Source organism: Litoreibacter albidus (assembly GCF_900107015.1).
Classification (GTDB): Bacteria; Pseudomonadota; Alphaproteobacteria; order Rhodobacterales; family Rhodobacteraceae; genus Litoreibacter; species Litoreibacter albidus.
This window is the reverse complement of the sequence record NZ_FNOI01000001.1, coordinates 58,096-114,434: the sequence shown is the minus strand read 5'-3', so window position 1 is coordinate 114,434 and position 56,339 is coordinate 58,096. Positions and strand designations below refer to the sequence as shown.

Here is a 56,339-nt window from a genome sequence, read left to right as displayed (position 1 = left end):
ACAAATGCAACATTTCACCACTTTGGCCAAACGCGGCGAGGCGGGTGTCATGGCGCGGCGCCAAATCTTGCTGGACCACGCCGAGCTGTTGAAAGAAAAGAAGCTAATCCTTGAGAAATGCGAGGATGTTCTCGCCCTCAAAATCGCCAGCTACGCGCCAAGCGGCCGGACGGCGCCCGAATGAAATTCGCATATCTGACAGAGCCGCCGTTTAACTATCTGGACAACAATGGCCGCCCGACCGGTTGCGACGTAGAATTGGCGCGTCATGTCTGCACGACGCTGGACCTTATGCCGTTCAAGCCGGTGATGACTGAATTTCCATCCCTGCTTGCAGGGCTTGCCGCTGGCGATTGGCGCATGACGACGGGCATGTTCGCCACTGACGCGCGGCGACGGGTCGCGCGGTTCAGCCGCCCCATTTGGGCACTTCCGGACGGGCTTTTGATCCGTGCGGTCGATGACCGACAGATTGACGGCTACCGTGCGATTGCGGCCTCAGGCGACGCTCGATTGGCGGTGGTGCGCGATCAGGTGCAGCACCAAACGGCGCTTGAGTTGGGCGTGCCAAGCGCGCGGATCGACGTATTCGAAAGCTATAGAGATGCAGCGGGGGCCGTGCGACGCGGCCACGCCGCGGGTTTTGCCAGCGTGGCCCGCGCGCATGCAGGCTACATCGCGCAAAACTCCACTTCCGATTTGGGCGTGGTGCCCATCGCCGCCACAGAAAAACCCGCCGCGTTCGGTTGCTTCGCATTTGCGCGCGATGATGCGGCACTGGTGCGCGATGTAGATGCGGTGTTGACGGAATTCTTGGGCGGTTCAGCCCACCGCCGGATGCTCGCGCGGTTCGGGTTTAGTGACGCAGAGGTGGACTTGATCGCCCCCTGAATGCTGCCCCTAGCCGACGTCGGTTTTGCCGCGACGGTCCCCGCGCAGGTTGGCGAACAGCACGTGGTTGCGCCAGCGCCCGTTGATCTGCAAATAGCTTTGCGCGACGCCCTCGTATTTGAAGCCGGACTTTTCCAGCACCCCGCGCGACGCCGCGTTTTCCGGCAGGCACGCGGCCTCTACGCGGCTGAGGTCCAGCACAGTGAACGCGTAATGCACCAGCGCCGATATGGCCTCGCGCATGTAGCCGTGGCGGGCGTAGCGCTGCCCCATCCAGTAGCCCAAAGTGCCCGCCTGCGCGGGGCCACGGCGGATATTGTCCAGCGTGATCGCCCCGAGTATCGCCTTATCCTCGCGCCGCTCCAGAAACACCGGCACCGCGTTGCCGTTGTTCACCGAGCGTTGCGCCCAGTAGACGCGGTTGGTGAAACTTTTGCGCGTCAGGTGGTCGGTCGCCCAAGAGGGCTCCCATGGGGTCAGGAATTCCAGCGACGAGGAGCGCAGCGACGCCCATTCACGGTAGTCGCCATGCCCCGGAAGACGCAGCGTCATGCGTTCCGTCTCGATACGGACCTTACGCTTGCGCCCCAGCATCAGGCGGCGAGCCTGCGGGTGATGTGCTCCAGATTGTGCGCCTTCTCGACCGGACCATAAAGCGCCATTGCCGCCTGCGCCGTGGCCAGATTTTGCGCGAACTGGCGCACTTGCGCCACGTCGACCGCGTCAATCTTGGTGATGGTTTCAGACAGAGGCGGCACACGGCCCCAGATGCCAACGATCCGCGCCAAACGCTCCGCGCGCGACGACGGGCTTTCCAGCCCCATCAGGATGCCAGCCTTCATCTGTGTGCGCGCACGGGCCACTTCGGCCTCGGACATATCGCCCGCCGCGCGCTTCAACTCGTCCACGGTGATATCCGCCAGCCCCGCGATGTCATCGCCAGAGGTGCCCGCGTAGACCGTCATCATGCCCGTGTCGTTATAGCTGCCGATGGAGCTGTAGATCGAATAGCACAAGCCCCGCTTCTCGCGGGCCTCTTGGAACAGCCGAGACGACATGCCGCCGCCAAAGGCGGAGGCAAACACCTGCGCCGTGTAGAAATCATCGTCGCGGTAGCCCGGGGCTTCCAGCGCGAAGGTGAAATGCGCCTGCTCCAACGCCTTGACTTCACGCCGCTCGCCGGACGCGAATTTGGCGACATCCGCCACATTGGACACGGAGGACGGCATATCGCCAAACATGTCTTCCGCCATGCGCACGATGGCGTCATGGTCCACCGCCCCCGCCGCCGACAGGATCAGGTTTTGCGGGCCATAGTGTTCCGCCACAAACCCCGACAGATCCGCACGGGAGAAGTTTTGCACCCGCTCCGTTGGCCCAAGGATGGTGCGCCCGATAGGCTGCCCGGGATAGGCCGCCTCTTGCAGCCAGTCGAAAATCACGTCGTCGGGCGTGTCCAGCGACATGCCGATCTCTTGCAAGATCACGCCGCGCTCCACCTCGATCTCGCGCGGGTCGAACACAGGATGGCGCACGATATCGCCAATCACATCCATCGCCAGCGGCACGTCGTCTTTCAGCACGCGCGCGTAATAGGCCGTCACTTCGCGCGAGGTATAGGCGTTGATATAGCCGCCCACGTCCTCAATCGCCTCGGCGATCTGCAAGGCGCTGCGGCGCGTGGTGCCTTTGAACGCCATGTGCTCCAGAAAATGTGCGATGCCGTTTTGCTCGATCCGCTCGTGGCGCCCGCCCGCATTGACCCAAATTCCCACGCTAGCACTTTCCAGCGACGGCATATGTTCGGTGACGATGCGGAACCCGTTGGACAGGGTGGTCAGTTGTTGCGTCATGCGGTGATACGCTCGCGGATCAGGGATTTGATCGTCTCGATGTCATTCGGCAATTCGGTCATGCGCTCCTCGCGCTCGAATAGGTCCGACATGCGGTCGGGCAATTCTGGGTGGTGGCCGGAGGCGGCTTTCACGGCGGCTGGAAATTTCGCGGGGTGGGCTGTGGCCAGCGTGACCATCGGCGTGGCCCCTTGGTGATCCATCGCCACTTTCACGCCCACGGCGGTGTGCGGGCACAGCAACTCGCCCATATGGGCATTGGCGCGGGTGATCATGGCGGAGGTTTCTTCCTCGCTGACGCGACCAGAGGCATAGGTTTCCTTCAGCGCCTCATAGGCGCCTTGGCTGACCTTGAATTCGCCGGACGCCTTCAGCGCGTCCATCTGCTCAGAGACCGCCGCGCCGTCTTGACCGTAGGCGTAGAACAAGGCGCGCTCGAAGTTGGAGGACACTTGGATGTCCATTGATGGGCTGATCGACGGCTTCACGCCGTCCGTAGTATAGGCCCCTGTTTCCAGCGTGCGGTGCAAGATGTCATTCTGGTTGGTGGCAATGATCAGCTGGCCAATCGGCAGGCCCATCTGCTTGGCGATGTAGCCCGCGAAGATGTCGCCAAAGTTGCCGGTTGGCACGGTGAAGTTGATCTCGCGGTCCGGTGCACCAAGGCTCACGGCAGAGGTGAAGTAATACACCACCTGTGCCAGAACCCGCGCCCAGTTGATCGAGTTGACCCCAGCGAGGCGCACGCCGTCGCGGAAATCGAAGTCGTTGAACATGTCTTTGACGGCGGCTTGGCAGGTGTCGAAGTCCCCCTCAATCGCCAACGCATGCACGTTGTCCTCGGAGGGCGTGGTCATCTGGCGGCGCTGCACATCAGACACGCGCCCTTGCGGGAACAGGATAAACACGTCCACGGCGTCGAGGCCACGGAACGCCTCGATGGCAGCGGAGCCAGTGTCGCCGGAGGTGGCGCCCACGATGGTCACACGCTCGCCGGAGCGCGTCAGCGCGGCTTGGAACAGCTGGCCGATCAGCTGCATGGCGAAGTCTTTGAACGCCAAGGTCGGGCCGTGGAATAGCTCCAACAGGTAGTGGTTTGCCCCAAGCTGCACCAAAGGCGCGCGCGCGTCGTGGCCGAAGCCCGCGTAGGCCTTGGCGATGATCTCGCGGAATTCGGCGTCGGTGAAGGTGTCGCCGATGAAGGGGCGCATCACGGTGAAGGCCACATCCTCATAAGACATGCCGCGCATGGCGCGGATGGTGTCTTGATCCAGCGTGGGAATAGTCTCGGGCAGGTAGAGGCCACCGTCGCGGGCAAGGCCGGTCAGCATGGCCTGCTCGAATGTCAAAACGGGGGCTTTGCCGCGGGTAGAGATATAACGCATGGGGTTTTCCTTCAAACGGTCCGCTGCCTGATACGCCAAAGCAAAAAGCCTGTCATCACAAACCATATCAACGCCAGCGAAAACCAGGTGATCGCATAGGACAGATGGTCATTGGGGATGCCAGCGCGGCTGACGGGGAGCGGGATAATTTCGGGGGTTGCGGGGGTGGCAGTGCGCAGGACCAGTAACACCGGCTCGGTGCCAAGCGTGGCCGCCATGCGCTCCACGTCGCGCGCAAACCAGATGTCGCGCTTGGTGTCGGGCTCCGGCGTGTAGCTGTCAACCTCGTTAGGCCAATGGATGTTGCCGGTGACGGTGACCTCGCCCAGAGGGCCATTCGGCAGATCCTCGGCAATTGGGATCACCCCACGATCGACCATAATCATACGCTCGCCGGTTTGGAACGGGCTGATGATCCGGTAGCCTGCGCCAACTTTTTTCTGACTGACAAGGATACGCAAGCGCGCCGCGCCGAAGGTGCCGGTGGCTTGTACGGGGAGGTAGAGATCATCTGGCTGGCTCAGCTCGTCGGGCAAGGCCACAGGATCGGCCGCGATGCGCGCATCGATCTCCGACAACGTCGCCTCTTTCCATGCGAGCCGCTTCACTTGCCATGTCCCGAGGCTCACCAGAATAGCGCAGCCAATCAGGCCGAACAGCAAAGGCAGGATCATTCGTTTGGTCATGTCACCTCAATGAAGAAGCGCGAGGGTTTCCCCCCGCGCCAAAAGTTTGCCATCAAACTTTTTAAATTTCCTGGGACAGGAAATTAGCCACCCCAGATATAGACAGCTGCGAACAAGAACAGCCAAACCACGTCCACGAAGTGCCAGTACCAAGCGGCAGCCTCAAAGCCGACGTGGTGGTCTTGCGTGAAGTGACCTTTGTACACACGGATCAAACAGACCAGCAGGAAGATCGTGCCGACCAGAACGTGGAAGCCGTGAAAGCCTGTCGCCATGAAGAAGTTCGCGCCGTAGATGTTGCCGGAGAAGCCAAAGGCCGCGTGGCTATATTCATAGGCTTGGAAAATCGTGAACACCGCGCCCAGCAGGATCGCAAGGATCAGGCCGCTTTTCAGGTCTTTGCGGTTGTTTTCATGTGCCAGCGCGTGGTGCGCCCAAGTTGCCGCCGCGCCGGAGCACAACAGGATCAGCGTGTTGATCAATGGCAGGTGCCACGGGTCAAATGTCTCGATCCCTGCCGGTGGCCATTGACCGTCGACTGCGGGGCTCAACGGGCCCATCGGGTACATCGCGTGTTTGAAGAATGACCAGAACCACGCCACGAAGAACATTACTTCCGACATGATGAAGAAAATGAAGCCGTAGCGTAGGCCGATACGTACCACTGGGGTGTGATCGCCTTGCTCGCCTTCTTCGACCATCTCGGCCCACCAGCTGAACATGGTATAGAGGACCGCGGCGAAGCCGATGAGGAACATCCATGGGCCACTGAGTTCCAGTGTCCCGAACAGAACGGGCACGGGGCCAGCCATCCAAGCGACAGCGCCGACGAGCATGACGAAAGCCGCAAAAGACCCCATAAACGGGTTAATGGACGGCGGCAGAATGTGGTAATCGTGGTTCTTGGCGTGGGCCATTTTGTTGGGCTCCCTCGATGGCGACTTAATTGTATTCAGTTGTTGTGGCGGGTTGTCCGGTCGTCAGGGCGGCTTGCGCCTCTTCCGCGTCGGGCAGGTCGATTTCGTAGAACGTATAGCTGAGGGTGATTTCCTCGACAAACTTTCCGTCAGGGTCGTCGACAATTTCAGGATCGACGTAGAAGGTCACGGGCATCTGCACCCGCTCGCCTGGCTGCAACACCTGTTCGGTAAAGCAGAAGCAGGCGATTTTATTGAAATAGCCGCCCGCCGTGAACGGGAACACATTGTAGCTGGCTTGACCCGCGATCGGCTTGTCGGTCGGGTTATAGGCCTCGTAGAAGGCCAGCCCCGTTTCCCCGATGCGCACGGTCATCTCCGCCTGCGACGGTTTGAATTCCCACGGCATGCCCGACGACAGCGAGCCGTCGAAGCGGATGTTGATTGTCTTGTCCAAAATCACGTCGGAATCGGCACGGGCTTCTTGCGTTGTACCGCCGTACCCGGTCACGCGGCAGAACAGATCATAAAGCGGCACCGACGCGAAGCCCAAAGCCCCCATCGTCACCACCACACCGACCAGTCCGGCCACCGTGCGTTGCGTCTTGTCAAGTTTAGCCATCAGTTGCCACCCTCGTTTTCCGGAATAAGCGCGGGGCGCGCCACATGGTCGTAGCCCTCCACAAATCCCGTATTCTGCACCTTCACCACAGTCAGCCCGAAGACAATTGCGACGAAGCCGACCAGCAACAATCCAACCCCGAGGTTGCGACCGAAGCGGCGTTTGTGCAGCTCATGCTCAACTTTTAGCGCCATGGTTCTACCAAGCCCCCATGCCGGCTTTGACCCAGACCGCTTGCAGCAGCAGGGCGCAGAAGCTGGAGAAAAGATAAACCAGAGAATAGCGGAAGTACGCTTTCTCGTCTTTGTAGATATCGGCCTCTGCAGCGGCCTCGTCGCGGTGCCACAGCTTCCATGCGCCCCACACGAATTTCGCGTTCAGCACAAGCGCCGCCGTCAGGTAGATCCAGCCACCGATGGAGGTGAAGGCCGCGCCAATCGCCAGCGGGGCCAGAAGCACCGCGTAGATGAAGATCTGCTTGCGGGTTTCGCGCTTGCCGTGGGTCACGGTCAGCATGGGCACGCCCGCGTTTGTGTAGTCGTTGTTCATGAACAGCGCCAAGGCCCAGAAGTGGGGCGGCGTCCACATGAACACGAGGCAGAACAGCAAGACGCTTTCCACGGACACGCCGCCGGTTGCCACGGCCCAGCCGATCATCGGCGGGAACGCCCCTGCCGCACCACCGATCACGATGTTTTGCGGCGTCCAGCGCTTGAGCCACATGGTGTAAACCACGGCGTAAAAGAAGATAGTGAAGGCCAAGATGCCAGCGGCGACCCAGTTGGACGCCAGCCCCAGCATGGTCACAGATATAAACGACAGCCACAGCCCCAGCGTCAGCGCCTCACCCGGGGCGACCTTGCCAGCCGGAACGGGGCGGTTGGCCGTGCGCTTCATGATGGTGTCGATGTCGTGGTCATACCACATGTTCAGCGCACCGGATGCGCCGCCGCCCAAGGCGATAAACAGGATGGAGACCATTGCAACGAAGGGGTGCACGCTTACCGGCGCCACGAACACACCGACGGCGGCGGTGAAAACCACCAACGACATCACGCGCGGCTTGAGCAACGCCCAATAGTCGCCGAACTGGCCTTCGCCAGATGTCGTGCCGATGTTTTGTGTCGCATCAGTCATCGCGTTACACCCAAATCTACGAAAGTCGGCGCGGCAGGGGTTGCCCCGCCGCACCCGTTAGCTCTTCAGAAATCAGTCAGCCGAAGCAACCTGCACGGACAGCGGTGTCCCTGCGTATTCTTCAATCGCGCCTTCCAACCAAGCGTCATACACCTCTTGGCTGACCACTTTCACAGTGATCGGCATGTAGGAGTGCGCTTGACCGCACAGCTCCGAACACTGGCCAAAGTAGATGCCTTCTTTCTCGGCGGTGAACCAGAGCGCCGCCAGACGGCCAGGCACGGCGTCTTGCTTCACGCCGAACGCGGGGATTGTCCAAGAGTGGATCACGTCCGCGCCCGTCACCTGCATCACGATGGTTTTGCCAACAGGCACAACCACGGCAGTGTCAGTTGCGAGCAGGAATTCGTCCTTGCTGTAACCGGCTTCGACCAATTCGGCCTCTACCTCTGGTGTCAGGCGGTTTTCGCCAGCGCCGATCATGATGCTGTCAAAGCCGAAGTCGTGGTCGACATACTCGTAGCCCCAGTACCACTGGTAGCCCGTCGCCTTAATCACAATGTCGCCTTCAGGAATGCGCTGCTGCTTGAACAACACAGGCACCGAGAACGCGCCGATGATGACCAGAATGATCACCGGAATCATGGTCCAAGCCACCTCCAGAAGGGAGTGGTGGGTGAAGGTCGCCGCATTCGGGTTGCGCTTGGCGCTAAAGCGGAACGCACACCACAGCAGCAAGGCCGTCACGAACACCGTAATCACCGCGATGATCACGAAGACAAAATGGTCCAGCCATTGCAGGTCACGGGCCAGTTCGGTGGCCGCGGGCTGGAAACTCAAGGAGGTCTCGGCGTTTGGCGTGCCGACGATCTCCAAATTATCGAGTGCTGCTTGCGCGGATGCGCCTGTGGCGGCAAAAAGGCCCGCGAAGCCAGCAAAATGTTTTGCAATTCTCATCTAGTGTTCCCGTCGTTGTCAGGGCCGTGCTCAATAGGCACGGCTCCCCCGCTTGCGTCTGGCCCGTGAGAAACCATATTACACTGCAAGGGGCAAGCGCTGACACGTTGAAAGCGCCACCATGCCGCACACAATTTTGCGCTAAATCAAGGGAATCACCAATGACCTCCGCTAACGCCGCCCCGTTTCGCCCGTTTGAGACCATGTTGGACCAAACCCGCGCCCTAGAGATTCTATGCGCGGCCACCAAAGGCGCCGACGACGGGGAGCTGTATCTGGAGCGCAAACGCGGCGAAATGTTCGCCTTTGACGACGGCCACCTGAAAACGGCAAGCTATGACGCCTCCGAAGGGTTCGGGCTGCGCGCGGTGCGCGGTGAGACCGCCGGATACGCCCACGCCACCGAGATATCGGAGCACGCCTTGATCCGCGCCGCCGACACCGCCCGCCTTGCGGTGGGTGCGGGCGGCGGCACGCTGGCCCCTGCCCCCGCACGGACCAATGCCAAGCTCTATTCCGACATGGACCCGATGCAGGGCATCCCCTTCACCGCCAAAGTCGACACATTGCGCGAAATCGACGCCTTCGCACGGGCGCTGGACCCGCGTGTGGTGCAGGTGTCGGCCTCCGTCGCGGCGTCCCACCAAGAAGTGGCGATTCTGCGCCCCGACGGCTCCTTAGTCACCGACGATCGCCCGATGACCCGCATCCACGTGTCCGTTATCGCCGAAAAGGACGGGCGCCGCGAAAGTGGCACGGCTGGCGGCGGCGGGCGCGCCATGCTCGACGGCTTGCTGGAGCCGACGCACTGGCAAGGCCTGATCCGCGAGGCGCTGCGCATCGCGTTGGTTAATCTGGACGCCGTCCCCGCCCCCGCTGGTGTGATGGACGTGGTGCTTGGGCCGGGCTGGCCGGGCATCTTGCTGCACGAAGCCATTGGCCACGGGCTGGAAGGCGACTTTAACCGCAAGAAAACCTCCGCCTTTGCGGGGCTGATGGGGCAACAAATTGCCGCCAAGGGCGTGACCGTGCTGGACGACGGCACGATCCCAGATCGTCGCGGCTCCATCACCGTGGACGACGAGGGCACACCCTCGGGCAAGAACACATTGATCGAGGACGGCGTGCTGGTCGGCTATATGCAAGACCGCCAGAATGCCCGCCTGATGGGGGTGGAGCCCACGGGCAACGGTCGTCGCGAAAGCTATGCCCACGCCCCCATGCCGCGCATGACCAACACCTATATGCTGGGCGGCGATGCGGACCCAGAAGCGATTGTGCGTGATCTGAAAGACGGCATCTATGCCGTGGGCTTTGGCGGCGGTCAGGTCGACATCACGAACGGCAAGTTCGTGTTCTCCTGCACCGAAGCCTACCGCGTGAAGAATGGCGTCGTCGGGGAGCCTGTGAAGGGCGCCACGCTGATCGGCGACGGGGCCACCGCACTGAAGCACATCCAAGCCATCGGCAACGACATGGCGCTTGATCCCGGCATAGGAAATTGCGGAAAGGCTGGCCAATGGGTACCGGTTGGCGTGGGCCAACCCACCCTAAAGATTGGCGGTCTGACGGTTGGCGGGTCAGCCACCTAAGCGATTCCCTTTGGAGCGACACCTTGCGCCCATTGAGGCAGGGTGTCGCCTTGTTCAGGGATAAAAATTAGCGACAACTTTTCAAAAGCTTACGCGAAATAGTGGGCAACATCTGGCATCTTCACCTTCCTTTAACTCCGACGCGCCAAAGTGAGATCACTGATTGAACGGAGCGAAGAATGGCCAGCGACCTGCTGTCTACCCCACCCCCCCTCGCACCCCCTGGACCACAGGGCGACTGCGCCTCTTGGCTCCGTTTAATCAGGTCTAGACGTGTTGGCGTCAGCACCTTCTTTCGGTTGCTGGCCGAACACGGCAGCGCGGAGGCCGCGTTGGACGCCTTGCCTAGCATCGCATCCGCTGCAGGCGTTGCCCGCTACACCCCCTGCACCCATGACGCCGCCGCGCGCGAGTTGGAGCACGGCGCACGTATCGGTGCAACTTTGTTGCTGCACGGCGCGCCAGATTACCCGCAAGCCTTGATGGATCTAGACGACGCGCCGCCCGTGCTTTGGGCGTTGGGCGATCTGTCTTTGACGCGCCGCGCCAGCATCGCGATGGTCGGCGCGCGCAACGCGTCCTCGCTGGGCACGCGCATGGCGCAGGGGCTGGCGACTGATCTGGGGAATGCAGGGTTTACCGTCGCCTCCGGCCTTGCGCGGGGCATAGATACCGCCGCCCATATCGCCGCCCTGCCCCGTGGCACCATTGCGGTCGTCGCAGGCGGGATTGATGTGGTCTACCCGCGCGAAAACGCCAAACTTCATGATGACATCGCCAAGGATGGTTTGATCCTGTCGGAGCGAATGTTGGGCCTGCAACCGCAAGCGCGGGATTTCCCGCGCCGCAACCGGATCATATCGGGCCTGTCGCGGGCCGTTGTGGTGGTGGAGGCCGCCGCGAAATCCGGCAGCCTGATCACCGCGCGCAACGCGCTGGACCAAGGCCGCGACGTGATGGCCGTGCCGGGCCACCCGTTGGACGCCCGCGCGACAGGCTGCAACATGTTGATCCGCGACGGGGCCATATTGGTGCGCCACGCGCAGGACGTGCTGACGAACACCGGCGCATCCGCGCAGTTGGAACCGCCCCCGAAACCGCGCGCCGTACTGACAGCGCCAGTTCATCCGCATGGGGCTGCGCACGCGGAAATTCTAGGATTGCTAGGCCCGACACCTGTCGCCGAAGACCAGTTGATGCGCGATCTGAACATTGACGCGGGCGCGTTGTCGCCGCAGCTGACGCTGTTGGAAATGGAAGGTAAGATAGAGCGACAGCCCGGCGGGTTGCTGACGCGGCTGAATTAGCGGGCCTTGCGCAACGCCAAGCCCACGCCGCCAAGTACTAGAAGGCTCGACAGGGCAAAGCGCAAGGTCAACTCCTCTCCCAAGAATAACGCGCCGCCGCCCAAGGCGATGACGGGCACCGTCAACTGGGCGGTCGCGGCGATGGTTGTGCGCAACTGCGGCAGCACGCGGTACCACAGCGCATAGCCCAACGCCGAGGTCAGCGCGCCGGACGCCACGGCGCACATAAGGCCAAGCGGTGCCCCGACGGGCAGGCCAATCCCGATGGCCACCACCCCCATGAACAATGCGGCATATCTGAAATTGCGCTCCGTGCGCAAAAGCGGTGACGCCGCCCCGCGCCCAACCAGCGTGTAAACACCCCAACCGACACCCGCCGCCGCCATCAGGATGGCGCCCCACAGATCAGGGGCCTCTGCCCCGACGGGCCAAAGCAAGGCCACAAGCCCCGCGAAGGCCACGCCGCAACCGACATATTGCAAGGCGGGGATGTGTTCACGGGTCAGGGCTGCGGCCATAAACATGGTCAACTGGACCACGCCGAACAGGATCAACGCCCCCACGCCCGCCTCTAGGGTGGCGTAGGCCAGCGAGAAACCCAGCACGTAGACCAGCAAGGATGCGGTGCCGATCAGGCTGCCCGTCTCGGGTGTTTGGCTGGTCGTGGGCTTGCGGCGCAGCCAGATCAGCAGCAGCAACATGAGCGCGCCGCTCCACAGGCGTAGCATCGCGAAGTCCAAAGGCTCCATACCGCCGTCAGTCACCCCGAATTTGTTCAGGACAGAGTTGGCCGCAAAGGCCAACATGGTGAGGGCGGTGAGGAGAAAGATACGCATGACCGCTGCCTTAGTGGCAATTTGCGCCTAAGAACATGGCAAATTGGCGTTTTAACAGCTGCGGCCTTCATAAAGCGGTTAACGAAAAAGGCCACCCTTCCGAAGAAGGGTGGCCCAATTTGCAGCGTAATATGGCGTGAGCCGTATTACATCATGCCGCCCATGCCGCCCATGTCTGGCATGCCGCCCCCAGGCGCGCCGCCGTCTTTGGATGGCTTGTCAGCGACCATAGCTTCCGTGGTGATCAGCAACGCTGCAACCGAGGACGCGTCTTGCAGTGCAGTGCGCACCACTTTCGCAGGGTCGATCACGCCGAATTTGAACATGTCGCCATATTCTTCGGTTTGTGCGTTGAAGCCGAAAGTCGGATCGCTGGACTCGCGGATTTTACCAGCCACAACAGCGCCGTCGACGCCGGCGTTCTCAGCGATCTGACGCAGAGGTGCTTCGATGGCTTTGCGGATGATGTTGATGCCGACGTCTTGGTCGTTGTTCGTGCCTTTCAGGCCTTCGAGGACCTTCGCAGCTTGAACCAGAGCAACACCACCACCGACAACGATACCTTCTTGCACGGCCGCACGGGTCGCGTTCAATGCATCGTCAACGCGGTCTTTGCGCTCTTTAACTTCGATTTCGGACATGCCGCCAACGCGGATAACAGCAACACCGCCTGCCAGTTTGGCAACGCGCTCTTGCAGCTTCTCACGGTCGTAGTCGGACGTCGTTTCTTCGATTTGCTGACGGATCTGGGACACGCGTGCCTCGATCTCAGCTTTCTCGCCTGCGCCGTCAACGATGGTGGTCTCGTCTTTGGTGATCTGAACTTTCTTGGCAGTGCCGAGCATGTCCATAGTCACCGACTCGAGCTTCATGCCCAGGTCTTCGGAGATCACTTGACCGCCAGTCAGGATCGCGATGTCTTGCAGCATGGCTTTGCGGCGATCGCCGAAACCAGGTGCTTTGACAGCTGCGATTTTCAGGCCGCCGCGCAGCTTGTTCACAACCAGAGTTGCAAGGGCTTCGCCCTCAACATCTTCAGCGATGATCAGCAGTGGCTTGCCGGACTGGATGACAGTTTCCAACAGTGGAACCATTGGCTGCAGGGAAGACAGCTTCTTCTCGTGCAACAGGATCAGGCAGTCTTCCAGCTCTGTTGTCATCTTCTCTGGGTTGGTCACGAAGTAAGGCGACAGGTAGCCGCGGTCGAACTGCATGCCTTCAACAACATCGGTCTCTGTTTCCAGGCCTTTGTTTTCCTCGACGGTGATAACACCCTCGTTGCCAACTTTTTGCATCGCGTCAGCGATTTGGCGGCCGATTTCAACTTCGCCGTTGGCGGAGATGGTGCCGACTTGTGCAACTTCGTCGCTGTCATTGACAGGGCGTGCAGCCGCTTTGATCGCTTCAACAACTTTGGCAGTTGCCATGTCGATGCCGCGCTTCAGGTCCATCGGGTTCATGCCAGCGGCAACCGATTTCAGGCCTTCTTGCACGATAGCTTGGGCCAGAACCGTCGCGGTTGTGGTGCCGTCGCCAGCTTCGTCATTGGTACGCGAGGCCACTTCTTTGACCATTTGTGCGCCCATGTTCTCGAACTTGTCTTCCAGTTCGATTTCCTTCGCCACGGATACACCGTCTTTGGTGATGCGCGGTGCGCCGAAGGATTTGTCCAGAACCACGTTGCGGCCTTTTGGACCCAGCGTGACTTTGACAGCATTGGCCAGAACGTTGACGCCCTTAAGCATCTTGTTCCGGGCTTCTGTGTCGAATTTGACGTCTTTAGCAGCCATTTTCATGCGCTCCTTAAAAGTTTAGTGTGTGTGCGGAAAGCTTTGGGGCGGGGTTAACCCCGCCGGCCGGTTCAGGAGATAATGCCCAGAACGTCGCTTTCTTTCATCATCAGCAGTTCTTTGCCGTCAACGGTGACCTCTGTGCCGGACCATTTGCCGAACAGAACTTTGTCGCCTTCTTTGACAGCCATAGGGATCAGCTCACCTGAGTCTTTGCGCGCGCCCTCGCCTACGGCAACAATGATGCCTTCAGCTGGTTTTTCTTTTGCGCTCTCAGGGATGATCAAACCACCTGCGGTTTTTTCGTCGCCTTCAACACGTTCTACAAGAACGCGGTCGTGAAGCGGTTTCAATGCCATCGTTTGGTGCTCCTTAGCTCCAATGTTAATCCCATGGCCTCGGGGTGACCGAAGCCGTTAGCACTCACCCGATGCGAGTGCTAACGACGGATAGCTAAGTAGGCACGCGACGTGAGTCAACAGCCCAGTGAAAAAATTCGGGGAACTTTTTGAGCGACATTTGCGTTGCGGCTCAAACCGCCAGATCGCCATAGTCTGTTAAGCCTTTGTGACCCTGCGCGGTCAGGGCGTAGACGCCCTTTTCAACCTTCTCGAACCAGCCGTAATGATTGTCGCGCATCAGCCGTGTGGCGGTGGGCACTTCGGCCCATGCCGCCACCTTCGCGCCCTTCGAGGCCCCATGCACGGCCAAGAACCGCGCACAGCGAATGGCGTCTTGGCGGTAGGCGGTGATCAACCCGTGGCGCGTGGCACCGCCGTCGTTCGGATCCCCCACCCGCCGCGCGAATTCCTTCAAGAGCCGCCCCTTGCGTTTCTTTGACTTGCGCGGCGCGTAGGGCACGGGATCGGTGTGGACCTCCACCAGATTGTCGGACAGGCGCACGGTGATCAGACCCAAGCCAACGCGGCGGCACAGCACGGTGTTTTCCTTCAGTGCCTTCTGGAATGGCTTGCCGGTTTTGCGCGGCACCGCGATGTAGACGTCATCCGTCATCGCCATGCGGGCAATGCCTTGGTGAAACAGGCTTAGGGAGAACGCGGTTTTCAGCTCCACGATGACCGGATCATCGTCGCCGCGCACGCCAACCACGTCGCAAGCGCCGATCTCCCCCTTCACCTCGTAGCCCTGCCCCATGAGGAAGGATTTCACCGGCGCGTATAGCTCTGTCTCTCTGGTCATGACGCGGACGCTACACGGCGCGTGGCCCGTGCAACAAGGTTTTGCCAAAGCCACATGCCTTGGTGTATCATCCGCGTAACAAGAGCAGCCAACCAGAGCCCCTAAAGGAGCCATCCGCCATGTTAAGCGCCCCCCTTGCGGCCCATCAGGCCTGCGACGCGGCCAGTCTCAGATTTGCACGCATCTTCAGAGGGCAGTTCACGCTAAGCCAATCGGAAGAGCTGCACATCGACGGCTACCGTGTCACCGATTTGGGCGACGACTGGCGGCTGCACCACTGCCGCTCCACCCCGTTTGCGCGCCTGCACGGCGAAGACGGTGCCTTGGCCGGCGTTGTGCTGGGGCTGGCCGTGGACGGCACAGGCAAACTTGTGACCGACGGCTATGTGCTGGCGACCAGCTTCGAGGCCTTCGTGACCGCTGCGGCGGGGCGCTATGTGGCGATTGACGGCGCGGGCGCGGTCTACGCCGACCCGACGGGGTCAATGGGCGTCGTCTACGACGCGAACACCCGCACCGTGGCCTCCACCCCGTTGATGTGCCTTGACCGCCCGATCATCGAGAACCCGCGCTTTGATGTGGACGCGGTGCAAGGCGGGCGCGGCAGCTACGCGCTTGGCTTTACCCGCGACGCCTACGTGCGCGGCGTCATGCCCAACCACAGGCTTGATCTGGCTAATTTCACGCTGACACGGTTCTGGCCAAAGGCGGACGCCACATTCCCCACAGATGGGCCGGATCAGACGATCGCCGCCATGGGCCAACGTCTGAGTGACGTAATCGGTGCGATTGCCGCAGGGTATACCACGCTGCTTCCGCTCTCTGGCGGGCGCGACAGCCGCAACCTTGCCGCTGCGGCCAAGCCGCATCTGGCACAGATCGCCCAAAGCTACACCTTTGTGTCCAACTGGCAGGGCAAGATTGACGCCGAACTGTCCGAGCAGATCGCCGCCAGCTTGGGGCTGGAGCATGTGACCTACGCCTCCTTCATCGCGACGGACCAAGAGCGCGACACCCCGAACCGCGTCGCCCGCAGGCGTCAGAAAACCGCGTTCCGCTTGGCAGCGGGCTACGTGGGGGACGCCAACAACGACGTGCTGGATGGCTTGTCGCGCAAGGTGCCCAAAGGCGTGGTGCTGCGCGGCAATGTAATGGAGCTGTTGAAAGCCAACCACTGGAAACGCGGGCTGGCACGCGACGCCGCCCACCCCGACGGGCATGACGCCGATTACGCGACGGAGCGGCTGGCCATCCTGCCCGCAGGCGGCGCGCAAACCGTGGCGGCGTTCAAGCCCGACTATCTGGCGTGGAAGGCCACCCTGCCGCAAGGCGCGCAGGCGCTGGCCTATGACTTTGCATTCATCGAGAGCCTGCTTCCGGGGTGGCAGCCGAAGTTTTACGGTTACACGCGCAACTTTCTGGTGAACCCGTTCAGCGACCGCGCCCTAATCGCGGGATGCCTGCGCCTGCCCGTGGCGGAGCGGCAAGCCAACGTCTATAACGACGCGCTTTTGACGCATCTGGCACCGGAGCTGGCGTCGATCCCCTTCACCCCCGACCTCAAGCGTGCGCGACTGAACGCCGCCTAACGGGCGGCACCTTTGCTGGCGTGACAAGCCGCACTGCGGCTCCTATAAGGCGCGCAAAGACTGCACCTATCACGAGGACACCTCCTGCAATGACCACTTTTGTTTTTGGCCACAAATCCCCCGACACCGATAGCACCGGATCACCGCTGATCTGGGAATGGTTCATCAACCACACCGGCGGCGACGCCGCTGCCAAGCTTTTGGGCGAGCCGAACACCGAAGCCGCCTTCATGCTGGAGCGCTGGAACCTTGCGAAGCCGGAAATCATCGACAATGTGGCCGACGGCCAGCCTTGCGTGATCGTCGACACCAACAACCCTGCCGAGCTACCCGCCAACATCAACGGCGCGGACGTTCAAGCGGTCATCGACCACCACAAGCTGGTGGGCGGTCTTGAGACGGCTGGTCCGATCGACATCACCATCCGCCCGCTGGCCTGCACCGCCACCATCATGCACGACCTGATGGGCGAGCACGCGGCGCATATGCCGGACAACATCAAGGGCGCGATGCTGTCGTGCATCCTGTCCGACACGCTGGAGTTCCGGTCCCCGACGACGACCGCCACCGACCGTGCTTTGGCTGAAAAGCTCGCGGCTGAATTGGGTGTGGATATTGCGGGCTACGCGGCAGAGCTGTTCGCGGCAAAATCCGACGTCTCCGCGTTCTCCGCGGCGGAGTTGCTGCGCATGGACAGCAAGGAATACGAAGTCGAGAGCGTGAAGTTCCGCGTCTCCGTGCTGGAAACCACCAGCCCGAAAATGGTGTTGGACCGCAAGGCCGAGATCATGGAAGCGATGCCTGCCGTCGCTGGCGAAGACAAGGTGAACGAGGTTCTGCTGTTCGTCGTGGATATCCTGAACGAGGAAGCCACCATGCTGATCCCGAACGACCTGTCCAAGCGCGTGGCAGAAAAATCCTTCGGCGCAACCGTCACAGGCGACACCGTCGTCCTGCCCGGCGTGATGAGCCGCAAAAAGCAGATCATTCCTTCCCTGAAGGTCTAATCCATAGCGGCGGGTGCCTCTGATTTGGGGCGCCTGCCCAAGCTTCCTCCAACCGCAAGGCTGCACATGTCCCAGATCATCACCCACCTTTCCGAAGTTTCTGACCGCTACGACGCTCTGTTCGTGGACCTTTGGGGCTGCATCCACAACGGTCTGGAGCCGTTCGCCGAGGCGGTTGCCGCGATGCAAAGCTACCGCGCCAAAGGCGGCAAAGTGATCTTTGTGACCAACGCCCCGCGCCACCGCGGCGCTGTGGAGCAACAGTTGGACAAGATCGGCGTCGCAACAGACAGCTGGGATGTGATCGCGACCTCCGGCGACAGCGCGCGCTATGCAATGTTCAACGGGGCGGTCGGTGAAAAGGTCTACTTTATCGGCCAGCCGTACGACCAGTCGTTCTTTGACCCGCTGGAAATCGTCGAAAATCCCGTGGACATCCAGCAGGTGCCACTGGACCAAGCCGAGGGCATCGTCTGCTGCGGCCCGTTTGACCCGTTTGCCGACCCCGACGTGATGCGGCCCGACTTCCTATACGCCAAGCAAAAGGGCCTGAAACTGCTTTGCGCGAACCCCGACATCGTGGTCGACCGTGGGGAAACCCGCGAATGGTGCGCGGGCGCCTTGGCGAAGCTTTACACAGAGATGGGCGGCGAAAGCCTCTACTTTGGCAAGCCGCACCCACCGATTTACGACCTTGCACGCCGCCGGTTGTCTGCCTTGGGCCAGACCGTGCCGGACGACCGCATTTTGTGCATCGGGGACGGCGTTTTGACCGATATTCGGGGTGCTATGGGGGAGGATCTTGATTCCCTGTTCATCTCGGGCGGGTTGGCTGCGGCGGAGACCAAAACCACCCACCAGCCGGATGCAGACCTGCTAAAGGCCTATCTGGAAAAGGAAATGGTGTCGCCAACCTATACTATTGGCTTCCTGCGGTAGGTCACGAAAAAGCTGGACTTTGCTGCAAGTGCGAAGTAATTATATTTCAAGCAACCGACACTCATTGTTTGAAAGTTACGCACCATGCTCGACGTTCATCGAACTGACAACCTGCCCCGCGGCACCATCTGCATCGAAGATATTGAGATCGGCATGAAGCGCCATCTGCGCAAGCAGGTGACGGACCGCGACATTGAAATGTTCGCCAAAATATCGACCGACCATAATCCGGTGCATCTGGATGACGACTATGCGCAAGACACCATCTTTGAGGGCCGCATTGCCCACGGGATGCTGACCGCCGGCCTGATTTCCGCGGTCATTGGTGAGCAACTGCCCGGACATGGCACGGTTTATCTGGGCCAATCGCTGAAGTTTCTGGCGCCGGTGCGTCCCGGCGACATGGTGCTGGCAGAGGTCGAAGTGACCGACATCGACCACGCCAAACGCCGCGTCACCATGCACACCCGCTGCGAAGTTGACGGCAAAAACGTGCTAAAAGGCGAAGCCATCGTTCTGGCCCCCTCGCGCAAGTTCGACTAACGCTTGCACCGGTGCCGCACGGCGTTTACCCAAACGCCATGAGGATCATCCGAGACTACCAGTTTGTGCGACCAGAGGACCGCGGGGCGACCGCGGCCATTGGCAATTTTGACGGCGTTCATGTGGGCCACCAAGCGGTGATCGACATCGCGCGCAACGCCGCGCCGGACGCGCCGCTGGGCATCGTCACCTTCGAGCCGCACCCGCGCGAATTCTTCGCCAAAGACGCCCCACCCTTCCGCCTGATGAATGCGGAGGCCAAGGCCAACCGCTTAGAGAAACTGGGCGTGGAGCGTCTGTATCAACTGAACTTCAACACGAGCCTGTCGGGCCTGACGGCGGAAGAATTCGCCCGCGACGTGATCGCCAAGGGCTTGGGCCTGACGCATGTGGTCGTCGGCGCGGACTTCTGTTTCGGCAAAGGGCGCGGCGGCAACGTCACCATGTTGCAAGAGTTTGGCGAAAAATACGGCTTCGGCGTGACCGTCGCCGATTTGGTCACACAAGACACGGCGCAAGTGTCCTCCACCAACATCCGCGCCGCCTTGGCCGAGGGCCGCACCCGCGATGCCGCCGAAATGCTAAGCCACTGGCACCGCATTGAGGGGGAGGTCATCCAAGGCGACCAACGTGGCCGCGAATTGGGCTACCCCACGGCGAACATGTCCATCGACGGGCTACACCCGCCAAAGTTCGGCGTCTACGCCGTGCTAGTCGATGTGCTGACCGGCCCGCATCAAGGCAGCTACCACGGCGCGGCCTCCATCGGCGTGCGCCCGATGTTTGGCGTGAACCGGCCAAATTGCGAAAGCTTCCTGTTTGATTTCAAGGGGGACCTTTACGGGGAAACCCTGTCTGTGGCCTTGGTCGATTACCTGCGCGGCGAGGAAAAGTTCGACAGCCTAGAAGCTTTGATCACCCAGATGGACGCCGATTGCGACCGCGCCCGCAGCATTCTGGCCGCCCTATGAGCGACCCGATCCAGCGCGACGGATTGCGCCATAAATTCTGGGAGAAAGTCCCGCTCAAAGACATGAGTTCCAAAGAGTGGGAAGCGCTATGCGACGGCTGCGGTCGGTGCTGCCTAAACAAGCTGGAAGACGAAGACACCTTCGAGATCGCCTTCACCCGCGTGGCCTGCCGCCTGCTGGACGGTGACACCTGCCGCTGCGCGCAATACGACATTCGCAAGCAGTTCGTGCCCGACTGCGTGCAACTGACGCCAAAGAACATCGACGACATCGGATACTGGATGCCGCCAACCTGCGCCTACCGCCTGCTCAACGAGGGCAAGCCGCTGGAGGACTGGCACCCGCTGATCTCCGGCACCGCGCAAACGGTGCATGACGCGGGAATTTCCGTGCAGGGCTGGACCGTGCCGGAGTTCGAGGTGTCCGAGGACGAGTGGGAAAACTACATAATCGAGGACTGACGCCATGAATTTTGCCTCCGACAACGCAGGCCCGATGCATCCAAGCGTGCTGAACGCCATTGTGGACGCCAACACGGGCTATGAAATGCCCTATGGCAACGACAGCATTATGCCCCGCGTGCGTGACAAAATCCGCGCCACTTTTGAGGCACCGGAGGCCGCCGTCTACCTCGTGGCCACCGGCACCGCCGCGAACGCGCTGGCGCTCTCCACCTACACCAACAGCTGGGACACCATGTTCGCGCACCGCGTCTCGCACGTGGAAGAGGACGAATGCGGCGCGCCGGAGTTTTACGCCAACGGCGCACGCCTGACCTTGGTGGACGGCGACGGGGCCAAGATGGACCCAAGCGCGCTGCGTCATGCCATCGTGAACACCGGCGACAAGGGCGTGCACGGCGTCCAACGCGGGCCGGTGAGCATCACGCAGGCCACCGAGGTCGGCACCCTCTACAGTTTGGAAGACATCGCCGCCCTGACCGCCATCGCCAAGGAATACGGGCTGAAAACCCATCTCGACGGCGCACGTTTCGCCAACGCCTGCGCGGCACTCGGCTGCACAGCCGCACAGATGACATGGAAAGCCGGCATCGACGTGGTGTCCTTCGGCGGCACCAAAAACGGCTGCGCCGGTGTCGAGGCGGTGGTCTTCTTCGACCCAGAAAAAGCGTGGGAGTTCGAGCTGCGGCGCAAACGCGGCGCGCATCTGTTCTCCAAACACCGCTTCCTATCCGCGCAGATGGACGCCTATCTGACGGATGACCTGTGGTTGAAGCTGGGCCGACAGGCCAATGCCAACTGCGCCCGTCTGGTCAAGGGGTTGGAAACTGTAAAGGGCGCGGAAATCCCCGATACGCCGGAGGCCAACATGGTCTTCGCCCACCTGCCCCGCGCCGCCCACCGCCGCGCTATGGACGCCGGTGCGAAGTACTACCTGTTCCCCGCCGACGCCACGCTGGATGGCCCCGACGACGACTTGATCCGCTGCCGCATGGTTTGCGACTGGAACAAAACCGAGGCAGAGATCGACCAATTGGTAGACTTGCTGCGCGGCTAGCAAAGCGGCCCCGCGCACCAAGGCGGGGCCATATTTTTCTACAACTTGCCGGACAGATAAAGATCCAGATCTTCGATCTTGTCCTGCCCCCAGAACCGCTCATCCGTGTCAGTGATAAACGTCGGCGCGCCGAACACACCGGCGGCAACCGCGTCTTCCAGATTGCGGCCGTATTGCTCCGCCCCTGACAGCAATCCGCTGTCCGCGATGGCCGGGTCAAACCCGTGCCGCGCCAGAATTTCACGCACCACATCGTCCTCGGCAATGTCGCGCTCCTCCGCCCAACAAGCACGGGTGAAGGATTGCACCAGCCCCGCCACGTCGCCCCCCGTCTCTTGCGCCGCGATGATCGCGTAAGACGATGGCGCAGGGTTGGTCGGCCAATGCGCGGGCTTCAGGTTGATCGGCATGTCCAGCTTTTTGGCGGTGCGGCGCATCTCTTGCAGACGCCATTCCTGACGGTTCGGGTGGCGTTGCGGTGGCGGCGTGCCGCCCGTGCGCCCGAACAGCCCCATGATATCCAAGGGCTTATAGGTGATCGTCGCGCCGTGTTTGGCCGCAACCTCCTCGAAACGCCCCCCCACCATGTAGGTGTAAGGGGACAGTGTTGCGAAATAATAGTCTATATGTGGCATTTGGACGTCCTTATGGGGTTAAGCCTTTGCGCGAATCCTAGTCGGGTGTTACGGGGATCGCAACGCGGGCCGGTTGGGGAACACGGGTCCGTGATAGCTGCCAAACGGGGACACCACATGCCAGTCAATACCGATCCAAAACTCATCGCCGGTAATTCCAACATTCCGCTTGCCGACGCCATCGCCAAGCGCATGTCCATGCATCGCGGCCAAGCCGTGAAACCCATCGACACCCGCGTTGAGCGCTTCAACGACGGCGAAATCTTCGTGGAGGTTTTCGAGAACGTCCGCGGCGAGGACATGTTCATCATCCAGAGCACGTCGAATCCCGCCAACGACAACCTGATGGAGCTGTTGATCATGACCGACGCGCTCCGCCGCTCTTCCGCGCAGCGCATCACCGCCGTGATCCCCTACTTCGGCTACGCCCGTCAGGACCGCCGCACCAAGGCGCGCACGCCGATCTCCGCCAAACTGGTGGCCAACCTGATCGCGGAGGCTGGCGTGGAGCGGGTTCTGACGATGGATCTGCACGCAGCGCAAATCCAGGGCTTCTTCGACCTGCCGGTCGATAACCTCTACGCATCGCCGATCTTTGCGCTCGATATCCTGCACCACTTCCAAGACATGGAAGACGTCATGGTCGTCTCGCCCGACGTGGGCGGCGTGGCCCGCGCGCGCGAATTGGCGCAGCGCATCAAGGCCCCCCTCTCCATCGTCGACAAACGCCGCGAGAAGGCCGGTGAAGTGGCGGAAATGACCGTAATCGGGAACGTGACCGGTAAGCGCTGTATCATCGTCGATGACATCTGTGACACGGCGGGCACTTTGTGCAAAGCCGCCGAAGTCCTGATGGACGCGGGCGCCACAGAGGTCCACAGCTACATCACCCACGGCGTCCTCTCCGGCCCCGCGGTGGATCGCATCACCAACTCCGTGATGAAAAGCCTCGTGATCACCGACAGTATCGAGCCCACGGCCGCGGTGCAGCAATGCAAGAACATCCGCATCGTGCCAACCGCGCCGATGTTTGCGCAGGCCATTTTGAACATTGCGGGTGGCATGTCCGTCTCGTCGCTGTTCGACAATGAAACGCTGGAGCCGATCTACGAAAGCCTCTACCCCAACTCCTAGGCTTTCGCCCTATCATTGCTTCAAAAATACCTTGGGGGTTTGGGGGCAAAGCCCCCAACAAACCATCTCGCGCCGCAGGCCCATTTGGACGGCTCTAATACAGAACCCAGTCGTCCTCATTGGGCAGCGGTCCGATCACCATCCAGTTGGCGCGCACGCGCGCGACACGGCTGTCGCCCCAGGTGCGAAACACCAAGTCAAAGCTGTGCTCCGAGATGTTTTCGGCAGCGATGTCCATGCGCTGGTTGGTTTCTGTGTCGCTGTCCCACATCGCGATGGAGACCATCACATTGGGAATTGCGGCGTAGGCCTGCTCGAATTCGACCTCGAAACGATGCTCGCGCGGGCCAGTGCCCGTCCACATCGGCCCGTCATCAATGTAATCGGAAAACAAGACCCGCGAGCCTTGCGTGATTCCGATATTATTGCTGGTCAAACGTTGCATTATCTACCTTTTACGACGCCGTCCTACGCGGAAAATCCGGCGACATTGTGTCTGCATTCCTTAGGGTAACCCTTACACTGGGGTAAACCCAAAAAAAGCCCCGACGATGCGGGGCTTTCTTTTAGAACGTTGCGTAAAACACGCTTGAGGACAGGTTTAGCCTGTAATCTGGGCGCTCGCCGCAACGAGATCATCCGCGTATTTCGCCGCTGCATCCGTGTTGCTTGCGTCGCGCTGAAGGTTCGCTTCTTTGACAAGCTCCTCCAACAACGCAGGCGTCAGGTCTGCTTTTGCATAGGCGCGCTCGGCCAGTACGGACGTACCAGCCGTGCCCACTTCGGCGAAACCGCCCGTCACCAGATATTCATCTGTGCCGGACGCCGTCACAACCTTCAAAACGCCAGGGCGCAGTGTGGTGATCACCGGCGCGTGAAGCGCCATTGCGGTGAAGTCACCCTCGGCCCCGGGGATTTGAACCTCGGAAGCCTGCACTGAAGCCAAGCGCCGCTCGGGCGAGACCAGGTCGAATTGCATCATCTCAGCCATGTGATGGCCTCCTTGAACTTAGGCTGCGTCAGCAGCCATTTTCTCGGCTTTAGCAACCACTTCGTCGATGCCGCCTACCATGTAGAAAGCGCCTTCCGGAAGGTGATCGTACTCGCCAGCGACAACAGCCTTGAACGACGCGATTGTGTCTTCCAAAGCAACCTGCTTACCGTCAGAGCCGGTGAACACTTTTGCCACGTCGAATGGTTGCGACAGGAAGCGCTCGATCTTACGGGCACGTGCCACAGCCAATTTGTCGTCCTCGGACAGCTCGTCCATGCCAAGGATGGCGATGATGTCTTGCAGCGACTTGTAGCGTTGCAGGATACCTTGAACGCTACGGGCCACGCCGTAGTGCTCTTCGCCAACAACCGCTGGGTCCATCAGGCGCGACGTGGAGTCGAGCGGGTCAACCGCAGGGTAGATGCCTTTTTCCGAGATCGAACGGTCAAGAACCGTTGTCGCGTCAAGGTGCGCAAAGGAGGTCGCTGGTGCAGGGTCGGTAAGGTCATCCGCAGGCACGTAAACGGCTTGCACAGACGTAATGGAACCCGCTTTCGTGGAGGCGATACGCTCTTGCATCGCGCCCATGTCGGTGGCCAGCGTTGGCTGGTAACCCACAGCAGACGGGATACGACCCAGAAGCGCAGACACCTCGGAACCGGCTTGCGTGAAGCGGAAGATGTTGTCCACGAAGAACAGAACGTCGGAGCCCGTGTCATCGCGGAACTGCTCAGCCAAGGACAGACCAGTCAAAGCGATACGCATACGCGCACCTGGAGGCTCGTTCATTTGGCCGTAGACCAGCGCAATTTTGGATTCTTCCAAGTTGTCTGGAACGATAACGCCGGATTCGATCATCTCGTGGTAAAGGTCGTTCCCTTCACGGGTCCGCTCACCAACACCCGCGAACACGGACACACCGGAGTGCACCTTCGCGATGTTGTTGATCAGTTCCATGATCAAAACTGTCTTACCAACACCCGCACCACCGAAGAGGCCGATTTTACCACCTTTGGTGTATGGAGCCAGCAGGTCGATAACCTTGATGCCTGTCACCAGAATTTCAGTCGCTGTGGACTGGTCTTCAAAAGCAGGTGCCTCACCGTGGATCGGGCGGCGTTGGGTTGCTTTAACCGGACCCTGCTCGTCCACTGGGTCGCCAGTCACGTTCAGGATGCGGCCCAAAGTGCCGGTGCCCACTGGAACAGTGATCTGACCTTCGGTGTTGATCACTTCCTGACCGCGCACCAAGCCTTCGGTGGCGTCCATAGCAATCGCACGAACGGTGTTTTCGCCAAGGTGCTGCGCAACTTCCAACACCAGCGTCTTGCCGTTGTTGTCTGTTGTCAGCGCGTTCAGGATTTCGGGCAGCGTGTCGTCGAATTGAACGTCGACGACCGCACCAATAACCTGTGTAATTTTGCCTTTAACATTGGCCATGTTGAGGTTCTCCGGGGTCTAGAGCGCTTCCGCGCCCGAAATGATTTCGATAAGCTCGTTGGTGATCACAGCCTGACGCGAGCGGTTGTACTCTACGGTCAGTTTGTCGATCATTTCGCCTGCGTTGCGGGTCGCGTTGTCCATGGCGGACATCCGTGCACCCTGCTCCGAGGCGCCGTTTTCCAACAGGGCCGAGAAGATTTGCGTGGCAACTGCGCGCGGCAGCAAGTCGGCCAAGATGCCTTCTTCGCTGGGCTCGTAGTCGTAAACCGTGCTCACATCGCCTGCGTCAACATTGCTGAAGTCTGCGGGGATGATTTGCTGCTCGGTCGGGGTCTGGCTGATGACGGACTGGAAGGTCGCATAGAAGATCTTCGCCACGTCGAACTCGCCAGTATCAAAGCGGGACAAGATGTCCTGCGCGATACCCGACGCGTCGGCATACCCAAGCTTTTTGACTTCCGAAAGATCGACGTGGCCGATGAAGTGGGATCCAAGATCACGCTTCAGCGCCTCGCGGCCCTTCTTGCCAACGGTCAGAATTTTAACCGTCTTGCCTTCGGCCAGAAGCTTGTTTGCAGCAACACGCGCCAGTTTGGCGATGTTGCCGTTGAAGCCACCGCACAGCCCACGTTCTGCGGTCATGACAACCAACAGATGCGTCTGGTTGGAGCCGTTACCGACCAGCAGCTTTGGGCCGCTGTCGCCGGAAACGCCACCGGCCAACTGCGCCATAACGGCATTGAACCGTTCAGCGTAGGGGCGGCCAGCCTCCGCTGCTTCCTGCGCACGGCGCAGTTTAGCAGCGGCGACCATTTGCATCGCCTTCGTGATCTTGCGGGTCGATTTGACCGACGCGATCCGATTTTTTAGAACCTTGAGGTTTGGCATGTGCCTAAGCCCCCCTTATGCGAAGTCAGCTGCGAACGCGTCGATCTCGGCCTTAACGGCTGCCTCGGCATCGCCCTTAATCTTGGGGTCATCCTTGGTGATCATGTCCAGGACCGCTTTGCCCTTGCCACGCAGGTGCGCCAGCAGGCCAGCCTCGAAGCGACCAACGTCAGAGACGGCGATCTTATCCAGGTAACCTTTGGTGCCTGCGTAGATGACGCAAACGATTTCAGCATTGGTCAGTGGCGAGTACTGTGGCTGTTTCATCAGCTCAGTCAAACGCGCACCACGGTTCAGCAACTGCTGTGTTGCGGCATCCAGATCGGAGCCGAACTGCGCAAAGGCTGCCATCTCACGGTACTGTGCGAGTTCCAGCTTAACCGGACCAGCGACAGATTTCATCGAGTTTGTCTGCGCGGACGAACCAACACGAGACACCGACAGACCGGTGTTCACCGCTGGGCGGATGCCTTGGTAGAACAATTCAGTCTCAAGGAAGATCTGACCGTCGGTGATCGAAATCACGTTGGTTGGAATAAACGCAGACACGTCACCACCTTGGGTTTCGATGATCGGCAGCGCCGTCAAGGAACCGGACCCGTTGTCTTCGTTCAATTTGCAAGAACGCTCAAGCAGACGGGAGTGGAGGTAGAAAACGTCGCCTGGGTATGCTTCACGCCCTGGTGGGCGGCGCAGCAGCAAGGACATTTGACGGTAGGACACGGCTTGCTTGGTCAAGTCATCATAGATGATCAGCGCGTGGCGGCCATTGTCGCGGAAGTGCTCTGCCATCGCAGTCGCGGCGTAAGGCGCCAAGAACTGCATCGGAGCAGGGTCAGAAGCCGTCGCAGCAACAACGATCGAGTACTCGATCGCGCCGGACTCTTCGAGTTTCTTAACCAGCTGCGCCACTGTGGAGCGCTTCTGGCCGATAGCCACGTAGACGCAGTACAGCTTCTTGCTCTCGTCGTCGCCAGCGGCGTCGTTGTAGGACTTCTGGTTCAGGATCGCGTCAAGCGCGATAGCTGTTTTACCGATTTGGCGGTCACCAATGATCAATTCGCGCTGGCCACGGCCAACTGGGATCATCGCGTCAACGGATTTCAGACCAGTCGCCATCGGCTCGTGAACCGATTTACGTGGAATGATGCCCGGGGCTTTTTGGTCAGCCACTGCGCGGTTCTTGGTTTTGATCGGGCCCTTGCCGTCCAGCGGGTTGCCCAGACCGTCAACAACGCGACCGAGCAGCTCGTCACCGACTGGAACGTCCACGATAGAGTTCGTACGCTTAACAACGTCGCCCTCTTTGATGAGGCTGTCCGACCCGAAGATAACAACACCAACGTTGTCGTTTTCGAGGTTCAGGGCCATGCCTTGAATGCCACCAGGGAATTCGACCATTTCACCAGCTTGGCAATTGTCGAGACCGTAAACGCGGGCAATACCGTCACCAACGCTCAATACACGACCAACTTCAGCAACTTCGACTTCTTTGCCGAAGTTTTTGATCTGGTCTTTCAGGATCGCAGAGATTTCTGCAGCTTGGATCGCCATTTTATCCGACCTCTTTCATGGAATTCTGGAGGGAAGCAAGTTTCGAGCGGATCGACGTGTCGATCATCTTGGAACCCACTTTTACGACAAGACCGCCGATGAGGCTTTCATCGACGGACATATTGATTTTCACATCTTTGCCCACAGTCGCGGTCAGCGTCTTGGCAAGTTTGTCTTGTTGCACCTTGGTCAGCGCCTTGGCGGCAGTGACGTCAGCGGTAACTTCGCCTTTTTCGTCGGCGATCAGCCCACGCAGCGCGACGACCAACTGCGGCAGAACGAACAGACGGCGCTTGGTGGCCATCAGGTTCAGCGTGTTGGCCACAACTGGCGACAGCTTCATTTTCTTTGCGATTGCCACAATGGCCTCCGCCTGCTGTTCCCGAGAGTACAGCGGCGAAGCGATCAAATCGCGAAAGTCAGCACTTTCGGCCAATGCAGCATCCAGCGTATCGACGTCGGTTTCCAACGCCTTAAGCTTCTTGCCTTCCTTGGCCAATTCAAACACGGCAGTCGCGTAGCGACCGGCGATGCCTGTGGAGATCGAGACTGGTTCGGACACGTCCACCCTTCCGATAACGAGGCCGGCAAACCTCTGCTGAAGTCTGTTACGGCCGTTGCAAGAAAGGCCGCGTCCACCGCAGCCTTCAAAATCAGTGCTGATCTAGCAAAGCGGGGTGCGTACCGCAACAGGGAAGACTAATATAATAGTGTCGAAAGAATGCGCCTGTTTTCCTTCTTTTATTGGGGAACAGGCGATTGTGCCCACAGGTGCGACCGATTGAAGCCACATTAAATGCGCCGCCCCACCCCGATTCATGCAGGCTGGCGGCTCCGAGTCACCAAAACATCCGTTCAATTCGGATCATTCGCCTGACGCCCCGACACAGGATTCGCAGCCCCCTCCAATATGCGTAGCGGCGCGCGCACCCGCACTGACAGCCCGCGCTTCTTCGGGGCGTAGACCTGCTTGCTGACCTCCACGATCAGCACCCCGCCTGCGTAATAGGTGGACAGCTTACTGCCGACCCGCTCGAAGGTGGGGGCCCATTTCAGCCAGAACTTGCGTTGACTGGGGGGCGAGAACAGCGCCGCACGGTGACTTTCGGGGGTGAAAGCGTGACGTTTGAGCTGGGTTTCCAGCTGGGTCAGCGAGTAGGGCCGCCCGTAACCAAACGGCGTGCCATCGCGCCGCGACCACAGGCCCGCGCGGTTTGGCACCACAAAGAGCGCCCGCCCCCCCGGCCCCAGCACGCGAAAGCATTCATCCAGCAGCGCCGACGGGTTCTCCGTGGTCTCAAGCCCGTGCATCACCACCAGCTTGTCGGCCAGCCCCGTCTCCATCGGCCACAAGGCCTCCTCGCACAGAACCGACATATTCGCCTGCCCCGCGGGCCAATGCATCACCCCCTGCGGGCCGGGCATCAGGGCCATGACCCGACGGGCCTCCCCGATAAATGGCCGCAACAAGGGCGCGGCAAAGCCGTAGCCCACAACGGTCTGGCCTTTGGTGTCCGACCACAGCGCGCGCACCTGATCGCGCACCGCGCGTTGCGCCACGCGCCCCAGCCCCGTGCGGTAGTAGAATTTCTTCAAGTCCTGAACGTCTAGATGCATGAACCGGCCCTTTGTGCGTCCCAATCACTGTGCAACGCTTTTGATCCCTTGCAAAGGCTTGGCGACATCTTACTTGAAGGTCCAAGGTCGGGGCCCATTACCGACAGAACTTCCTTTCATTTCGGGTCGATCACGCTCATTGTGAAAAGAAAAGACTTGAAGATCGGCGATATAAACCGAACTGTAAGGTCTAAGAGGCAATGGTAGCGACCGGGTCCTCAACCCAGAAGCTGCCCTCGTTAATAAAGGAGCATAGGGTGCCGTCATTTTCAGACACTCTCGAAAAAGCAATTCATTCGGCGTTGGCGCAGGCCAATACCCACCGCCATGAGCTGGCCACGCTGGAGCATCTGCTTCTGGCGCTCATTGACGAGCCGGATGCCGCCAAGGTCATGAACGCATGCGGCGTGGACCTTACCGTGCTGCGCGCCACGCTGGTTGAGTTCATCGAAGACGAACTGTCGACGCTGGTCACCGACGTTGAGGGCTCCGAAGCTGTGCCAACAGCTGCCTTCCAGCGCGTGATCCAGCGCGCGGCTATCCATGTGCAATCCTCTGGCCGCACCGAAGTGACAGGCGCCAACGTGCTTGTCGCTATCTTTGCGGAGCGCGAAAGCAACGCCGCCTTCTTCCTGCAAGAGCAGGATATGACCCGCTATGACGCGGTGAACTTCATCGCCCACGGCGTCGCCAAAGACCCGACATTCGGCGAGGCGCGTCCGATCACAGGCTCCTCCGAGTTTGACGACGAAATGGCGCCCGAAGCTGGCGAGGTTGAAGGAGACGGCAAGGAATCCGCCCTCTCGAAGTATTGTGTCGACCTGAACGCCAAGGCGCAAAAAGGCGATGTGGACCCGCTGATCGGCCGCGCCGAAGAAGTAGAGCGGTGCATTCAAGTCCTGTGCCGCCGTCGCAAGAACAACCCCCTGCTGGTGGGTGACCCCGGCGTCGGAAAAACCGCGATTGCGGAAGGCTTGGCACATAAGATCGTCGCAGGGCAGACGCCTGATATCTTGGCGAACGCCACGATCTACTCGCTCGACATGGGCGCGTTGCTGGCTGGCACCCGCTACCGCGGCGACTTTGAGGAACGCCTGAAAGCGGTAATGACGGAAATGGAAGAACACCCAGACGCGGTGCTGTTCATCGACGAAATCCACACGGTGATCGGCGCGGGCGCGACCTCTGGCGGTGCGATGGATGCGTCCAACCTGCTGAAGCCTGCGCTTCAAGGCGGCAAGCTGCGGTGCATGGGTTCCACTACTTATAAGGAATTCCGCCAGCACTTCGAAAAGGACCGCGCCTTGGCGCGCCGTTTCCAGAAGATCGACGTGAACGAGCCATCAGTAGATGACGCGATCAAAATCCTCAAAGGCCTAAAGCCTTACTTTGAGGAACACCACGACATCAAATACACCACGGATGCGATCAAATCGGCAGTGGAGCTGGCGGCACGCTACATCCATGACCGCAAGTTGCCAGACAAGGCGATTGACGTGATCGATGAAGCCGGTGCCGCGCAGCACCTGCTTGCCGATAGCAAGCGGCGCAAAACCATCGGGGCCAAGGAAATCGAGGCCGTCGTGGCCAAGATCGCCCGCATCCCGCCGAAGAACGTGTCCAAAGACGACGCGGCTGTTTTGAAGGATCTGGAGAAATCGCTGAAACGCGTGGTCTTCGGGCAAGATGCGGCGCTTGATGCGTTGTCCTCCGCGATCAAGCTGGCGCGTGCCGGCCTGCGTGAGCCTGAAAAGCCCATCGGCAACTACCTGTTTGCAGGGCCAACCGGTGTCGGCAAAACGGAAGTCGCCAAACAGCTGGCAAGCACGCTTGGCGTGGAATTGCTGCGCTTCGACATGTCGGAATACATGGAGAAACACGCAGTCTCCCGCCTCATCGGCGCGCCTCCTGGCTATGTCGGCTTTGACCAAGGCGGCATGCTGACCGACCAAGTTGACCAGCACCCGCACTGTGTGCTGCTGCTTGACGAGATGGAGAAAGCCCACCCCGACGTCTACAATATTCTGTTGCAGGTGATGGATAACGGCAAGCTGACCGACCACAATGGCCGGACAGTGGACTTCCGCAACGTAATCTTGATCATGACATCCAACGCGGGTGCCATGGAGATGTCCAAATCGGCGATCGGCTTTGGCCGCGACCGCCGCGAGGGCGAGGACACCGCCGCGATCGAGCGCACCTTTACGCCGGAATTCCGCAACCGTCTGGACGCTGTGATCAGCTTTGCCCCGCTCGGCAAAGAGATCATCACCCGCGTGGTCGAGAAGTTCGTGCTTCAGCTTGAAGCCCAGCTTATGGACCGCAACGTGACGATTGAGCTGACCCCAGCCGCGGCAGACTGGCTTGGCGATAAGGGCTATGATGACAAAATGGGCGCGCGACCTTTGGGCCGTGTCATCCAAGAGCACATCAAAAAGCCGCTCGCCGAGGAGCTGTTGTTTGGCAAACTCGCCAAAGGCGGCGTGGTCAAGGTTGGCGTCAAGAAGGGTGAAATCAGCCTGACGATCCTAGAGCCGGAGACTGCGCGGATCACCTCCAAGAAAAAGCCGCCGATGCTCACCGCTGAGTAATGCGCGCCGTTATCTTGGCACTTATGACACCGTTTTTCGCGGCCCCTGTGGCCGCGAAAGACCCACTTTTGTCCCTGCCGATAGAATGCGATCTGGGACAAACCTGCTTTATCCAAAATTACGTCGACAGCGATCCAAGCCCAGCCGCGCAAGACCACGCGTGCGGCGCGCTCACCTATGACGGGCACAAGGGCACTGACATTCGCGTCGCGACCCTCAAAGACCTAGAGGCGGGAATTAAGGTTCTCGTAGCGGCCCCCGGCACGGTCCGCGCCACCCGCGACGGCATGCCCGACATTGCGTCCAACGCGCCGAACGCGCCCGCTCTTGATGGCAAAGATTGCGGCAACGGCTTGGTTATCAGCCACGGCGATGGTTGGGAAACGCAGTACTGCCATATAAAAAACGGCTCTATACGTGTCGAGAAGGGCCAGCGCGTCGCCAAGGGCACGCCGCTTGGGCTGGTCGGGATGAGTGGCAAAACGGTCTTCCCGCACATTCACATGTCGCTGCGCCACAACGGCACCGTCGTTGACCCCTTCGCGCCCGACGCCGACGCGGGCAGCTGCGGCCCGTCCGGCAGAACCCTTTGGGAAGACCCTGTCGCCTATCAGGCTGGCGCGTTGTTGGATATCGGTTTCGCGGAGGCCGTGCCAAGCTTCGACAGCATCAAAGCGGGCTTGCCCGACCCTGCTACTTTGGGCGCAGACGCCTCGGGCTTGGTCCTTTGGGGCTACGCGTTCGGCACGCGCGCAGGCGACACTATGACGTTTGACATCAAAGGCCCAGACGGCTGGCGCCACGATCAGACCACCACATTCGAGACGCCGCAAGCGCAGGTATTTCGCGCGGCAGGGCGTAAGAAGCCTGCCGGTGGATGGCCCACGGGGCGCTATACCGGCGTGGTGACGTTCTCGCGTGGCGACACGATTATCACCACGCAAACGATCACTATTTCTCGGTAAGTTTCAGCTCGATCCGGCGGTTCAGCGCACGCGCCTCTGGCGTGTCCTCCAAAGTGATCGGCTGGTATTCCCCGAACCCGTTGGCCGCCAAACGGCTTGGCGCGATGCCCAGATCGGCGCTCATGTAGCGGACCACGGAAAGGGCACGGGCTTGGCTCAACTCCCAATTGCCCTTGAATTCACCGAAGCCGGACAGTGGCACGTTGTCAGTGTGGCCATCCACACGGATCACCCAGTCAAGCGTGTCGGGAATGTCGCCGGACACGCGCGACAGGATCGCCGCGACCTTGGCGACCTCCTGCTTGCCAGCGGGTGATAACACCGCTTGGCCCGGGCGAAACAGCACCTCTGAGGAAAACACGAAACGGTCGCCCTCGATACGGATGCCGTCTTGATTGCCAAGAAGTGCGCGCAGTTGTCCGAAGAATTCGGAGCGGTAGTTTTTCAACTCCTTCGCCTCGGCCTCCAGCCGCAAACGCTCCGCTTCCTCCAGTTTGGCGCGGGCGCGTTGCTCCGACGCGACCAGTGCCAAGGCGGAGTTCAATTCCGAACCGAGGTTTTGCACCTGTACGTTAGCGGCCTCACGGCGCGCATCGGTCTCGTCAAGGATGGACTGCAAGGAACCGAGTTGCGTGCGCAGGGCCGCGACCTGCTGATTGAGTGCTTCAACCTTGCGCTGGCTTTCCAAGCTGATCGCCTTTTGCGCCGAAAGCTCCCCCGTTGCGGCGGCAAGCAACGCGGCTTTCTGCTCGGCTTCGCTCAGGGCGTCGCCTGCCCCTGCCTCCGCTGCGGCCTTTGCCGCAAGTGCCGCGACGAGTTGTTGGCGCAACTCGTCTTGCGTGGTTTGCGCGGTTGCCAAGCTGTCTTTGGCTTTCAACGCCTCCGCCAATTCGGCGCGCAGCGCGTCCTCCGCTTTCATTGAGGCCTCCAGATTGGCGCTTGCTTGCACCTGTGCGGCCAAGGCCTCGGCCAATTTGTCGTTCAGGCTGGCTTGGTCGGTGCGCGTCTCGGAAAGTTCCTCGTTTAGGGTTTTCTCGGCGGCGCGGGCGGCGGCAAGCAGGGTTAGCGTCTCCTCCGCGTCCTTGCGCTGCGCTTCCAATGCCAATGTCATCGCGGTGAGTTCTGCGTCCGCGTTTTGCAGGCGCTCGCGCAGGGCCTGCGCCGCGGCGGCATCGACCAAACGCGCGGCCTCGGCGGTGGTGATTTCCTCGGCCTGTTCTGCGGTTTTGGCCTCCAGATCGGCGACCATGGCTTGCAGGGCCTCCCTGCGGGCGGCGGCGAGACGGGCGGCCTCCGCACTTTCGTCAATTTCTTCGCGGGCGGCGGCCAAGGCCAGTTGTGCCGCCTCTTTCTCGGAGATTTCGCGCGCCAGTCCGGCTTCGATATCCTCGATCCGTGCCGATAGCCCCGCGACCTTGCTTTGCGATGCATCCAGATCACCGGTCAAGGACGACACTTGGTTTTGCAGGCTGGTCCGGTCACGCAGAAGGCCCGCGACCTGTTCTTCAAAGCTGGCGATCCGGCCCGCCTTGGCCTCATTTTGCGCGGTGAGGGACGCAATCAACGCGGCCTGTTGAGCGGCGGCGGCATCCAACTGTTCGATGTCCTGCTCCAACCCGAAGCTGCGTTGCTGCTCCAACCCCAACGCCTGCGCCAAGGTCGCGACTTCGCCGGTGAGCTGGTTCAACTCCCCATCTTGCGAGGTGATCTTCTCACTAAGCATGAATTGCACGATCATGAAGATCGACAGGACAAACATCAGCACCAGCAAAAGCGCGGTCATGGCGTCCACGAAACCCGGCCAGATGTTGGCCTCGAAGCGTTTGCCGTTGCGTCGGGACAGCGCCATTGCGCTACTCCCCCTGCTCGCGGTCCGGCAGTCTGCGGGTGTTTGATGGGCGCTGCCGTTGCTCGCGCACGATCTGGCGCACGGCCTGCGTGACCTGTGACAAATCCCCGTGCACTTGCGACATGCTTTCTTGGCGACCGGAGGACATCTCCTCCAGAATTTTCAGCAGTTGCACATCAATGGAGCGCAGGCGCATGCGGCTTTCGGGGTCTACCCCGTCTTCATTTGCTTGCGACAATTTCTCTAACAGCCGCTCCTGCCCGTCGGCCACGCGGTTCAGCGCGTCGGTCGGGTCAATGGTCAAATCCAGCCGGTCAGTTAAGTTACGCAAGGAGCCGACGAGCACATCCAGCTTTTCAGCCGACGCAGCGCGACTGGCCTCGCCTTGGACAAACAGACCCTGAAGGCTGTCGATCTGCTCCACCATATGATCCAGCACCGTGGCCACGACCCCTTGGTCGAACGCGCCGCCACCGTCGCCTTCGCCCGCCGAAAAACCGACACGGGTAATGGTGGACAGCCATTCTTCCATCTCGCGGTAGAACCGGTTTTGGCCGTGTCCTGCGAAAAGCTCCAACAGCCCCACGACCAGCGATCCAGCCAACCCCAGCAAGGACGACGCGAAGGCGGTGCCCATGCCGGACAGCTGACCCTCCAAGCCTGTCATCAACTCGCCAAAGACCTCCGCGCCGCTTTCACCGTCCTCAACGTTTAGCGAACGGATGGTGTCCACAACACCGGGAATGGTGGTGGCCAAACCATAGAATGTGCCCAAAAGGCCCAAAAATATCAGTAGATTGACGATATAGCGCGTGATGTCGCGGGCTTCGTCCATGCGGGTGGCGACGGAGTCCAAAATGGTGCGCGAAGAGCCCGAGCTGATCTGCATGCGCGCGCCGCGCGACCGCAGCAAGCCCGCCAAGGAGGCCAGCAACAGCGGTGCGCGAAATTCGTCGTGATCCGCCCGATCTTGCGTGAAACTCTCGATCCACGAGACCGAGGAAATCAGCTGCAACACCTGCCAGAAACAGGCCAGCACCCCGACCACAAAGACCGCGAAGATCACGCCGTTCAGATAGGGGTTCGCAAGGAAGACGGGGGCAACGGCAGGATAAGCAAAGTAGCCGCCCGCGACCACAAGGCCAAGGATGACCAGCATAACGATGATCTGCCGGACCGGTTGCGTGAATTGTGGCGAGCGGTGCCGCTCGGCTGGAGTGTCCATTAGATTGGCGCCTCTATCATGCTCGGACTTCTTTTTGTTGGACGCATGATACCGACGGGCAGATGGTTTTCAAAGGACAAACTAGCCCGCCAACTGGCGCACCCGTGCGACCAGCCAATCCATGTCGGCATCCTTGATCCCATACGCGTCGAGCTGTTGCGCGGTGTTGAACAGATACTCCGTGTTGGGGCCACGCCCGCCGACCGCTTTCGCAATTACCTGCGCTTGCCGTTCCAGCTCCAAACCGCCGCAATACTGTATGTGATCTTGCTCGATCACATAGCACAGGCCCGCAACCTTGCGCCCGTCGCGCAGCTCCAACTCGTGGACCTGCTCCACATAGGCGGCGGAGACCAGTTCACGTTCGCGCAAATATGCAAGCACCTGATCGCGCTCGGCGTCCGCCACGCGCAGGGCCACGCCGTCACAAACCGCGTCCGCTTCGTCCAGCGCAAGTACGAGGCCGGGTTCCTCCTCGGAGCCACGGTGATGGATGGACCACATGCAAAACGACCGGTGAAACCCGCCAAGGCGCGCCAGTACCTGCTCCGCCGGCGTAAAACCGGGGTTCCACATCAAAGAGCCGTAGCCAAATACCCAAAGCGGCGTGTCAGTCATCATCTGGTCCTTCTATTCCTGCGCCTGTAAACAGCATCACGGGTTTCGGGAAAAGGATATTCCACATGCGCAAGCTAATCATCGTCGTGCTGGTCGCCGCCACAGCATGGGCCGCCTACTGGGTGATCGGCGCGACCGCATCACAAAAGGCGACAGAGGCTTGGCTGGACGCGCGCCGCGCGGAAGGGTGGCAGGTGGAGTACACCGATTTGACCGTGCGCGGCTTCCCCAACCGTTTTGACACCATGATCACCGACATCGTGTTGACGGACCCAGAAACCGGCCTGAACTGGCGCGCGCCGTTCTTTCAGCTGTTTTCGCTGAGTTACCAACCCAACCATCTGATCGCCGCATGGCCAAACACACAGACCTTGGCGACGCCTTTGCAGAAGATCGACATCAACACCACCAAGATGACGGCATCGCTGAAGGTTTTGCCGAACAGCACGTTGACGCTCGACGCGGCAACACTCGTGGTAGACGGCGCGTCGCTGACCTCCACCAACGGGTGGAAAGCGGGCGCGGACAAACTGACAGCGGCGATCCGGAAAACCGTGGGCAAGGAAAACACTTACGACATCGCGGCGCAGGCCGACACGGTCACCCCCGGCGAGGCATTGCGCGCCATGCTCGACGGCGGCGGCACCCTGCCCGACGTGATTGAGGGGTTGAACTTTGACACAGAAATCGGCTTCGCCCGTCCGCTTGATATACGGGTCATTGAGGACAGCCGCCCCGACATCACCGCGCTCAACATCAAGGACGCGCGCGGGACATGGGGCGAATTGCAGCTGCGCGCCAAGGGTGATCTGAGCGTTGACGAGCAAGGTTTCGCGGTTGGTGAACTTGCGCTGAATGCGCGCAACTGGCGCGAAATGCTGGCGCTTGCGGTACAAGCTGGCGCTGTGCCCGCCGAATACGCCTCCGCGGCGGAGCTGGGCTTGGGCTTTGTCGCGCGGCTGTCCGGCTCCGAAACATCGCTGGATGTGCCGCTGACATTCAAGGACGGGCGCACGTTGCTTGGGCCGGTGCCCGTGGGTGCGGCCCCTAGCCTGAACCTGCGTTAACGACAGTATGTACCAGACCGGTAGCGCGCGGTGTCAAAGTGGAAATGGTCTTGGTGGTAGCGGTTGGCGTTCGGGCCAAGGACAGTGCCAAAGGGGCCGCATGCGGCCTTGTGCATTTTCTTTAACACGGGGCCATTTTTTGCGCTGCGCCACCCCTTCAACACGGTCATAGAGGAGCCGTCTTTCAGGTTGATCGCCGCGATGTCGAGCGCGCGACCGCGACCGTGCTCCGACACTTTCGCGCCCTTCTTGTTGTTGCGGGTGCGGCAGGCGTAATGCGCCACGACCCGAAGCGATTTCACCCCGCCGCCCCGTCGCCCGACCGATGGCTTCACACCGTTATCGACCCACGTTTTCAACGCTTTCGCGGTGTTACAGTCAATCTTGGCGTGTTGCGTCAGGGCGACGCCGGAGACCGCAGTGACCTTCACACCGTTCGACAACCCGCAGCCGTTCATCTTTGCCGGTATGCGGCTGATCTTCTCGCCGCGAATGCTCGGGTCGCCGCAGACGGAGCCTTGCAAGCCTTTCGCGATGCGTTTGGACGCCTTTGGGGCGACCGTGGCGGCGCGCGCTGGTTTTGGTTTCTTCTGGAAGGCCTGCTTCAACTGCTGGCCGAAGGTATTGGACCGCGCGCCGGTTCTCGTCGTCGCTGCTGCTGTGGCCCCACCGCGCCGTCCGACCGGACGCACGGAGCGCCGAGGGGCTAGCTGGCTGTCGGATACCTCCACGATCACCGCGCGGGCTGGTGCCGTGGCAATCGCCGTTCTTGGCATAGGGCGCTGCGACGTGGCGGTATTGGCCTCGGCGCTTGCGGCAAGCAGAAAACAGGCAACGGCCAAGCGCTTCATTTGGCGTTCCGGCCAAAGTTTGGAGCATCGGTGTCCTGCCCCGCCTCGATAATGCCGCGACGAATTGCGCGGGTGCGCGTGAAATAATCGTGCAGATGGTCGCCGTCGCCGGTGCGGATAGCGCGTTGCAACGCGAACAACTCCTCAGTGAAGCGACCCAGAATTTCCAGCGTCGCATCCTTGTTGGCCAAGAACACATCCCGCCACATTGTCGGGTCCGATGCGGCAATCCGCGTGAAATCGCGGAAACCGGCGGCGGAGTATTGCACCACCTCGCTGTCGGTCACGCGCCCCAAATCATCCGCAACGCCAACCATCGTGTAGGCGATCAGGTGCGGCGTGTGCGAGGTGACGGCAAGCACCAGATCATGGTGCTGCGCGTCCATCTCGTCGACCTTGGAGCCGAGGCCCTCCCAGAACGACTTGTACTTCAACAACATTGCGGGGTCAGTCCCCTCCTGTGGGGTCAGCAAACACCAGCGATTATCGAACAATTCCGCAAAGCCGGACTTTGGGCCGGATTGCTCTGTCCCTGCCAACGGGTGCGCGGGAATGAAATGCACGCCTTCAGGCAGATGCGGCGTAACAGCCTCGATCACAGCCGCTTTGGTGGAGCCAACGTCGGACACCAGCGCGCCCTGCTGCAAGGAAGGAGCGATTTCTGCGGCAACGGCGCCCATGGCCCCCACCGGCACGCAGAGCATCACCAGATCAGCGCCCTCTACCGCCTGTGCCGCGCTATCGACGACACGGTCGCAAAGGCCAATTTCGCGCGCCACGTCACGGGTTTCCGCCGAGCGCGCGTAGCCCACGACCTCCTTGGCCAAGCCAGCCCGTTTGATGGCGTGAAACATGGAGCCCGCGATCAGGCCCAGCCCGATCAGGGCGACGCGGTCATAGAGATGTGCCATTCAGAGTGTCTCCTTGATGGCCGCGATGACCCGTTTGCAGGCGTCTTCCGTGCCGACCGTAATGCGCAGGCAGTCGGGCAGGTTATAACCGGCCACCAAGCGCACGATCAGACCTTTGGATTTCAGATGCGCGTCCACCGCTTCGGCCTTGGCCTGATCTTCAAACCGCGCCAGCACGAAGTTCGCCTCTGACGGGTCGACGGCGATGCCCATGGCCAACAGTTGCTCTGTCATCCAGCCGCGCATACGGGCGTTTTCCTTACGACACCATTCGGTGTAGCCAACGTCGCGCATTGCCATTTCAGCGGCCTTCAACGCAGGAACGCCCAGATTGAACGGTCCGCGCACACGGTTCAACGTGTCGATGATCTCTTGCGGGCCGTAGCCATAGCCGATGCGCAAGCCGCCGAGGCCGTAAATCTTCGAAAACGTCCGCGTCATGAATACGTTTTCGCGTGCATCAATAATCGCCTTGCCCGCGTCAAAACCTTCCACGAATTCCGCGTAAGCCCCGTCGAGGACCAACAAGCACCCCTCCGGCAAGCCATCGGCCAGCCGCGCCACCTCGGCCTCACCGATCATGGTGCCTGTCGGGTTGTTGGGGTTCGCGATAAACACCAGCTTGGTGTTGTCCGTCACCCCAGCCAGCAGGTTGTCGACATCGGTGTGACGATCCGTTTCAGCGACCTCAACAGGTGTGGCCCCAGCCGCCAGCGCCGATATGCGGTACATGGAGAACCCGTGCTCGGTATAGAGAACCTCGTCACCCGGTCCGGCGTAGGCGTAGCACAAAAACGATATGATCTCGTCAGAGCCAACACCGCAGGTGATGCGGGCGGGGTCCATGCCTTGCACTTCGCTAATGGCGTGGCGCAGGTCGGCATGATCGGTAGAGGGATAAAGGTGCAATTCCCCAGCGGCCTGCCGGAATGCGTCAAGAGCGCGCTTCGATGGCCCGTGGGGGTTTTCGTTCGACGACAGCTTGACCACATCCGTGACGCCGTCAATTTTCGACGCCCCCGACTGGTAGAGCTTGATGTCCATGATCCCCGGCTGCGGCGTGATCGTCATGTTTGTAATCCCCAAAGTTCTGCTCGTTTTAACCAGCCCCGACGCCCTTGGAAAGGTAGGTGTTAAAAGAAGCTTTGGGGGTCAATGTCGATCTGCAATCGCAAGTCGCCTTTCAGGCGCACCGGCCTGATCCATTCGGCAATCGCGGCTTGCAGCGCCGCGCCTTTCGGCGCCTTCACCAGCAGCCGCACGCGGTGGCGTCCGCGAATACGCGCAACTGGCGCGGGGGCTGGCCCGTAGACCTGCGCACCCACCCTTTTTAGCGCCGCATCATTGCGCGCCAGCGCATTGCCCAAATCGAACACCGGCCCGACCTCGGGGCCGGACAGGATCACCCCCGCCATGCGGCCATAGGGCGGCATGCCCGCCTGCTCACGCTCCGCCGCTTCGGCACGCCAGAACGCCTCCTCGTCGCCGTTGAGGATGGAGGTGATGACCGGATGCTCCGGCTGGAAAGTTTGCAATAATGCCGCCCCGCGCTTTTCGGCGCGACCGGCGCGGCCTGCCACTTGGCGCATCAGCTGGAACGTCTTCTCCGCCGCCCGCAGGTCGGAGCCTTGCAGCCCCAAATCCGCGTCGATCACCCCCACCAACGTCAGATGCGGGAAGTTGTGACCCTTGGCGACCAGTTGCGTGCCGATGATGATATCCGCGCCGCCCTCCGCGATGGCCTCAATATGGGCCTTCAACTCTCGCGATGTGCCGTACAGGTCCGACGACAGCACAACCACACGCGCGTCGGGGAACAGCTCCGCCAGTTCCTCCCCCATGCGCTCCACGCCTGGGCCGATTGGGGCAAGCCGGTCCTCCGCCTCGCAGGAGGGGCAGGCCGTGGGCATTGGTTTTGTCTCGCCGCATTGGTGGCACATCAGGCGCTTGAGGAAACGGTGCTCCACCATACGCGCGTCGCAGTGCTCGCACACGATCTGATGGCCGCACGCACGGCACAGCGTCATCGGCGCGTAGCCGCGGCGGTTCAAAAACACCAGCGATTGCTCACCCAATTCGATCCGCTTGGCGATCTCTTTTTGCAAACTTGGCGACACCCAGCGCGAGCCGGGCAGCTCCTCGTTGCGCATGTCAATCGCCCGCATTTCTGGCAGCACGGCCTCACCAAAGCGCGAGGTCAGCTCAACGCGCGAATATTTACCCGCCTCCGCGTTGGCCCATGTCTCCAGCGAGGGTGTGGCGGAGGCCAATACGACTTGCGCCCCGCACAGCGACGCGCGCAGAACCGTCATGTCGCGGGCGTTATACAGAACGCCCTCTTCTTGTTTGTAGGAGCTGTCGTGTTCCTCATCCACAACGATCAATCCAAGATCGCGGTAAGGCAGGAACAAAGCGGAGCGCGCGCCCACGACCAACTCCGCACCACCGTCGGCGACCATACGCCAGACACGGCGGCGTTCTGTCATGGTGACGCCGGAGTGCCATTCGGCGGGCCGCGCGCCAAAGCGTTGCTCCACACGGGTCAAAAATTCCGACGTCAGCGCGATTTCCGGCAACAACACCAAAGCCTGCCGCCCACGGCGCAGGCAGGCCGCAACGGCCTCCAGATAAACTTCCGTTTTGCCCGATCCGGTGACGCCCTTCAAAAGCGTGGTGGAGTATCCGTCACGGTCCAGCGCCGCCACGGCAGCGGCTTGATCTTCGGTCAATTGCTTTCCCGGACGGGAGGGATCAAGCGGCGTGAACGGCAAGTCGCGGGGGCTGTCCTCCTCGCGCACAGCGCCCTGCGCGGCCAAGCCTTTCACCACCGAGGGGCCAACGCCCGCCTGCTCCGCCAATTCCTTTAACGTGAACGACAGGCCGCCGAACTCTTCCAGCACCGCCAGCACTTTTTCGCGGGCGGGGGTCATGCGGTCGACCTGCCCCGTGCCCATGCGGAAAATCTTGCGCATGGCAGGCGGATCCCCCAAGCCCGGGGAGCGGGTGGCGAGGCGCACCATCAAACTGAGCGGCGTTAGCGTGTAAGCCCCCGCGCGGGTCAGAAAATCCTTCATCTCGGCCCGCATGGGGGGCACGTCCAGCACCCGAATAACGGAGCGGATTTTGGAGCGGTCGTAATCGCCCTTCCCCGCGCCCCAAACGACCCCCAACACCTTGCGCGGGCCAAGCGGCACCTCCACAAATGCGCCAAGGTGACAGCCGCCTTCGGGGGCTTTGTAGTCCAGCATGCGGTCCAACGGCTGGGTGGTTACGACGCCAACCAAATCGCCTTCATGGAAAAATCCGCTCACAACTGCCCCTTCACCGTTTGCTCTCACCTACGCAATTGAGGTAAAGCCACACTTAACCAGACCAACCGCCCACCGAAAGGCATACCCCATGAAATTCTTCGTAGACACAGCTGAAATTAACGACATCAAAGAACTCAACGCTTTGGGCATCGTGGACGGGGTCACAACCAACCCGTCGCTGATCGCAAAATCCGGCCGTGACATTCTGGAAGTCACCAAAGAAATCTGCTCGATCGTCGATGGTCCGGTCTCTGCTGAAGTTGTTGCCCTGAGCGCTGACGACATGATTGCTGAGGGCCGTAAGCTGGCGAAAATCGCGGACAACATTGCCGTGAAAGTTCCGTTGACATGGGACGGCTTGAAAGCCTGTAACGTGCTGACCAACGAAGGCCATATGGTCAACGTGACGCTGTGCTTTTCGGCCAACCAAGCGTTGCTGGCCGCAAAAGTCGGCGCGACGTTCATCTCGCCGTTCATTGGCCGTCTGGACGATTTGAACCTTGATGGCATGGAGCTGATCGCAGACATCCGCAACATGTACGACAATTACGGCTACGAGACGCAAATCCTTGCGGCCTCCATCCGCTCCGCCAACCACATGTCCGATTGCGCGGCAATCGGCGCGGACGTGGCGACGGCACCACCTGCCGTCATCAAGAAAATGGCAGACCACGTGCTGACCGAAAAGGGCTTGGAAGGCTTCATGAAAGACGTCGCCAAGGCAAACATTAAAATCGTCTAAACGACGCCTTTAACCTATGCTAAAAGGCCGCGTGTTCACCCAGAGCGCGCGGCCATTTTTATCGGAGCTTCCCCATGAGCGGACTACTTGCCTTACTTGATGACGTTGCAGGCATCGCTAAAATTGCAGCCGCCTCAGTGGATGACGTGATGGGGCAAGCCGCCAAGGCGGGCGCCAAAGCCGCAGGCGCGTTGATCGACGACGCCGCCGTAACGCCGAAGTATCTGCACGGCTTTGAAGCATCGCGCGAATTGCCACTGGTCTGGCGCATCGCCAAAGGCTCCATCAAGAACAAGCTGCTTTACCTTCTGCCCGTTGGGCTGCTGCTCTCAAATTTGGCCCCGTGGACGATCACGCCGCTGTTGATGTTGGGCGGCGGCTACCTGTGCTTTGAGGGCGCGGAAAAAATCGTGCACCTGTTCACCCACGAAACCCATGACGCCGACCAACCGGCCGACATGGTTCAAGACCCGATGCACCTAGAGGAAGAAAAAGCCGCAGGCGCGATCAAGACCGACTTTATCCTGTCCGCCGAAATCATGACCATCGCGTTGGCCGCCATCCCTGAAAGCAGTCTGGCGATGGAGGCCGCGACCCTCTTTGTGGTGGCGATTGGCATCACGGTACTGGTCTACGGCTCCGTCGCGGTGATCGTCAAAGCGGATGACATCGGGATGACAATGGCCGAAAGCGGCCGCTTGGCCCCGACCCGCGCGCTGGGGCGCGGGATTGTCAAAGCGATGCCGGGCTTTTTGCAGGGGCTGATGGTGGTCGGCACGGCTGCGATGCTGTGGGTTGGCGGGTCCATCGTAATCCACGGGCTTGAGAGTCTTGGCTTCGGCTGGCCGGAGCACGTTATCCACGACATTTCCTACGCCGCCGCCGATGCCGTCAACACCGCCAAAGGGGCGGTCCAATGGATCACCAAAGCCGCTATGGACGGCGTGTTCGGCCTTGCACTGGGGCTGGTCCTTGTTCCCGTTGCGACCAAGCTACTCGTCCCCGCGTGGCGTAAGCTGCGCGGCTAAAACCGCGCGCGCACGCTTTGCCGCTGGACCAAACACGCACCCTCCCCTAGCGTCACGGGAATGAAGCTTTCTCCCACCACGCTTGGCCCACTGTTTGCAATGATCGCGGTGACGCTGTTCTCCCTGAACGACGTCACCATGAAGTTTCTATCCGGCGACTACGCGCTGCACCAGATCGTGCTGATCCGGTCCATCCTAGGTATGACGGTGGTGCTGCTGTTCATGGCACCGTTCCAAGGCGGGTTGCCCGCCTTAAAAACCAAACGTCTGGGCGCGCAGATGGCGCGGGCGGGTTTGGTGTTCTTTGCCAATATGACCTTCTTTCTGGGGCTTGCCGCGCTGCCCCTTGCGGATGCGGTTGCGTTGTTTTTCGTCTCTCCATTCATCATCACTATTTTCTCGGTGATTTTCCTTGGGGAAACCGTGGGCCCGCGCCGCTGGGGTGCTGTTGCCATTGGCATGATCGGCGTCGCGGTGGTCTTGCGCCCCGGAACCGCGTCCTTCCAACTGGCGTCACTGCTGCCGATTGCCGCCGCCTTTGGCTACGCGGGGCTGCACATCATGACGCGCTACCTGCGCAACACCGAGACGACCGTGTCGATGGTGTTCTACATCCAGCTGATGTTTATCATCGCCACCTGCGTGTTGGGCCTTTTGATGGGGGACGGCAAGTTTGCCAGTTCCGGCAACGCGTCGCTGGAATTTCTGTTCCGCCCTTGGGTTTGGCCAGATGTCGGCGACCTGCCCTATATTGCGGTGCTGGGGTTGTTTGCCTCTGTCGGCGGGTACTTCATTTCCCTAGCATACCGCACCGGAGAGGCCGCGTTGGTTGCGCCGTTCGAGTATCTTGCCCTGCCGCTGTCGATCATCTTGGGGATGTTGATCTTTGACGAATGGCCCGACGCCATCGCGTGGAGCGGGATCGCGCTGATTTTGGCCTCGGGGCTTTATACGGTGTGGCGCGAACATCAATTGTCCAAGCCGCAGCGCCCCAAGCGCGAAGGCTAAAAAAGGGCCGCGCCCGAAGGCGCGACCCTGTGTTTGGTCATTGGAAATAACTTTAACCGATAATGGCGTTGTCGTCGCGTTTCACCGCAACCACGGTGGAGCGGGCCAGTTTGCCCTCACCGTCAGGGAATGGCGCGGAGGGATGCTGGATGCCCACGAACATCGTGCGCTTGTCAGCCGACCACGTCAGCCCCGTGACCTCTGAGCCGTTTGGACCCGTTAGGAACCGCTCGATCTGGCCCGTGACAGGATCGCCCGCAAGCATCTGGTTGTTGCCCATGCCTTCAAACTCTCCCTCGTTGTCGTCGTCGCCATCGGTCTGGATCCACAGCAAGCCAGTGCTGTCGAACATCATCCCGTCGGGGGAGTTGAAGAGGTTGCCCGCGTTGATGTTCTCGGAGCCTTTATAAAGCCCCTCGCCCACAGTCGGGTTCCCCGCCATCACATAGAGATCCCATGTGAAGCTGTCGCTGGCGTGATCGTCACCCGCGGGGAACCACCGCACGATCTGGCCGTATTTGTTGGCCTCACGCGGGTTGGGGCCGCCCACCGGGGTCTCATCGCCGCCGGCATTGGTTTTCAGACCGCGGTTCTTGTTGTTGGTCAGGGCGCAATATGCCTCCACCGCGACGGGGTTAACGGCGACCCACTCCGGACGGTCCATCGTCGTCGCGCCAACTTTGGACGCGGCCACGCGGGTCAGGATGCAAATCTGCGGCTGGCTCATACCGGTGGCTTCGGGTGTCAGGGCGACCCATTCACCGTTGCCGTCCTCGTTGAATTTGGCGGCGTAAAGCTGGCCTTCATCCAGCAGCGTCGAGGTATCACCGCCCGGCGTGTAGACACCATCGGAGACGAATTTATACAAGAACTCGCCGCGCTCGTCATCGCCCAGATAGACCACTACGCGCCCATCGGGGGCCAGAACGCAGGCCGCGTTCTCGTGTTTGAAGCGGCCAAGTGCCGTGCGTTTCACGGGCATGGCATCTGGGTTCGCGGGGTCGATTTCCACGATGTAGCCGAAGCGGTAAGGCTCGTTCGGGGTTGTGGCCAGATCGAAACGCGCGTCAAATTTCTCGTAGGCGTAGCGGCCCTCATGGCCGATGCCATAGCGGCCAAAGTCTTCGGGCAGCTCCAGATTGGCGTCGGTGGAGCCGAAGTAGCCGTTAAAGTTTTCTTCACAGGTCAGGTAAGTACCCCACGGCGTTTTTCCCGCGCCACAGTTGTTCATGGTGCCAAGCACCTCCACCCCAGCCGGATCGGCGTCGGTTTTCAGCAGGTTGTGACCTGCGGCGGGGCCTGCGATTTTCATCGGTGTGTTCTGGTGGATGCGGCGCGTGAACGGGCTGTCTTTGACGATATCCCAGCCGTTTTCACCCTCTGCCACTTCCATCACCGTCACGCCTTGCAGGTTTTGCAGTTTGCGCACGTCGTCGGCAGAGGTCGGCACGCCGCCCTCATTGTTCGGCAGGTTGATCTTCGGGTTCACGTACTCGTGGTTGACGGCAATCAACTGGTGGTTGCCCACAGTGAAAGCTTCCATCCCGTCGGTGTTTTCGCCGAACACCTTGTCGGAGGTCTCCAACGCGCCGCCGGTGGCGTGGTCCAGATCGTCTACACCGGAGAACAGCGGCTGGCCCCATTTGGCAACGGGCTTCCAGCTGTAGCCCTCAGGCACGTGGATGGTGAAATCGGTTTGCGCGGCCAGCGGTTTGAACGCGATGCGCGATGTCGCAGCCTGCGCGGTAGAGCCCATCAAAGACGCGGTGCCCATGACGGCTGCGCCAGATCCGAAGGCCAGCACACCCGCCAGAAAGCCACGGCGTGACAAGGCGCCTTCGACGACCGCGTCAAAATCGGTTTCTTCAGCAGCGGGGCGCTGCAACTCGTCCCAGTCATCCCAAGACAGGTCGGATGTATCAATATCGTTCATGGCGGCTTCCCTCAAAGTGGCTCGTTGATTCTGCGCAGACCCTAGGCGGCGGGCATATCGGCAAGATGACAGGGGTGATTCAGATTTGTGACACAGGCCCCAAGGGGCAATCTCTACGTGGAAAAAGGAAAAGCCTTGGGCTATAGTCTTGCAAAACAACGCCCTAAACAAAGGCAACGAGCATGATTGAGCAGGCCAAAGTGCTGGACGCGCTGCGCGACAAGATTCTGACAGACCCAGAAGTTATTCTTGAGGATCAAGACCTTATGCGGGCTTTGATCGACGCGAACGAGCGCTCCCTTGGGGGCAATATCGTTGATTTGCGCGGAATCGCGATGGACCGTCTGGAAAGCCGCCTTGACCGGCTTGAGGACACACACCGCTCCGTCATTGCGGCGGCCTATGAAAACCTTGCGGGCACCAACCTTATTCACAACGCCGTTCTGAAAGTGCTGGAGCCAACCGATTTCCCTGGCTTTCTTGCCACGCTATCGGGGGATTTGCTGGAATCCCTGCGGGTGTCACGACTGCGGCTGATCTTGGAATCCAAGGAACACGCCAGCCCGTCCATCGGGTTCGAGGACGTATTGTCCATCGTGGAACCAGGCGTTGTTGACCACTACATCACCGCCGGTCGCGATATCCCCGTGCGCCCTGTCAGCTTGCGCCAAGTGTCGCCCGCGTCCTCCGACGTTTACGGCGACAACGCGTCCTACATCAAATCTGAAGCACTGCTGCGCCTTGATCTGGGCGAAGGCCGCTTGCCAGCGTTGCTGGTTATGGGATCGGAAGACCCGCACCAGTTCCGGCCGAGCCAAGGCACCGATCTGTTGGCGTTCTTTGGCGCGACGTTCGAGCGGGCAATCAAGCGCTGGCTGGCCTGATGCTGATCTCCCCCGCCTGCCGCGACGCGCTGGAGGGATGGCTGACCCACCGCAAATCGCTTGACGGGGTGGCGGAAAACACCATCGAAGCCTACCGCAGCGACGTGTTGGGGTTTCTGAATTTCATCACAGTGCATTTCGGCGACAGCACCGGCCTTGCGCCGTTGGCGCGGGTGAAGCCCACCGACATGCGGGCGTGGATGGCGCATGAGCGTAAACGCGGCGTGGCCGCACGCTCCCTCGCGCGGGAGTTGTCGTCGGTCAAAAGCTTCTACCGCTGGCTGGCCGAACGCGAGGGCTTTGAGCCGACGGCCGTTCTGGCAACACGCTCCCCTAAGTTTCAAAAGAAACTGCCGCGCCCCTTGGCCGAGGACGCCGCGCGCGCCATGATCGACACCGTGGAGTTGCAAGCCAGCAAGGACTGGGTTGCGGTGCGGGACGCCGCCGTCCTGACATTGCTCTATGGCTGCGGTTTGCGCATCTCCGAGGCTTTGGGTTTGAAATTCTCTGACGCGCCCCTGCCGGATGTGATCCGCATCACCGGTAAGGGCGGCAAGGAGCGCATCGTGCCGGTGATCGGCCCTGCGCGCGTGGCCGTGGACCGCTACCTTGCAGCCCAACCCTTCCCTATGTTGCCGGACGATCCGCTGTTTCGCGGTGCGCGTGGCGGCGCGTTAAGCCCGCGCCTGATTGCCAAGGCGATGGAAAATGCCCGCATGCAGCTTGGCCTGCCCGCGACCGCAACCCCGCATGCGATGCGCCACTCTTTCGCCACCCACCTACTGGAAGCGGGCGGCGACCTACGCGCAATTCAAGAGCTTTTGGGGCACGCTTCCCTCTCGACCACCCAAGCCTACACCGCAGTCGACACCGTGCGGTTGATGGAGGTGTATAACAACGCCCACCCCAAGGGTCTGAAGCACGGCTAGTAGTCTTGTGCGTGCCTTTGGTGGGTGATCGTTAATCTTTGTCTCGTAAACCCGATATTGTCGCCTTTCTCACGTCAACGTGTGCAAACTTGTATTGGCGCGGCGGCGTCTTGCCTGCGACAACTTGTCAGGGATATTTATAGGGAGAGAGACACATATGACCATTCGCGCCTTCATCGCCGCAGCGACAGCCGCCACCGCACTCATGGCGGGTGCGGCAAACGCCGCTGACTGCCCCGTTGACGTAGACGACCCGTTTGATCTGGAGGCCGCGCAGATTGAGGACATCTACAACTGCCTGAAGGATGCCATGGCCGAGGGCTACGCCAAGGAAGGCGACGAGATTGGCGCGAACTACCGGTCTTGGACCGTCACCTCCACCCGCCCTGCCGTCGCGGGGCCGCACGGCAACCGCCTGCTGCAAACCTTCGCCAACGACGTCGCGGCGGAGCAGTACCTGAAGTTTGCGGAAGAAGGCGTGAAAATGCCTGCCAGATCGGTGCTTGCGAAAGAGTCGATCACCATCTCGAAGAAGAAAAAGCAGGCGCGTGTTGGGCCGCTGTTCATCATGACCAAGATGGAGGACGGCGCGATCCCTGAGACAGACGACTGGCTTTATGCGGGCCTTCAGCCCAATGGCAAGGTGATGAAAATCAAACAAAGCTTCTGCCACGATTGCCACGTGAATTACCCCGACCAAGACATGCTGGCCTACCCGCTGGAGGAGGTGCGCATCGGCAACTAGGCGCAACCTGACAGCAACTCTCCAAGGCGCGCCGCAATCCGGCGCGCCTTTTCTTATCGGAGGAGTTTGTCCGTTGGACTTTACAACTTAAGTCCATTCGGGCCATGAGGGGCTATGACATCTCAGATCAAAGCCCTCGCCGTTCATCTTTTAACCGCCACCGGCGCCGTTTTTGCCATGTTGGCCATGCTCGCGGCGGTCGACGGCGAATGGGCGCTGATGTTCGTGTGGCTTGTCGTCGCCTTTGGCGTGGACGGCATTGATGGCCCCTTGGCGCGCAAATATGACGTGAAGCAACACGCCCCGCAATTCGACGGGGTGCTGCTGGACCTGATCATCGACTACCTGACCTATGTGTTCATTCCCGCCTTTGCCCTGTTCCAGTCGGGCCTGTTCGAGGGGTGGACGGGTTGGTTCGTGATTATCGTCATCACCTTTGCCTCGGCGCTTTATTTCGCGGATACGCGGATGAAAACCAAGGACAATTCGTTTTCGGGCTTTCCCGGTTGCTGGAACATGGTGGCCGTCGTGGTGTTTGCCCTTCAGCCGAATTTCTGGATCATTCTGGTGCTGGTTACGGTCTTGGCGATTGCCATGTTCGTGCCCTTCAAATTCGTCCACCCTGTGCGCACAGAGCGCTGGCGGACGGTGACTTTGCCGATGGCGCTGGCGTGGACGTTCTTTGCTGGCTGGGCGGCGTGGGTCAACTTTGACCCGCAAAGCTGGGCGCACTGGGGCTTGATCGTGACGTCGATTTACCTGTTGTTTGCAGGCGTCGCGCAACAGGCCGTTTACGGCAAGGACGGCTAGATCAGCAGTGACGCCGCGCCTTCCAACTTAAGCAGTTCAACCTTGGCCTCCACCCCGCCCGCGCCGGAGAACCCACCAAGGCCCGCCGCGCCCAAGACACGGTGGCATGGGATCAGGATCGCGATGGGGTTCGCGCCACAGGCCTGCCCGATCGCTTGCGCAGAGACGCCTAACTCGGTCGCCAAATCGCCGTAGGTGCGGGTTTCGCCGTAGGGTATGGCGCGAAGAGCCGCGTAGAATTTTTGCTGAAAAGCTGAGCCCCGCGGCTGAAGCGGCACGTCAAACGCTTGTCTATTGCCGGCGAAATAGTCGCTCATTTGCGCCACCGCATCGCCCAACATGCCCGTGCGCACGACATCACCGGTGGCATTCCACTCCAGCGCCACGACCGCGCCGTCTTGCTCTACCAAAGTGAGCGGTCCGACGGGGCTATCAAGCCGTGCTCGCGCCCCGTCGGTCATTGTTTAATCCAGCGCCGTGTCGCAACGCTGGCAGACACCCTCATGGGTGTGCGTGCCGACGTCAGGCAGGATTTTCCAACAGCGCTGACATTTGTCGCCGTCCGCCTTGCCGAACACGACAGCGACGCCTTCGGCGTCATCCAGCGTGAACGCGCCTTCGGGGGCGGCGTCTGTCGATACGTTGATGCCGGACGTGATGCACATGTCGTCAAAGTTCACCGTCTTCAACACATCCGCGACATCTGCCCCGACGTAGACCGCTGGTGCTGCCTCCAGAGAGGAGCCGATGACCTTCGCCGTGCGCTCGACCTCCAGCGCGCCAGTGACCACGCGGCGCACCTTGCGCACGGTAGCCCATTTGGCAGCCAGTTCGGCGTCGCGCCAGTCGGCCGGCGTCTCGGGGATGTCTGTCAGGTGGATCGAAGATGCATCGCCCGGGAAGCGTTCCAGCCAGATTTCCTCGCAGGTGAACACCAGGATCGGGGCCAGCCACGATGTCAGGCGGTGGAACAGAATGTCCAGAACCGTGCGTGCCGCGCGGCGTCGCGCGGTATCGCCGTCGCAGTACAGCGCATCCTTGCGGATATCAAAGTAGAACGCGGACAAATCCACCGTCGCGAAGGTGAAGATCGCTTGGAACACGCCTTGGAAGTCGAACTTTGCGTAGCCGTCGCGCACAACCTCGTCCAACTCGGACAGGCGGTGCAGAACCCAACGCTCCAGCTCCGGCATATCCGCCGGATCCATGCGGTCAGCCTCAGAGAAGTCGTTCAAAGAGCCTAACATGAAACGCATGGTGTTGCGCAGGCGACGGTAGCTGTCAGCCACACCTTTGAGGATTTCATCGCCGATACGCTGGTCTTGCGTGAAGTCGGTTTGAGCCACCCAAAGACGCAAGATGTCTGCGCCGTATTGTTGCACGATTTTTTCCGGCACGATGGTGTTGCCGATGGATTTGGACATCTTCATGCCCTTCTCATCCAGCGTGAACCCGTGTGTGACCACGTTGCGGTAAGGCGCGTGGCCTGTGGTACCGACGGATTGCAGCAACGAGGAGTGGAACCAGCCGCGGTGTTGGTCGGTGCCTTCCATGTAGACGTCCGCGATGCCGTCTTCGGAGCCATCTTCGCGGTCGCGCAGGGTGAAGGCGTGTGTACAACCGGAGTCGAACCACACATCGAGAATGTCCATCACTTGGGTGTAATCGTCTGGGTTCACGATGCCGGACAAGAAGCGTTCCTTCGCGCCCTCTTTGTACCATGCATCCGCGCCTTCGGCCTCGAAGGCCTCCAGCACGCGGGCGTTGACCTCTTCGTTTCGCAACAAGAAATCATCTGCGTCCGGCAACGCGCCCACCTTGGTAAAGCAGGTTAGCGGCACGCCCCATGCACGTTGACGCGACAACACCCAGTCGGGGCGTGCCTCCATCATGGAGTGCAGGCGGTTGCGGCCTGATCGCGGGGTCCATTTCACGTTATCGATCTCGGTCAACGCGCGTTCACGGATGGTTTTGCCGTGCGTGTCCTGACCGTCGCCGACCTCTTTGTCGATGGCCGCGAACCATTGCGGCGTGTTGCGGTAGATCACTGGCGCCTTGGAGCGCCAAGAGTGCGGGTAGCTGTGCGTCAGGCGCCCGCGCGCCATCAGCAGATTGCCCGATGCCAACACCTCTATCACGGCCTTATTCGCGTCGCCTTCTTTGCCGTTCGGCTTCAGGATGCGTTTACCACCAAACAGCGGCAAGTCGGCGCGGTAAGAGCCGTCTTCCATGACGTTATATGTCATTGGAAGGCCGAACTTTACGCCGATCTGGTAGTCGTCGTCGCCGTGGCTAGGTGCTGTGTGAACGAAACCTGTACCGGCCTCTTCCGTCACGTGATCGCCGGGGAGCATTGGGACGTCGTAGTCCCATTCGCCTTGTCCGTTCGGCACACCGCGCAGCGGGTGCTTCAGGGTCAGGGCCTCCAGCACGGCGGGGGATGCATCGCGCAAGCGCTCAAAGCCCTCAACGCGGGCCTGTGCAAATATGCCCTCGGCCAATGCGTCCGCGACCAGATACTTCTCACCGACTTTCGCCCAGTTGTCCTCTGCGGCGTCGGTGACCTTATACAGGCCGTAGCTGATCTTCGGGCCGAAACAGACCGCGCGGTTTTGCGGGATGGTCCACGGCGTCGTGGTCCAGATCACCACATTGGTGTTGGCAAAATCTGCGCCGATTTCCTGCGCAGCGGCGGAGGTTTTGTTGTCATCACCGCCAGTGATTTCAGCGACCAAGGCTTCCGTGCCAGCAACGCCGACCACGGGGAACTTCACCCAGATCATATCAGACTTGTGGTCGTGGTACTCCACCTCCGCTTCTGCCAAAGCGGTCTTTTCTACCGGCGACCACATCACAGGCTTGGAGCCTTGATAGAGGGTGCCGTTCATCAGGAACTTTTGAAATTCCTCCGCGATTACGCGCTCGGCATGGAAGTTCATCGTGAGGTACGGGTCATCCCAGTTGCCGGTGATGCCAAGACGTTTGAACTCCTCGCGCTGGATGTCGACCCACCCTGCGGCAAACTCGCGGCATTCCTGACGGAATTCGACAACATCGACGGCGTCTTTGTCTTTGCCTTTGGAGCGGTACTTTTCCTCGATCTTCCATTCGATCGGCAGACCGTGGCAATCCCAACCGGGGATGTAGCGTGCGTCAAACCCCATCATCTGGTGCGAGCGCACGATCATGTCCTTGATCGTCTTGTTCAAGGCGTGGCCGATGTGCAGGTGGCCGTTGGCGTAGGGCGGACCGTCGTGCAACGTGAAGGGTTTGCGCGGCTGGCTTTTCGCCTTTTCGCGCAGCTGGTCGTAGACGCCGATCTTGGCCCAACGCTCCAGCCAGCCGGGCTCGCGCTTGGGCAGGCCTGCGCGCATCGGGAAGTCGGTTTTAGGTAGGTTCAGCGTGTCTTTGTAGGAAACAGTCTCAGGGGTGTCGGCGCACATGTCTGGCGTCCTTTGTCTTCGGATTTGAAAATCGGAGTGGGGTCGGTGCGAGCAGCTCAAACACCTTTGCCCGGCGTCTCATCTTGATCAGAGCGCCGGGGATATAATTCGAATAATGACGATGTTGTATGTCATGTGGGGCTTATAGCCTTGGCTAGACGGTTTCGTCCAGTGCACTTGGATCATCAACGCCCAGCAGTTTCGACAGTGCCGCACCCTGCCCGCTGACATCAGCCAGATTGTAGCCATCCAGCACCTTGAAGAACGCCTCCTGCGCCTCGGCCAACGGGCCGCGCAACCCGCAGGCGGGCGATATTGCGCAGGCCCCGTTCTGCGCGAAGCATTCCGCCACCGCAACGTTGCGCGTTAAGCGGCGCACGACCGCACCTATGCTGATGTCTCTTGCGGGTTTGGCCAAGCTCAAGCCGCCCGCCCGTCCGCGCGAGGACACCACAAATCCGTCCGCTGCCAATGCCGTGGCGACCTTCGACAGATGATGTTCGGAAAGGTGGAATTTAGCCGCGATTTCTGCGACGGACGCCCGACGAGCGCCGCACAGCCGAAGGTAAATCAAGGCCCGCAGCCCGTAGTCCGTGAATTTATCCAGTTGCATACCAAATATTAGCATTTGAAATGCGCAATTAAAAGCGCTAGATATTCCGCATCCGAAATACCCATTATAAGAGGCATCCCGATGACCACCGCAACCACCGCAGAAAAAGTCACTGAATTCCTGCTTTGGCCCGGCACCAAGATCTGCAACCTGTTGGGCATCCCGCCTGCGGATGACATGGGGCTCATCCGTTCCATGTTTAACATGTTGGTCTATCTGTGTGTCTTATTGCCCGTCTTGTGGATTATTCTATGACGGCCATGCCACCAAGGTTTGACATCACCGCCGCACAAATTGAACGGGTGGTCAATAAATTCTATGCCGCCGTTCGCCGTGATCCGGTTCTGGCGCCAGTGTTTGCTGCCCATGTGCCGCGCGACGTCTGGCCCGCCCATGAAGCGAAGATCGCTAGTTTTTGGCGCAACGCCATTTTGTACGAGCGGATTTATGACGGGAACCCCATGCAAAAGCACATGGCCGCGCGCAACGTGCAAGCGGAACACTTCCCGCATTGGCTGGGGCTGTTCGACAAGACGCTGATGGCGGAGCTGCCGCCAGACACCGCGCGTGCGTTCTCCGCCCTTGCGCACCGTATTGCGCGCGGCTTGCGGATGGGCGTCGAAGACCTGCGCACGCCCGAACACGCGCCGCCAACGCTTTAGCCGCGACACTTTTAGGCCATGACGCTAGCCGTTTAACCGCGTAAGCAGGGCCTTATGAGTTATACGATTGCGATTGCCGGTGCAGGCATTGGCGGCCTGACCGCCGCGACCCTTTTGGCCCAGCAAGGGCATTCCGTCACCATCTTTGA

General features: G+C 60.6%; 57 protein-coding genes (2 of these 57 only partly in view). 25 read left to right on the top strand and 32 right to left on the bottom strand.

The genetic code is table 11. From position 1 onward, the window contains the following. Positions 1-184 carry the 3' portion of a MerR family transcriptional regulator gene (locus BLW66_RS00590; protein WP_089943434.1) on the top strand. Its footprint begins 182 nt before the window's first position, so the window shows 184 of its 366 coding nt (coding positions 183-366); its start codon lies off the left edge, out of view; the stop codon is at positions 182-184. Continuing rightward, positions 181-891, top strand: coding sequence for a transporter substrate-binding domain-containing protein (locus BLW66_RS00585; protein WP_170833351.1), 711 nt, complete (start codon positions 181-183; stop codon positions 889-891). Before BLW66_RS00590 ends, BLW66_RS00585 begins: the two co-directional genes overlap by 4 nt. 9 nt (positions 892-900) lie before the next feature. Here the strand turns inward: BLW66_RS00585 and BLW66_RS00580 are convergent, their stop codons facing one another. The 9 genes from BLW66_RS00580 to coxB form a co-directional block, all read right to left on the bottom strand. Next, positions 901-1,485 (bottom strand): GNAT family N-acetyltransferase, encoded by a 585-nt coding sequence (locus BLW66_RS00580; protein ID WP_089943428.1) that lies wholly within the window; start codon positions 1,483-1,485, stop codon positions 901-903. Further along, positions 1,485-2,744 (bottom strand): M16 family metallopeptidase, encoded by a 1,260-nt coding sequence (locus tag BLW66_RS00575; protein WP_089943425.1) that lies wholly within the window; start codon positions 2,742-2,744, stop codon positions 1,485-1,487. The genes BLW66_RS00580 and BLW66_RS00575 overlap by 1 nt, the downstream gene beginning before the upstream one ends. Further along, positions 2,741-4,129, bottom strand: a complete 1,389-nt coding sequence (thrC, locus tag BLW66_RS00570; RefSeq protein WP_089943420.1) for a threonine synthase — start codon at positions 4,127-4,129, stop codon at positions 2,741-2,743. Before thrC ends, BLW66_RS00575 begins: the two co-directional genes overlap by 4 nt. Before the next feature lie 11 nt (positions 4,130-4,140). After that, positions 4,141-4,815: an SURF1 family protein gene (locus BLW66_RS00565; protein WP_089943417.1), complete on the bottom strand. Its 675-nt coding sequence runs from the start codon at positions 4,813-4,815 to the stop codon at positions 4,141-4,143. Positions 4,816-4,898: 83 nt separating this feature from the next. After that, a complete protein-coding gene (locus BLW66_RS00560) occupies positions 4,899-5,732 on the bottom strand; it encodes a cytochrome c oxidase subunit 3 (RefSeq protein ID WP_089943414.1) in 834 nt (277 codons plus the stop codon). Positions 5,733-5,757: 25 nt separating this feature from the next. Continuing rightward, complete coding sequence (locus BLW66_RS00555) at positions 5,758-6,354, bottom strand: cytochrome c oxidase assembly protein (protein WP_089943411.1); 597 nt, start codon at positions 6,352-6,354, stop codon at positions 5,758-5,760. After that, positions 6,354-6,548 (bottom strand): hypothetical protein, encoded by a 195-nt coding sequence (locus tag BLW66_RS00550; protein WP_089943408.1) that lies wholly within the window; start codon positions 6,546-6,548, stop codon positions 6,354-6,356. The genes BLW66_RS00555 and BLW66_RS00550 overlap by 1 nt, the downstream gene beginning before the upstream one ends. Before the next feature lie 4 nt (positions 6,549-6,552). Further along, positions 6,553-7,491: a heme o synthase gene (gene cyoE, locus BLW66_RS00545; protein WP_089943405.1), complete on the bottom strand. Its 939-nt coding sequence runs from the start codon at positions 7,489-7,491 to the stop codon at positions 6,553-6,555. A 72-nt stretch (positions 7,492-7,563) separates the two neighbouring features. Beyond that, positions 7,564-8,448, bottom strand: a complete 885-nt coding sequence (gene coxB, locus BLW66_RS00540; protein WP_089943402.1) for a cytochrome c oxidase subunit II — start codon at positions 8,446-8,448, stop codon at positions 7,564-7,566. A gap of 161 nt (positions 8,449-8,609) precedes the next feature. Between coxB and tldD the strand changes: the two genes are divergently transcribed. Continuing rightward, positions 8,610-10,040: a metalloprotease TldD gene (gene tldD, locus BLW66_RS00535; protein ID WP_089943398.1), complete on the top strand. Its 1,431-nt coding sequence runs from the start codon at positions 8,610-8,612 to the stop codon at positions 10,038-10,040. 179 nt (positions 10,041-10,219) lie between these two features. Beyond that, positions 10,220-11,347 (top strand): DNA-processing protein DprA, encoded by a 1,128-nt coding sequence (gene dprA, locus BLW66_RS00530; RefSeq protein WP_089943395.1) that lies wholly within the window; start codon positions 10,220-10,222, stop codon positions 11,345-11,347. On the opposite strand, the gene BLW66_RS00525 is transcribed toward dprA, so the two are convergent. The 4 genes from BLW66_RS00525 to BLW66_RS00510 form a co-directional block, all read right to left on the bottom strand. Continuing rightward, positions 11,344-12,183 (bottom strand): DMT family transporter, encoded by an 840-nt coding sequence (locus tag BLW66_RS00525; protein ID WP_089943392.1) that lies wholly within the window; start codon positions 12,181-12,183, stop codon positions 11,344-11,346. The genes dprA and BLW66_RS00525 overlap by 4 nt on opposite strands. Positions 12,184-12,329: 146 nt before the next feature. Further along, positions 12,330-13,973 (bottom strand): chaperonin GroEL, encoded by a 1,644-nt coding sequence (groL, locus tag BLW66_RS00520; RefSeq protein WP_089945581.1) that lies wholly within the window; start codon positions 13,971-13,973, stop codon positions 12,330-12,332. Between the two features lie 71 nt (positions 13,974-14,044). Beyond that, entirely contained in the window at positions 14,045-14,332 is a 288-nt protein-coding gene (locus tag BLW66_RS00515) for a co-chaperone GroES (RefSeq protein ID WP_089943389.1), read from the bottom strand. Positions 14,333-14,504: 172 nt separating this feature from the next. Next, the gene (locus BLW66_RS00510; RefSeq protein ID WP_089943386.1) at positions 14,505-15,173 is read right to left on the bottom strand and encodes a DUF2161 domain-containing phosphodiesterase; all 669 of its coding nucleotides are present in this window, start codon (positions 15,171-15,173) and stop codon (positions 14,505-14,507) included. A 119-nt stretch (positions 15,174-15,292) separates the two neighbouring features. Between BLW66_RS00510 and BLW66_RS00505 the strand changes: the two genes are divergently transcribed. From BLW66_RS00505 to BLW66_RS00475, 7 genes are all read left to right on the top strand, one after another. Further along, positions 15,293-16,762 carry a hypothetical protein gene (locus BLW66_RS00505; protein ID WP_089943385.1) on the top strand — a complete coding sequence of 490 codons (1,470 nt, stop codon included), beginning with the start codon at positions 15,293-15,295 and terminating at the stop codon, positions 16,760-16,762. A gap of 89 nt (positions 16,763-16,851) precedes the next feature. Then, positions 16,852-17,769 (top strand): manganese-dependent inorganic pyrophosphatase, encoded by a 918-nt coding sequence (locus BLW66_RS00500; protein ID WP_089943382.1) that lies wholly within the window; start codon positions 16,852-16,854, stop codon positions 17,767-17,769. Positions 17,770-17,835: 66 nt separating this feature from the next. Beyond that, positions 17,836-18,708 carry a TIGR01459 family HAD-type hydrolase gene (locus tag BLW66_RS00495; protein WP_089943379.1) on the top strand — a complete coding sequence of 291 codons (873 nt, stop codon included), beginning with the start codon at positions 17,836-17,838 and terminating at the stop codon, positions 18,706-18,708. An 84-nt stretch (positions 18,709-18,792) separates the two neighbouring features. Then, a complete protein-coding gene (locus BLW66_RS00490) occupies positions 18,793-19,251 on the top strand; it encodes a MaoC family dehydratase (protein WP_089943377.1) in 459 nt (152 codons plus the stop codon). A 38-nt stretch (positions 19,252-19,289) separates the two neighbouring features. After that, positions 19,290-20,222, top strand: coding sequence for a bifunctional riboflavin kinase/FAD synthetase (locus tag BLW66_RS00485; protein ID WP_089945579.1), 933 nt, complete (start codon positions 19,290-19,292; stop codon positions 20,220-20,222). Beyond that, positions 20,219-20,683: a YcgN family cysteine cluster protein gene (locus BLW66_RS00480; protein WP_089943374.1), complete on the top strand. Its 465-nt coding sequence runs from the start codon at positions 20,219-20,221 to the stop codon at positions 20,681-20,683. Before BLW66_RS00485 ends, BLW66_RS00480 begins: the two co-directional genes overlap by 4 nt. Positions 20,684-20,687: 4 nt before the next feature. Then, positions 20,688-21,740, top strand: coding sequence for a threonine aldolase family protein (locus tag BLW66_RS00475; RefSeq protein WP_089943370.1), 1,053 nt, complete (start codon positions 20,688-20,690; stop codon positions 21,738-21,740). 38 nt (positions 21,741-21,778) lie between these two features. Here BLW66_RS00475 and BLW66_RS00470 read toward each other — a convergent pair whose 3' ends face one another. Further along, positions 21,779-22,375, bottom strand: coding sequence for a 2-hydroxychromene-2-carboxylate isomerase (locus BLW66_RS00470; protein WP_089943365.1), 597 nt, complete (start codon positions 22,373-22,375; stop codon positions 21,779-21,781). 117 nt (positions 22,376-22,492) lie between these two features. On the opposite strand from BLW66_RS00470, the gene BLW66_RS00465 reads away from it, so the two are divergent. Further along, positions 22,493-23,509, top strand: coding sequence for a ribose-phosphate pyrophosphokinase (locus BLW66_RS00465; RefSeq protein ID WP_089943363.1), 1,017 nt, complete (start codon positions 22,493-22,495; stop codon positions 23,507-23,509). A 94-nt stretch (positions 23,510-23,603) separates the two neighbouring features. On the opposite strand, the gene BLW66_RS00460 is transcribed toward BLW66_RS00465, so the two are convergent. The 7 genes from BLW66_RS00460 to BLW66_RS00430 form a co-directional block, all read right to left on the bottom strand. Continuing rightward, positions 23,604-23,954: an H-type lectin domain-containing protein gene (locus tag BLW66_RS00460; RefSeq protein ID WP_170833350.1), complete on the bottom strand. Its 351-nt coding sequence runs from the start codon at positions 23,952-23,954 to the stop codon at positions 23,604-23,606. 156 nt (positions 23,955-24,110) lie between these two features. Further along, positions 24,111-24,500 carry a F0F1 ATP synthase subunit epsilon gene (locus tag BLW66_RS00455; RefSeq protein ID WP_089943360.1) on the bottom strand — a complete coding sequence of 130 codons (390 nt, stop codon included), beginning with the start codon at positions 24,498-24,500 and terminating at the stop codon, positions 24,111-24,113. 18 nt (positions 24,501-24,518) lie between these two features. Next, entirely contained in the window at positions 24,519-25,943 is a 1,425-nt protein-coding gene (gene atpD, locus BLW66_RS00450) for a F0F1 ATP synthase subunit beta (RefSeq protein ID WP_089943358.1), read from the bottom strand. Between the two features lie 18 nt (positions 25,944-25,961). Continuing rightward, positions 25,962-26,834 (bottom strand): F0F1 ATP synthase subunit gamma, encoded by an 873-nt coding sequence (locus tag BLW66_RS00445; RefSeq protein WP_089943355.1) that lies wholly within the window; start codon positions 26,832-26,834, stop codon positions 25,962-25,964. Between the two features lie 15 nt (positions 26,835-26,849). Then, positions 26,850-28,388, bottom strand: a complete 1,539-nt coding sequence (atpA, locus tag BLW66_RS00440; RefSeq protein WP_089943353.1) for a F0F1 ATP synthase subunit alpha — start codon at positions 28,386-28,388, stop codon at positions 26,850-26,852. 1 nt (position 28,389) lies between these two features. Continuing rightward, entirely contained in the window at positions 28,390-28,956 is a 567-nt protein-coding gene (locus BLW66_RS00435; protein ID WP_089943349.1) for a F0F1 ATP synthase subunit delta, read from the bottom strand. Between the two features lie 287 nt (positions 28,957-29,243). After that, positions 29,244-30,005, bottom strand: a complete 762-nt coding sequence (locus BLW66_RS00430) for a methyltransferase domain-containing protein (RefSeq protein ID WP_089943347.1) — start codon at positions 30,003-30,005, stop codon at positions 29,244-29,246. A gap of 257 nt (positions 30,006-30,262) precedes the next feature. Between BLW66_RS00430 and clpA the strand changes: the two genes are divergently transcribed. Then, on the top strand, positions 30,263-32,596 hold the full coding sequence (gene clpA / locus BLW66_RS00425; protein ID WP_089943344.1) for an ATP-dependent Clp protease ATP-binding subunit ClpA: 2,334 nt from the start codon (positions 30,263-30,265) through the stop codon (positions 32,594-32,596). Beyond that, positions 32,596-33,561, top strand: coding sequence for a M23 family metallopeptidase (locus BLW66_RS00420; protein WP_089943341.1), 966 nt, complete (start codon positions 32,596-32,598; stop codon positions 33,559-33,561). Before clpA ends, BLW66_RS00420 begins: the two co-directional genes overlap by 1 nt. On the opposite strand, the gene BLW66_RS00415 is transcribed toward BLW66_RS00420, so the two are convergent. The 3 genes from BLW66_RS00415 to BLW66_RS00405 form a co-directional block, all read right to left on the bottom strand. Then, positions 33,548-35,410: a peptidoglycan -binding protein gene (locus BLW66_RS00415; RefSeq protein ID WP_089943338.1), complete on the bottom strand. Its 1,863-nt coding sequence runs from the start codon at positions 35,408-35,410 to the stop codon at positions 33,548-33,550. The genes BLW66_RS00420 and BLW66_RS00415 overlap by 14 nt on opposite strands. Positions 35,411-35,414: 4 nt before the next feature. Next, positions 35,415-36,635 (bottom strand): biopolymer transporter ExbB, encoded by a 1,221-nt coding sequence (locus BLW66_RS00410; RefSeq protein WP_089943335.1) that lies wholly within the window; start codon positions 36,633-36,635, stop codon positions 35,415-35,417. 81 nt (positions 36,636-36,716) lie between these two features. Then, positions 36,717-37,253 carry a gamma-glutamylcyclotransferase gene (locus BLW66_RS00405; protein ID WP_089945574.1) on the bottom strand — a complete coding sequence of 179 codons (537 nt, stop codon included), beginning with the start codon at positions 37,251-37,253 and terminating at the stop codon, positions 36,717-36,719. Between the two features lie 65 nt (positions 37,254-37,318). Between BLW66_RS00405 and BLW66_RS00400 the strand changes: the two genes are divergently transcribed. Then, positions 37,319-38,320, top strand: a complete 1,002-nt coding sequence (locus BLW66_RS00400) for a DUF2125 domain-containing protein (protein WP_089943332.1) — start codon at positions 37,319-37,321, stop codon at positions 38,318-38,320. On the opposite strand, the gene BLW66_RS00395 is transcribed toward BLW66_RS00400, so the two are convergent. The 4 genes from BLW66_RS00395 to BLW66_RS00380 form a co-directional block, all read right to left on the bottom strand. Then, positions 38,317-39,171 (bottom strand): extensin-like domain-containing protein, encoded by an 855-nt coding sequence (locus BLW66_RS00395; protein ID WP_089943329.1) that lies wholly within the window; start codon positions 39,169-39,171, stop codon positions 38,317-38,319. The genes BLW66_RS00400 and BLW66_RS00395 overlap by 4 nt on opposite strands. Next, positions 39,168-40,082 (bottom strand): prephenate/arogenate dehydrogenase family protein, encoded by a 915-nt coding sequence (locus BLW66_RS00390; RefSeq protein ID WP_089943327.1) that lies wholly within the window; start codon positions 40,080-40,082, stop codon positions 39,168-39,170. Before BLW66_RS00390 ends, BLW66_RS00395 begins: the two co-directional genes overlap by 4 nt. Continuing rightward, complete coding sequence (gene hisC / locus BLW66_RS00385) at positions 40,083-41,153, bottom strand: histidinol-phosphate transaminase (protein ID WP_089943324.1); 1,071 nt, start codon at positions 41,151-41,153, stop codon at positions 40,083-40,085. 62 nt (positions 41,154-41,215) lie between these two features. Continuing rightward, a complete protein-coding gene (locus BLW66_RS00380) occupies positions 41,216-43,393 on the bottom strand; it encodes a primosomal protein N' (protein ID WP_089943321.1) in 2,178 nt (725 codons plus the stop codon). 88 nt (positions 43,394-43,481) lie between these two features. On the opposite strand from BLW66_RS00380, the gene fsa reads away from it, so the two are divergent. The 3 genes from fsa (at position 43,482) to BLW66_RS00365 (ending at position 46,171) form a co-directional block, all read left to right on the top strand. Further along, positions 43,482-44,135 (top strand): fructose-6-phosphate aldolase, encoded by a 654-nt coding sequence (gene fsa, locus BLW66_RS00375; protein WP_089943318.1) that lies wholly within the window; start codon positions 43,482-43,484, stop codon positions 44,133-44,135. 74 nt (positions 44,136-44,209) lie between these two features. Continuing rightward, positions 44,210-45,163 carry a DUF808 domain-containing protein gene (locus BLW66_RS00370; protein ID WP_089943315.1) on the top strand — a complete coding sequence of 318 codons (954 nt, stop codon included), beginning with the start codon at positions 44,210-44,212 and terminating at the stop codon, positions 45,161-45,163. Between the two features lie 60 nt (positions 45,164-45,223). Then, positions 45,224-46,171: a DMT family transporter gene (locus BLW66_RS00365; RefSeq protein WP_089943312.1), complete on the top strand. Its 948-nt coding sequence runs from the start codon at positions 45,224-45,226 to the stop codon at positions 46,169-46,171. Between the two features lie 52 nt (positions 46,172-46,223). On the opposite strand, the gene BLW66_RS00360 is transcribed toward BLW66_RS00365, so the two are convergent. After that, complete coding sequence (locus BLW66_RS00360) at positions 46,224-48,104, bottom strand: PhoX family protein (RefSeq protein WP_089943308.1); 1,881 nt, start codon at positions 48,102-48,104, stop codon at positions 46,224-46,226. A 182-nt stretch (positions 48,105-48,286) separates the two neighbouring features. Here BLW66_RS00360 and BLW66_RS00355 point away from each other — a divergent pair, with 182 nt between their 5' ends. From BLW66_RS00355 to BLW66_RS00340, 4 genes are all read left to right on the top strand, one after another. Then, on the top strand, positions 48,287-48,988 hold the full coding sequence (locus BLW66_RS00355; protein ID WP_089943305.1) for a DUF484 family protein: 702 nt from the start codon (positions 48,287-48,289) through the stop codon (positions 48,986-48,988). Further along, positions 48,988-49,917, top strand: a complete 930-nt coding sequence (locus BLW66_RS00350; RefSeq protein ID WP_170833349.1) for a tyrosine recombinase XerC — start codon at positions 48,988-48,990, stop codon at positions 49,915-49,917. Before BLW66_RS00355 ends, BLW66_RS00350 begins: the two co-directional genes overlap by 1 nt. A 157-nt stretch (positions 49,918-50,074) precedes the next feature. Continuing rightward, on the top strand, positions 50,075-50,662 hold the full coding sequence (locus tag BLW66_RS00345; protein ID WP_089943295.1) for a cytochrome P460 family protein: 588 nt from the start codon (positions 50,075-50,077) through the stop codon (positions 50,660-50,662). A gap of 114 nt (positions 50,663-50,776) precedes the next feature. Beyond that, positions 50,777-51,472: a CDP-alcohol phosphatidyltransferase family protein gene (locus BLW66_RS00340; protein WP_089943293.1), complete on the top strand. Its 696-nt coding sequence runs from the start codon at positions 50,777-50,779 to the stop codon at positions 51,470-51,472. Here the strand turns inward: BLW66_RS00340 and BLW66_RS00335 are convergent. The 3 genes from BLW66_RS00335 to BLW66_RS00325 all read right to left on the bottom strand — a co-directional run bounded on the left by BLW66_RS00335 (position 51,469) and on the right by BLW66_RS00325 (position 55,528). After that, positions 51,469-51,933 (bottom strand): methylated-DNA--[protein]-cysteine S-methyltransferase, encoded by a 465-nt coding sequence (locus BLW66_RS00335; RefSeq protein ID WP_089943291.1) that lies wholly within the window; start codon positions 51,931-51,933, stop codon positions 51,469-51,471. The two genes, BLW66_RS00340 and BLW66_RS00335, sit on opposite strands and share 4 nt — an antisense overlap. 3 nt (positions 51,934-51,936) lie before the next feature. Then, the gene (ileS, locus tag BLW66_RS00330) at positions 51,937-54,915 is read right to left on the bottom strand and encodes an isoleucine--tRNA ligase (protein ID WP_089943288.1); all 2,979 of its coding nucleotides are present in this window, start codon (positions 54,913-54,915) and stop codon (positions 51,937-51,939) included. 154 nt (positions 54,916-55,069) lie between these two features. Further along, the gene (locus BLW66_RS00325) at positions 55,070-55,528 is read right to left on the bottom strand and encodes an RrF2 family transcriptional regulator (RefSeq protein WP_089945572.1); all 459 of its coding nucleotides are present in this window, start codon (positions 55,526-55,528) and stop codon (positions 55,070-55,072) included. Positions 55,529-55,609: 81 nt separating this feature from the next. On the opposite strand from BLW66_RS00325, the gene BLW66_RS17825 reads away from it, so the two are divergent. The 3 genes in view from BLW66_RS17825 to BLW66_RS00315 are tightly spaced (at most 54 nt apart) and all read left to right on the top strand, a layout consistent with a single transcriptional unit that may run on beyond the window. Then, the gene (locus BLW66_RS17825) at positions 55,610-55,783 is read left to right on the top strand and encodes a hypothetical protein (RefSeq protein ID WP_170833348.1); all 174 of its coding nucleotides are present in this window, start codon (positions 55,610-55,612) and stop codon (positions 55,781-55,783) included. Then, entirely contained in the window at positions 55,780-56,190 is a 411-nt protein-coding gene (locus tag BLW66_RS00320; protein ID WP_089943285.1) for a group III truncated hemoglobin, read from the top strand. The genes BLW66_RS17825 and BLW66_RS00320 overlap by 4 nt, the downstream gene beginning before the upstream one ends. Before the next feature lie 54 nt (positions 56,191-56,244). Beyond that, on the top strand, positions 56,245-56,339 hold the 5' portion of the coding sequence (locus BLW66_RS00315; protein WP_089943282.1) for an FAD-dependent oxidoreductase. 1,087 nt of this gene lie beyond the right edge of the window; the window shows 95 of its 1,182 coding nt (coding positions 1-95); it begins with the start codon at positions 56,245-56,247; its stop codon lies off the right edge, out of view.

Coding starts and splice junctions, on each gene's coding strand:
- BLW66_RS00585 (WP_170833351.1), top strand. CDS start 181: ATGAAATTCGCATATCTGACAGAGCCGCCGTTTAACTATCTGGACAAC.
- BLW66_RS00580 (WP_089943428.1), bottom strand. CDS start 1,485: ATGCTGGGGCGCAAGCGTAAGGTCCGTATCGAGACGGAACGCATGACG.
- BLW66_RS00575 (WP_089943425.1), bottom strand. CDS start 2,744: ATGACGCAACAACTGACCACCCTGTCCAACGGGTTCCGCATCGTCACC.
- thrC (WP_089943420.1), bottom strand. CDS start 4,129: ATGCGTTATATCTCTACCCGCGGCAAAGCCCCCGTTTTGACATTCGAG.
- BLW66_RS00565 (WP_089943417.1), bottom strand. CDS start 4,815: ATGACCAAACGAATGATCCTGCCTTTGCTGTTCGGCCTGATTGGCTGC.
- BLW66_RS00560 (WP_089943414.1), bottom strand. CDS start 5,732: ATGGCCCACGCCAAGAACCACGATTACCACATTCTGCCGCCGTCCATT.
- BLW66_RS00555 (WP_089943411.1), bottom strand. CDS start 6,354: ATGGCTAAACTTGACAAGACGCAACGCACGGTGGCCGGACTGGTCGGT.
- BLW66_RS00550 (WP_089943408.1), bottom strand. CDS start 6,548: ATGGCGCTAAAAGTTGAGCATGAGCTGCACAAACGCCGCTTCGGTCGC.
- cyoE (WP_089943405.1), bottom strand. CDS start 7,491: ATGACTGATGCGACACAAAACATCGGCACGACATCTGGCGAAGGCCAG.
- coxB (WP_089943402.1), bottom strand. CDS start 8,448: ATGAGAATTGCAAAACATTTTGCTGGCTTCGCGGGCCTTTTTGCCGCC.
- tldD (WP_089943398.1), top strand. CDS start 8,610: ATGACCTCCGCTAACGCCGCCCCGTTTCGCCCGTTTGAGACCATGTTG.
- dprA (WP_089943395.1), top strand. CDS start 10,220: ATGGCCAGCGACCTGCTGTCTACCCCACCCCCCCTCGCACCCCCTGGA.
- BLW66_RS00525 (WP_089943392.1), bottom strand. CDS start 12,183: ATGCGTATCTTTCTCCTCACCGCCCTCACCATGTTGGCCTTTGCGGCC.
- groL (WP_089945581.1), bottom strand. CDS start 13,973: ATGGCTGCTAAAGACGTCAAATTCGACACAGAAGCCCGGAACAAGATG.
- BLW66_RS00515 (WP_089943389.1), bottom strand. CDS start 14,332: ATGGCATTGAAACCGCTTCACGACCGCGTTCTTGTAGAACGTGTTGAA.
- BLW66_RS00510 (WP_089943386.1), bottom strand. CDS start 15,173: ATGACCAGAGAGACAGAGCTATACGCGCCGGTGAAATCCTTCCTCATG.
- BLW66_RS00505 (WP_089943385.1), top strand. CDS start 15,293: ATGTTAAGCGCCCCCCTTGCGGCCCATCAGGCCTGCGACGCGGCCAGT.
- BLW66_RS00500 (WP_089943382.1), top strand. CDS start 16,852: ATGACCACTTTTGTTTTTGGCCACAAATCCCCCGACACCGATAGCACC.
- BLW66_RS00495 (WP_089943379.1), top strand. CDS start 17,836: ATGTCCCAGATCATCACCCACCTTTCCGAAGTTTCTGACCGCTACGAC.
- BLW66_RS00490 (WP_089943377.1), top strand. CDS start 18,793: ATGCTCGACGTTCATCGAACTGACAACCTGCCCCGCGGCACCATCTGC.
- BLW66_RS00485 (WP_089945579.1), top strand. CDS start 19,290: ATGAGGATCATCCGAGACTACCAGTTTGTGCGACCAGAGGACCGCGGG.
- BLW66_RS00480 (WP_089943374.1), top strand. CDS start 20,219: ATGAGCGACCCGATCCAGCGCGACGGATTGCGCCATAAATTCTGGGAG.
- BLW66_RS00475 (WP_089943370.1), top strand. CDS start 20,688: ATGAATTTTGCCTCCGACAACGCAGGCCCGATGCATCCAAGCGTGCTG.
- BLW66_RS00470 (WP_089943365.1), bottom strand. CDS start 22,375: ATGCCACATATAGACTATTATTTCGCAACACTGTCCCCTTACACCTAC.
- BLW66_RS00465 (WP_089943363.1), top strand. CDS start 22,493: ATGCCAGTCAATACCGATCCAAAACTCATCGCCGGTAATTCCAACATT.
- BLW66_RS00460 (WP_170833350.1), bottom strand. CDS start 23,954: ATGCAACGTTTGACCAGCAATAATATCGGAATCACGCAAGGCTCGCGG.
- BLW66_RS00455 (WP_089943360.1), bottom strand. CDS start 24,500: ATGGCTGAGATGATGCAATTCGACCTGGTCTCGCCCGAGCGGCGCTTG.
- atpD (WP_089943358.1), bottom strand. CDS start 25,943: ATGGCCAATGTTAAAGGCAAAATTACACAGGTTATTGGTGCGGTCGTC.
- BLW66_RS00445 (WP_089943355.1), bottom strand. CDS start 26,834: ATGCCAAACCTCAAGGTTCTAAAAAATCGGATCGCGTCGGTCAAATCG.
- atpA (WP_089943353.1), bottom strand. CDS start 28,388: ATGGCGATCCAAGCTGCAGAAATCTCTGCGATCCTGAAAGACCAGATC.
- BLW66_RS00430 (WP_089943347.1), bottom strand. CDS start 30,005: ATGCATCTAGACGTTCAGGACTTGAAGAAATTCTACTACCGCACGGGG.
- BLW66_RS00420 (WP_089943341.1), top strand. CDS start 32,596: ATGCGCGCCGTTATCTTGGCACTTATGACACCGTTTTTCGCGGCCCCT.
- BLW66_RS00415 (WP_089943338.1), bottom strand. CDS start 35,410: ATGGCGCTGTCCCGACGCAACGGCAAACGCTTCGAGGCCAACATCTGG.
- BLW66_RS00410 (WP_089943335.1), bottom strand. CDS start 36,635: ATGGACACTCCAGCCGAGCGGCACCGCTCGCCACAATTCACGCAACCG.
- BLW66_RS00405 (WP_089945574.1), bottom strand. CDS start 37,253: ATGACTGACACGCCGCTTTGGGTATTTGGCTACGGCTCTTTGATGTGG.
- BLW66_RS00400 (WP_089943332.1), top strand. CDS start 37,319: ATGCGCAAGCTAATCATCGTCGTGCTGGTCGCCGCCACAGCATGGGCC.
- BLW66_RS00395 (WP_089943329.1), bottom strand. CDS start 39,171: ATGAAGCGCTTGGCCGTTGCCTGTTTTCTGCTTGCCGCAAGCGCCGAG.
- BLW66_RS00390 (WP_089943327.1), bottom strand. CDS start 40,082: ATGGCACATCTCTATGACCGCGTCGCCCTGATCGGGCTGGGCCTGATC.
- hisC (WP_089943324.1), bottom strand. CDS start 41,153: ATGACGATCACGCCGCAGCCGGGGATCATGGACATCAAGCTCTACCAG.
- fsa (WP_089943318.1), top strand. CDS start 43,482: ATGAAATTCTTCGTAGACACAGCTGAAATTAACGACATCAAAGAACTC.
- BLW66_RS00370 (WP_089943315.1), top strand. CDS start 44,210: ATGAGCGGACTACTTGCCTTACTTGATGACGTTGCAGGCATCGCTAAA.
- BLW66_RS00365 (WP_089943312.1), top strand. CDS start 45,224: ATGAAGCTTTCTCCCACCACGCTTGGCCCACTGTTTGCAATGATCGCG.
- BLW66_RS00360 (WP_089943308.1), bottom strand. CDS start 48,104: ATGAACGATATTGATACATCCGACCTGTCTTGGGATGACTGGGACGAG.
- BLW66_RS00355 (WP_089943305.1), top strand. CDS start 48,287: ATGATTGAGCAGGCCAAAGTGCTGGACGCGCTGCGCGACAAGATTCTG.
- BLW66_RS00350 (WP_170833349.1), top strand. CDS start 48,988: ATGCTGATCTCCCCCGCCTGCCGCGACGCGCTGGAGGGATGGCTGACC.
- BLW66_RS00345 (WP_089943295.1), top strand. CDS start 50,075: ATGACCATTCGCGCCTTCATCGCCGCAGCGACAGCCGCCACCGCACTC.
- BLW66_RS00340 (WP_089943293.1), top strand. CDS start 50,777: ATGACATCTCAGATCAAAGCCCTCGCCGTTCATCTTTTAACCGCCACC.
- BLW66_RS00335 (WP_089943291.1), bottom strand. CDS start 51,933: ATGACCGACGGGGCGCGAGCACGGCTTGATAGCCCCGTCGGACCGCTC.
- ileS (WP_089943288.1), bottom strand. CDS start 54,915: ATGTGCGCCGACACCCCTGAGACTGTTTCCTACAAAGACACGCTGAAC.
- BLW66_RS00325 (WP_089945572.1), bottom strand. CDS start 55,528: ATGCAACTGGATAAATTCACGGACTACGGGCTGCGGGCCTTGATTTAC.
- BLW66_RS17825 (WP_170833348.1), top strand. CDS start 55,610: ATGACCACCGCAACCACCGCAGAAAAAGTCACTGAATTCCTGCTTTGG.
- BLW66_RS00320 (WP_089943285.1), top strand. CDS start 55,780: ATGACGGCCATGCCACCAAGGTTTGACATCACCGCCGCACAAATTGAA.